The following is a 57,381-nucleotide window of genomic DNA, read 5'->3' on the forward strand; positions in this document are numbered from 1 at the left end:
TCAGGCCCTCGCCTCCGACATGAGCATACAGGAAGTGGGCGACCTCCTGTGCCGCCGGGCGGACAGTTTCGTGCCCGGCGCGGTTGGCGCGCTGATGCTGATCGACCGCTCGCGCAAGCTTTCGGTCAGCGCCTCGCCCTCCATGCCCAAGCGCTACCGGGCAGCGCTCGACAGCATGGAACTCACCCCCGAGCAGCTTGAAATGCTGCGCGCGAACCCCGCGGCCAGCAACACCGTGGTGTGGGATGGCTATGCCTCCCTGGCCCGCTCGCTGGGGCTGGAGCGGTGCTGTTCATCCACCATCATCTCGCGCACGGGGCAGGTCATTGGCGTGTTCGCGCTGTACCTGCGTGGCGATGAGGTCGATCTGGCCTGGGCGCAGCGCGTGGTCTCGACCAGCATGCCGTTCTGCGCGCTGGCCATCGAGGAGAGCGAGACGCGCCAGCATATTGCCCAGCTCTCCAATTTCGACAGCCTGACCGGGCTGCTCAACCGCACCTCGCTGCACAATATCATCGAGCGCCTGATCATGCGCGGGGGCGATAGCCAGTTCTCGCTGTTCATGGTCGATATCGACCGTTTCCGCGACATCAATGACGCGCTTGGCCATGTGAATGCCGACCGCTTCCTCATCGAGATCGGCCGCCGCATCCGCCATCTGGTCAAGGATGAATACATTGTCAGCCGCTCCGGCGGCGACGAGTTCATCATCATCGTGCCCGAATGCTCGCACGAGCGTGCCGAGAAGTTTGCCGAGAACCTGATCAACGTCATCGCCAGGCCGCTACAGGTGGGCGAGAACACGCTCAGCATCTCGTGCTGCGTTGGCATCAGCACCTTCCCCGCCAACGGGCCGGACAGCGAATCGCTGCTCAGCCATGCCGATGCCGCCACCCGCCAGGCCAAGGAGGACGGGCGCGGCCTGTACCGCTTTGCAGGGCAGGAAAAGAACCAGGTGGCGCAGGACCGGCTGGTGCTTGGCTCGGCGCTGCGCGATTCGCTCTCCAAGGGCATGCTCAACCTGAATTACCAGCCGCAGGTCGAGACCATGACCGGCGGGCTTTATGGCGTGGAGGCGCTCTCGCGCTGGCACCACCCCACGCTGGGCAACATCTATCCCTCCCGCTTCATCGCGGTGGCGGAGGAGACCGGCCAGATCGAGGCCATTGGCCGCTGGTCGCTTGAGGAAGCATGCAGCCAGATGGTGAAGTGGGACCGCGACGGCGTGCGGGTGCCGACCGTGGCGGTCAACCTTTCCGCCGTGCATTTCCGCAACCGGGGCCTGCCCGAGCACATCGCCAACCTGCTCAAGCACCATGGCCTGACGCCGGACCGCCTGACGGTGGAAATAACCGAGAGCGTGATGATGGACAGCAGCAACGAGACCGAGGAGGTGCTGCATGCCATCCGCAGGCTCGATGTTGGCCTGTCGATGGATGATTTCGGCACGGGCTATTCATCGCTCTCGCGGCTGACCCGCCTGCCGCTGACCGAGATCAAGATCGACCGCAGTTTCATTAACGATTTCGAGCATGATACCAACGCTCAGGCCGTGACCATGGCGGTGATCGGCATCGGCTCGCGGCTGGGCATGACGGTGGTGACCGAAGGCGTGGAAACCGAGCAGCAGTGGCGCCTTTTGGAGGAATTGCATTGCGATGTGATGCAGGGCTATCTTTTCTCCAGGCCACAGCCCCCGGCGGAACTGGAAAAATGGTTCCGTGAGCGTCAGGAGCGTGGCTCTTTCCTTATTCCAACGACGGCATAGACCCTATGGCTTTCCGCGCGGTGCGCGGGAAGCAGTTTGAGTTCATGAAGCATAACAGTTTGTTTTTCATTACGGATTCCAGGCGGGAACATGGCATTGCAACACGATGATCGGCTGCGGGCCCTGACGCACCAGGATGCGGATTTCTGGGCTGATCTGGTTGATAATGTCCTGATCGTCGCAATTACGGATAGCGAGGGGGTCATCACCTATGTCAATGACCGCTTCTGCGAGATAAGCCAGTACTCGCGCGAGGAACTGGTGGGGTCGACGCACCGGATCGTCAATTCCGGCTATCATGATGCCGATTTCTTCCGGGATCTGTACCGCACCATCAAGGCGGGGCAGCTGTGGCGCGGCAATATCTGCAATCGCGCCAAGGATGGGTCGCTGTACTGGGTGGCCACCACCATCATCCCCAAGACCGACCGGCAGGGCACGATTACGGGGTACGTGGCCAGCCGGTTCGAGATTACCGAACTCATGAACACGCGCGACCGGCTGTGTGAACTGGCCGAGACCGATACCCTGACCGGCCTGCTCAACCGGGGTGGCTTCAACACCGCGCTCGCTGATGAGATCGCGCGCTGCCGCGAGCCGGGCATGACCGCCCACCCGGCACTGGCCATGTTCGACCTTGATGGCTTCAAGCAGATCAATGACGTGCACGGCCACCATGCGGGTGACATCGTGCTGCGCGCCATCGCCTCGCGGCTGATTGAACTCACCCACCCTGATGATCCGGTCAGCCGGCTGGGTGGTGACGAGTTTGCCGTCATCCTGCACCGCACGCTCGAGGATGTATCGCTTGAGCGGTACATGGACCGCCTGCAGGCCATTCTTGAACGCCCCATCGATATCGAGACGGTCACTGTCAGCGTGGCAGGCAGTATTGGCGCCGTGCTGCTCGATGGCACCGACACGATGGAAGACGTGCAGAAAAACGCCGACATGGCGATGTATGCCGCCAAGCGCGCGGGCGGCAAGCAGTCGCAGATGTTCACCAAGAACCTGCGCGAGCGCGCGCAGGCGCGTGTTTCCATTCTCAGCGAGGCGCGGTGCGGTGTCGAGCGCAACCAGTTCGAGGTCTATTACCAGCCGATCGTGAACTGCAACACGATGCAGGTGGACCAGATCGAGGCGCTGCTGCGCTGGCAGCACCCCGAGCGCGGCCTGCTCGCGGCGGAAGACTTCTCCGACGTGTTTACCGATGCGGGGCTGGCCCAGGCGATGGGCCCGCGCATGATCGAGGCCTTCAGGCGCGATGTGCACATGTGGAACGAAAAGGGCCAGCCGCCCCGCCAGCTTGCCATCAACCTTTCGCGCATGGACCTGATCCGCGATGACTACCAGCGCGAACTTGAGGAATCGCTGCGGCGCTTCAACATGTCGCCTGACAGCTTCGTGCTGGAAGTAACCGAGACCATGCTGCATGGCCGCAGGGCCGAGCAGGGCATCCGCAACCTGCGTGAACTGGCGCGGGCGGGGTTCCGTATCGCGCTCGATAATTTTGGCAAGGGCATCACGGTGCTGAATCACCTGCGTGAGCTGCCGTTCTCGCAGGTCAAGATCGACCAGAGCATGGTGGCGAACATCGTGGGCAATCCCGATGCCTGCATGGTCCTGTCCAGCCTGATCGACATGGGGCAGGGCTTCAACATGGAAGTTACGGTCGAAGGTGTTGAAAACCGCGAGCAGTTTGAGCTCGTCAAGGCGCTCAAACCCGAACGCATCCAGGGCTTCTTTATCTCCTCGGCGCTGTCCTCGCAGGATATTCTCAAGCTGCCCGAGCGTTTTGAAGGGGTCACGCTGTGAGTGATGATGTACTCCGCACGGTGGCCGCGCGCATTGGCGATGACCTGCCGCGCGTGGACGTGATTGGCCTGGCCAATACGCGGCGCATCATGCATGCGGAGCGACATAATGATGGCTCGCGCATGCCGCTGTTCATTCCCGCGGCCTCATGGGCGCGGTTGCTGGAACTGCATTGCACGGGCGAGAACGACGGGCCACGCCTTGCGCCTTCACGCGTCATGGACGGGCTGGAGCGCGCCCTTGGCCGCATCATGACCGAGGTGGTGCGCCATGACGCGGCGCATGATGAACCGCTGCGCCCGGCCTATGAAGTGACATCCGACCTGTTCGGGCCGGAAGGGCCGGTTGATATCCGCATGCTTGTTGACCGCACGACCGGCGTGGCCTGCATGTTGGCCGGACCACCTGCGGATATTGCGGCGCTGCATCTTGAGGCCGACATTTAATTATAAAAAGCTGCAGGAACGCGCTTTTTTGTAAGAATTAAGGCGGCGCTGCAAAACTTTTATCTGGTGTTTGCCGGTGTTGGCTGCGCGTCCAGCTTGGGCGAGTGAAAGGCGGAGACGGGGCTGAAGACCCCTTTCTTCACATGTCGCATGGACGGGACCGGCTGGCGCACGCAGCCGCGGGTTACGATGGAACACACCCCGTCCGTCCCCATCATTTCATCATCATCGCCGCTATAGTGCACTTGGGTGACCCTGTCGTTTTCAAAGCGGATATCGGCAATACAGGTCTTGCCTGCGCCGCCGAGTGTCGTTTCGGTCAGGTTGACGACCGACTGGAGCGGGATCAGCGTCGAATCATTGGTGGAGGGAATGTTCAGGGTGCGGGAATATTCAAAAATCTGCACCGTATCGCTGATTTTCCTGGTCTTGTCCGGAATGCCCACGCAGGACTGCACATCCATGCTGTTCATGCCGATCATGGTCATCTGCGCACGATGGGCAGCACGCGAGTCCGTATAACCACACCCTGAAAGCCCGCTAAGGCCCAGTAGTCCCGTTACAAGCATACCGGCCTGCCACAAGCGCAGACAGGGCCGCAGGGCAGGGAAACGGGCGGTTACGGATACATTCATATTGCCTCTGTCAAATGTCCGGGTCCGCGCAGGCTCCTGTGCGCAGGTGCGTGATGCCGGAAGCGCTGGCCCCTGATTGAACAAACCTGCCTGTAAAAGCAGCCTGAAAAAGCGTGCGCCCAAAATATCCTGCATACTGAAGGATGTTTGTGATGAATATTTTTTCAAAAAGCTTTAACGAGCGCCGTCTTGTTTAAAAAAAGCGACACTTCAAAACTTTTATTCTTTTTATCAGTGCGTTGTTTCGAAACCATCTTGTGCATTGCAACAGTAACGCAGCAGGGAGGAAGGAGTTTTTGCGGTGCGGACCGGCGATTGGTGCGGCCTGCGCTTCATCATATCCGTGCAATGGGGATGGCAATGGCCGAAATGCCATTTGACATGGTTGCCAGATTTTTGGGGAGCGGTGTCGAAATGACCCGAGCGCATTGATGGGCACCATAGTCCGGACCGGCTGAAAGGAGGCCGTGGACGCTATGCCGGTGTTCTCTGGTCCGCATGGACCAGACAGCATTGGCACGCCGTGCAGATAAATCTAGGGAAATTATGGTGCTGCTGGACAGGATTGAACTGTCGACCTCTCCCTTACCAAGGGAGTGCTCTACCACTGAGCTACAGCAGCACGGTATGCGGGCTTCCTAACTTTTCCTGCACCGGCTGGCAACCCCCTTTTATCGCCTTTTGGCAAATTGGGGCGTTTCAGCCGGGCAGGGAAGGGGTCAGTCGTCGCGGTGAATGCGTTCCATGCGTTCGTGGCGCTCCTGCGCCTCGATCGACAGGGTGGCGATGGGGCGGGCCTCAAGGCGCTTCAGCCCGATCGGCTCGCCGGTTTCCTCGCAAAAGCCATAGGTGCCCGCTTCAACGCGCAGCAGGGCCTGGTTGATCTTGGAGATCAGCTTGCGCGCGCGGTCACGGGTGCGCAGTTCGAGCGCGCGGTCGGTCTCGACACTGGCGCGGTCGGTAATGTCGGCCTCATGGATGCCGCCTTCCGACAGGCTGGCCAGCGTTTCATCCGCTTCCTTGAGAAGGTCCGCCCGCCATTTCAGCAACTTGAGGCGGAAATACTCCACCTGCTGCGGATTCATGAATTCCTCATCATCCGAGGGGCGATAGTCGGGGGGCAATGTAATCATACGAACAGGTCCCTGCGCCATGCTTCCGTGTGGCAGTTACGGGCCTGCCAGTCGGGAACGGGGCGGCTTATACTAGCAAGGGGCGCGCGCGCCAAGCTTTTAACGCAGGCCATCAGCCAGGCTGGCGCGGCGTGGTGGCAGGAGCGGGGGTGGCAGGCGTGCCACCTGTTGCAGCCGGGCGGGCGGTGGCGGCGGCCTGCTTGTGGCGTGACGTGTCGGGATAGGTGGTCTCCCACCCGCCGCCAAGCGCGTTGTACAGCCGCACCAGATTGCCCGATATGGCGGCGGTGCTGGTGGTGAGGTCGGACTCGGCGCCCAGGTACTGGCGCTGGGCATCAAGCACGTTGAGGTAGGTCACCATGCCGTTACGGTACTGGCTCTGCGCCAGTTCCAGCGCGTGGTGGCTGGCCTGCATGCGCTGCTCGAGGCTGTCATGGCGGCGCTGCTCATCGGTATAGGCGGTGAGCGCGTTATCCACGTCGTGCCAGGCGCCGAGCACGGTTTTCTGGTAGTTGATGGCGGCTTCCTTCTGGGCGGCCTTGCGCAGTTCAAGCTGGCCGCGCAGGCGCCCGCCCTGGAACAGGGGCAGCGTGATGGAGGGGCCGACATTCCACGCCTTGGCGTTCCAGAACCCCAGATCACGGAAGGAGAGGGATTCGAAGCCGAAGCCTGCATTGATGGTCACGCGCGGGTAGAACTCGGCCACGGCCTCGCCCACCTGGGCGGTGGCGGCGTGCAGGTTGGCCTCCGCGCGGCGGATGTCGGGGCGGCGGCGGGCCAGTTCCGAGGGCACGCCCACCGGCACGCGCGGCGGCACGGGCGGAATGGCGGCGGCGGTGAGCAGTTCATCGGACAGCGCGCGTGGCGGCGCGCCCATGAGCAGGCTCAGCGCATTGACCTGCATGGCAAGCTGCTGCTCAAGCTGCGGGATCTGGGCCAGCGTGTTTTCGTACTGCGCGCGGGCCTGCTCCACCTCAAGGTTGCTGGCCAGGCCCTTGGTGTAGCGCTGCTGGTTCAGGTTCAGCATGGATTGCGCCACGTCGCGGTTTTCCAGCACGATGCGGAGCTGCTGCTGCGTGTTGCGCAGTTCCATGTAATCACGCGCCACTTCCGACTGGCGCGAGATCAGCATGCCACGGCGGGATTCGTTGACTGCCTGCGCACTTGCGGCCGCAGCCTCGTATTCACGCCGCACGCGGCCCCACAGGTCCAGCTCCCATGTGGCGTCCACGCTGTCGCGCCACTGGTTGAACAGCGGAATCTTGGCCTGGCCGGGCCTGCCAAGCTGCTCGAGTTCAGGGTGTTCGCTCTGCACGTCGGTCACGATGCGCTGCAGCATCTTGGTGCTGTACTGCTGCCGGGCGTAGGAGCCGGTGGCCGACATGGCGGGGTAACGCTCGGCACCGGCAATGCGCAGTTCTGCCCGGCTCTGGGCCATGCGGTAGCCATAGGCGCGCACGTCAAGGTTATCGCTTGCCACGCGCTGCTCGAGCTTTGTCAGCTCGGCATCATTGAAAATGGCCCACCAGGCGGTATCGGGGTCATCGGGCGTGGTCTGGCTGGCCACTTCGGCGGGTTTGCCATTTTTGTCGGTTGCGGCCGCGATGCGGTCCGGGCCGCCATACTGGTTGGGAACCCATGGCTTGGGTTTATGGAAATTAGGGCCAACCGCACACCCGGCGGTCATGACCGATAACCCGACCACGGCCGTGCGCCATGAAATTCCCCTACCCACCAACATGGCCCCCCTGTTGTACCTGAAACAGCTGATGTAAATTCTGCATTCTTGGCATGGTTTTTAAACCATGGCATGAATGACCGATCAGTTCGGTCAGTCCCCTAGCCTATCGGCTTTCCTCACGGGGTCAATCGAAAGTACGCGCCAACCGCGGGAGCAGGATGATTTCAATGGGCAGCACGCCAGGCCAGTCAGGCAAAATGCAGGCCGATGAGAGCCTGCCCCCGGGTGCCTCCGCCGCCAAGCGCCAGCAGATCCTCGCCGGTGCCGCGCGTGTCTTTGCCCAGAATGGCTACGAGGGGGCCAGCATGTCGGGCATCGCGCGGGATGCCGGGGTGTCGAAGGGCACGCTGTACAATTACTTTGACAGCAAGGCCACGCTGTTCTCCGCCTTTGTCGAGCAGTGCGCGTGCGAGAAGATGCCGCTCCTGTTCAGCCGCATTGATGAAGGGGCGAACCTGACGGAATCGCTCGAGCATCTGGCCGTGGCCATGATCCGGCTGCTCACCTCGCCGCTGTCGCTCATGCTCAACCGCATCATCATCTCCGAGGCGGGCAATTTTCCCGAACTGGCCGAGACATTCTGGAAGCACGGGCCGCAGAAGGCCATCAACATCCTCTCGGCGTGGCTGATGCAGCACAATAATTCCGGTGTGCTGAACATTCCCGACCCGGTTTTTGCCGCCGAGCAGTTCTACGCCCTGTGCCAGACCCGCATTACCGCCCGCTCGCGCCTGCAACTGCCGGTCAGTACCGATCAGGCGCATATTGATTTCATCGCGCGTTCGGCGGTGCGTACCTTCCTCAACGCCTATCTGCGCGAAGGCCCGCGCCTGCCGCCGGTGGTGATGGAGGGATAAAGGCGGGTTCTGGCAGGGCGTTTTGAAAAAAACTGCCCCAAGATGTTGCCTGCCTGCCTGCCTGCCTGCCTGCCTGCCTGCGCTGGCGCGGACCCGGACGATGACGCTGCCCCGATGGCATAAAGAGGGGCAGGTAAAAAGGGCGTTTTGGTTGGTAGTTTCTTTGACAGTAAAATGAGGCTGTAGAAGCAACAGGTTCCATGAAGAGTGTTCCCTGCACATGCGGGGATCAACCGATGGAGCAGCGTTCATCCACACCTTCATGTTCCCTGCGCACGCTGGGATAAGGAATGGTCTTGTTGCTCTCGTAAGGCGCATCCTCGTTTGCTTCTGTAGCCTTGCGCCTAACCGCACTGATAGACCACACGCGCCCGGTCGAACCGGCGGGCCATGATATCGGCCTCGCGCATCATCACGTAATAGGCTCCGACATCGGGAAACCGCGTATGCGGGTCCGCCCCGATCTGCACGACAATCCGTCGCCACTGCCCGCGCCTTGGCCCGGTAGTCGTTGCTGAACCATTCGACTCCCTTGGTGTGTGCCCATGAGGGCGGATTTTCCAGCAGGTCATGCGCCTGGCGGTTGTCGTATTGCGCCCGCCTGTCGGCATCGGGGTAGGGCGGGCGCAGGGGCCAGGCCATGCCCTGTGGCAGGTCCGGGCGGCCACCAAGTTTCGAGGCCCCTGCGGGAATGGCGTGCTCATCCCCCGCCATGGTGGACATGAGCCCGGCAGGCCGCGCCTGCGCAACAGGGGCCGCCTCCCGTTTAGGGAGGGGCGATGACGCGGTGCGCCGTTCTTCACCGAACGATTATGTTGCATAAATACAACATCTGGCAGGCCCGGCGAAGGCGACAGCTTTTTCATGTTGTTATGTTATATTGTACCAAATAAAGCTGCGCCTCCCGAAACCACCTCACCGGATGCGAGCCTTTCCGCCATGACGCGCCTATGGTTTTTCCCCCGTCCCCTTTCCCGTGCCATGCTGGCAGCCATAACCGCGCTGACCCCCGTTACCGCCGCCCTTGCGCAGGGCGGGCCTGCCACCACCACAACCCCCGATGCGTCACAGCCCACCACCGGGCAGGCGCAGGCGCTCGACCGCGCCTCATCCGCGCCCGAGGCCATGACGGTTACCGCGCGCCTCGACCGTGCGCGGGTGCAGTTGCAGCCTTCCACCGGGGCAACGGTGCATGCGTTCAGCCGCAAGGCGATCGAGACCATTCCCGGTGGCGACAATACCGGGCTGAACAGCGTGCTTTTGCAGGCGCCGGGCGTGGCGCAGGACAGCTACGGCCAGATCCATGTGCGTGGCGATCATAACGAGGTGCAGTTCCGTCTTGATGGCGTGCAGTTGCCCGAAGGCATGAACGTGTTCGGCCAGACACTCATGACCCGCTTTGCCGATAACATGTCGCTCTCCACCGGCGCATTGCCGGTGCAGTACGGCTTCCTGCAGGCTGCCGTCGTCGACATCACCACCAAGAACGGCGCGACCAACAAGGGCGGCAACGTGTCCATCTATGGTGGCGCGCGTGACTACTTCTTCCCCTCCGCGCAGTATGGGGGGCAGCATGGCAAGTGGGATTACTTCTTCACCGCCGATTACGTGCATGACCGGGTGGGCATCGAGAACACCACGCCATCCTTCAACGCGCCGCATGACCTGAGCAACCAGTACCATTTCCTTGGCCATGTGCGGTACACTGTGGATGAGAACACGCGGCTCAGCCTGATTGCAGGCGTGTCGAACGCCGAGTACCAGCTGCCCAATATCGGCGGCCAGAGCTTTGGCTGTTCAGATGATGGTGCGCCATGCGTGACTGGCACGGGCGCGCCAAGCCCGTCCAACCTCAATGAACGCCAGAAGCAGATCACCGATTTCGGCATCCTGTCGCTGCAAAAGGAGATCGGGGCCTTCTCGCTCCAGACATCGGTGTTCTCGCGCTACAGCAGCCTCGGCTACAGCCCCGACCCCAATCTGGGCGATCTGGCCTATATGGGCATAAGCCAGCATGCCGAGCGCTCGGTCATGTCAACCGGCACCCAGAGCGACGTGACCTGGCGCGTGCGGCCCGATCATACCGTGCGCTTCGGCTTTCAGGTCTTTGCTGAGCGTAACATTACCAAGGCCGATTCACTGGTGCAGAACAGTGATGGCGGGGCGCTGCGGTCCATTCACACCGGCAATGGCCGCACGGGCGATGTCTATGGCCTGTACGTGCAGGATGAATGGCGGCCGCTGCGCAATGTCACGGTCAATTACGGCCTGCGTTTTGATGGCGTGGGCGAATACACCAACGAGCACCAGCTCAGCCCGCGCATCAACGTGGTGTGGCGCGCGTGGAAGGGGGCAACCCTGCATGCAGGCTACTCGCGCTACTTCACGCCCCCGCCCTTCGAGGTGGTGGGGGGTGCCGACCTGCAGCAGTTTGCGGGTACATCAGGTGCCGCACCCGGCACCGGCAGCAGCACGGTCAAGGCCGAGCGCGACCATTACTTTGATGCCGGGATCGATCAGGTCATCCTGCCCGGCTGGCGCGTGTCGTTCGATGCCTATTACAAGCTGGCCCATAACCTGATTGACGAGGGGCAGTTCGGCGCGCCCATCATCCTGTCGGGCTTCAATTACCGGCGCGGGCAGGTGAACGGCTATGAGGTCTCGACTTCCTACGATCGCGGGCCGCTTTCGCTTTACGGCAATTTTGCGTGGTCGCGCGCCATCGGCAAGGACATTACCAGCGCACAGTTCAACTTCGCTTCCGATGACATGAACTATATCAGCCAGCACTGGGTGCATCTCGATCATGACCAGCGCTGGACCGCCTCGGCCGGTGGGTCTTACACCTTCTTCCACCGTACCGGGCACCCCACGCGGCTCTCGGCCACCATGGTCTATGGCAGCGGCCTGCGGCAGGATACCGATACCGTGCCCAATGGCGGCGTGATCCCGCAATACGCCACGTTCAACCTGGCGCTGGTGCAGTCCTTCCGTGATCTGTTCCATTCGCGCTTCCTGCGCACGACGCAGCTGCGGCTGGACGTGACCAACCTGTTCGACCACCCCTACATGCTGCGCAGTGGCACCGGCATTGGCGTGGGTGCCCCGCAATACGGGCTGCGGCGCACGATCCTGACCGGTATTTCGCAGAACTTCTGATAGAAAGTAAACGTTTCCGGGTGCCGCCTTTTTTAAAAAAGGCGGCATTCCTTTAAAACGGTTGAAAAAACGCTCATGCGCGCAGGCAGGGTCAGATCGGTTGCCTGAAACAATGAGGCAAAATCCATTTACCTTTCCCGGTTCAGGTATTTGATATAAAAATGAACCTTCTGTTTCATTTTTAAAGGCCGGGAATTTTTTGTTGAATATTGATTGCAGTATCTTTGGGTTCGGAACCGCTCTTTTCCATTTCCCGTTCCTCCTGCCATGCAGGCTGCAGGCAGGGATGTAAGCTGTCATGCACGATGATGCGCCTCCGCCCGGCCCCGTAACGGATGATGCCACAACCGAACCGCAGGCCGGGACCGGTTTGCAGCCCATCACGGGCAGGCTCAGGACAACCCCGCTCGATGTACTGGCCGAAATCCTGCTGGGCTGGAAACAGCTGCTGGCCAATGGAATATTGCTGGGCCTGCTCTGGTCCATCAGTTTGCAGACGCATGAGTATCCTCCTTTCGATCATGCCCTAGGCCAGAGGGAATGGGGGGTGGCGATGGAACTGATTGCCCTGGCGCCCTCCAGCCTGCAGCGCTGACGTTTACTGTTCTTGTCGCCTCGGGGTGGTGCTGGCGGTGTCATGTTGTGTACTGTCGGCGCAATGTCCGGCGTGGTACGACCTACGTCCTCTCTGCCAAGAGCATTTCAGCCTGGGATGCCAATGGATTATATACCGACATTGCGTGGGATGATTTCAGGATAATACGTCCGACACGACGCCTTCTGGTCCTGCGCATGCGGAGCCGGAGCAAGTGGCTTGTCATCACCTGGAACAGTTTCGCCCCGCAGGACGTGCCCCGGGCGAAGGCGCTCGTCCACATGGTGCGCATGCAGAAGGCGGCCCCGGTTGCCGCATGCCCCCCTGCTGGCACCACGGCCCTCCCGGCACGGTTGGATGCGGAAGGGGATGAAGTGACCGTTCCCCTGTCGTTTACCAGGGGGGAGCGGTTTTCTATCTTTTTAAAACTTGTTCCCTATGCTGCGTTTATGACTTTGGGACTGATGCTCATCCTGCATCTGGTTTTAATGTTCTCGCTAACGGATCGCAGGGCAGTTCTGTCCGGTGCAACGGACATGATTGACAGGGTACGCCTGCTCCTTGGCCTTGATCCACAGACCCTCTGCGTCAATGCGGGTAGTGTCGTTCTCAGTATTGTATTCCTGTTTGTAAACTACCTGCGCCAGATAAAGGCACAGCCCATGGCACGGGTGCGCATTGATGCGCAGGGCATCAGGTTGCTGGACATGGACCAGGACACCGTAAGGGTTTTTACCCCGTGGACGGTCGTGCGCATAATCTCGACTCCGCGCTTTTTGGAGGTAAAGCAGGGAAAGCTGATGTCCTTTTGTTATCCATGGCGTCTCTTCAGCCCGCAGGACCGGGCGCGCATACTGGCTTGGGCCGCGCAGGCCAGAGGCATGGCACAGCCCTGAAACGCCCTGCCGTTTACTGCAGGGGCGGCGCATCATGATCGAGTGGCAGTTGCCATGACCTTTTCCATCCGCCCGGCCCGGCCTGAAGAGACAGGTCTCCTGCCCGCTATCGAGCGCTCTGCTGCAAAAGCCTTTCTGGCTGTGCCCGCACTGGCCTGGCTGGCACAGGCTGACGGGTTGCCACCTGCCGTGCATGCAGGCTGCATTGCTCACGGCCTGTGCTGGGTTGCAGTGGATGGTCGGGATCAGCCCGTTGGTTTCTTAAGCGCGCGGCAATATGGCGCTGACCTGCATGTGCTTGAAATATCGGTCGCACATCCGGCGCAGGGCAGGGGGCTGGGGCGGAGCCTGCTGGCGGTCGCCCATGAGGGTGCTGCACGCCTGCCGGGTCTTACTCGCATCACACTGACCACATTCCGCACTGTTGGATGGAACGGGCCCTTTTATGCGCGGGCAGGCTTCCGGCTGCTCCCGCCTGCTGCACAGGATGCACGTCTGGCAGGTCTGTTGCGTGAGGAGGAAGCTGGTGGTTTTCCCCCAGGTTCCCGCTGCGCCATGGTGCGTGACGTGATTCTTGCGGGCGGGACCTGAAAACCGGTTTGGGGCACTGGCCGTGCGCAGGGGCCAGAAAAAAAGGGCGGCCCCGCAAGGCAGCCCTTTTCCGTCATGTTGCATGCAGGCAGTCAGGTCAGGAATTGATCCGCTCGCCATGCAGGCTCATGTCCAGGCCTTCCATTTCCTCATCGCGGCTCACGCGCAGGCCGATGGTCAGGTCAATGGCCTTGAGCAGGATGAAGGTCAGCACCGCGCACCACACCACGGTAATGCCCACCGATTCCGCCTGCGCCACGAACTGGTGAAACGACCCGCTCACCCCTTCCGGGCTGGCATCGGTGGCGGAAAGCGGGCCATAGGCGAACACGCCGGTCAGCAGCGCGCCCACGATGCCGCCAATGCCATGCACGCCAAAGGCGTCGAGGCTGTCATCATAGCCCATCATGTGCTTGAGGCCCGTCGCCCCCCAGAAGCAGATCACGCCTGCGATCAGCCCGATCATCAGCGCCCCGCCCGGCAGCACGAAGCCCGCAGCAGGCGTAATGGCCACCAGGCCACCCACCGCACCCGAGATGATGCCCAGCACGGTCGGCTTGCCGGTCTTGATCCATTCGGCGCACATCCACGACACGCCAGCGGCGGCGGCTGCGATCTGGGTGGTGGCCATGGCCATGCCCGCGCGCCCGTTGGCGCCACCAGCGGAGCCTGCGTTGAAGCCGAACCAGCCCACCCACAGCAGGGATGCGCCAATGATGGCATAGGTCAGGTTATAGGGTGAGAGATCGTCCTCCCCATAGCCCTTGCGCCGCCCCATGACCAGCGCTGCCACAAGGCCCGCGATGCCTGCGTTGATATGCACCACCGTGCCACCGGCAAAGTCGATCGCGCCGATCTTGGCGGCCACCCAGCCATCCGGCCCCCACACCCAGTGGGCCACGGGCACGTACACGATCAGCGACCAGATGATGGTGAACACGCACAGGGCGCTGAACTTCATGCGTTCGGCAAATGCGCCGGTAATCAGCGCAGGCGTGATGATGGCGAAGGTCATCTGGAAGGTCATCCAGACACTTTCGGGAATGGTCATGGTGGTGGCGGCAGGCGTGCCCGCGGCCATGGTGAAGGCCACGTCACTGCCCTTGCTGATGCCAGCGCCCAGCCCGTTGAGCATCACGCGTGACAGCCCGCCAATGAAGGCGTTGCCCGAGGTAAAGGTCAGGCTGTAGCCCAGCACCATCCACACCACCGTCATGATGCAGCAGATGGAGAAAGACTGCATGAGGGTGGCCAGCACGTTCTTCTTGCGCACCATGCCCGCATAGAACAGCGCAAGGCCGGGGATGGTCATCATCAGCACGAGTGCCGTGCTGATCAGCATCCAGGCGGTATCGCCCGTGTCGATGGCGGGTGGGGCATCGGCCGCCATGGCGGGCAGGCTGGCCATTGACGCGCCAAAAGCCGCCGCCGCCAGCCCGGCATGGCGGGCGCTTTTGCCAATCTTCTTGATCACAGCGCGTTTTCTCCGGTTTCCTGTGTCCTGATCCGTATTGCCTGCTGCAGGTCGAGAACGAAAATCTTGCCATCACCGATCTTGCCCGTGCACGAGGCGGACTGGATCACTTCCACCACCTTGTCGCACTGTGCGTCGGGCACCGCGATCTCAAGCTTGATCTTGGGCAGGAACTGGATGTTGTATTCGGCGCCGCGATAGATTTCGGTCTGGCCTTTCTGGCGGCCATATCCCTTCACCTCGGTTGCGGTCAGGGCATCCACCCCGATGGAATGCAACCCTTCGCGTACCTCATCGAGCTTGAACGGCTTGATGATGGCAATAACGAATTTCATCTCGTCCCCTTCCTGCCTTGCCCCTGAAACGTCACCTGGTGGCTACTGTTCCGTACAGGCAACCATATCGCGAAGCAATATGAAGTTGCTAGCGCCTTTCAGCGCCATTGTGCAGGGTTCGGGTGTTGCCATTATGGGCATGGCGTGTTCGCCATTTCTGACCTGCGGCGCGGTGCGGGTGGCGAAGGGCTGCCGGTACGCTGGCCGCCATTGCCGAATCGAACGGGGGCGAGGGCATGATCCCGCCTTGAGCCATGGGGTGCGGGCCGTGGCGTCCGTGCCCGTTAAACCGGCTTGGCGTTCCACGCCTTATCCGGCATATGCCATGCCATCATGACCCAACCCGCTCCCGCATCCGCGCCGCATGGCGCGCCCACCGCATGGCCGGTCATGGCCATGGCGGTCATTGCCACCGGTTTTCTGTCGGGTGTGGGGGGCACGGTGCTGTCTGTGCTGCTGCACATGATTCAGCATGTCGCCTATGGCTATGGCCAGCCCGGGGGGCCGCATACGTTCGTACAGGGCGTGAGTGCCGCGCCCGCATGGCGCAGGGTTGCCGCCCTGTGCGCCGCGGGCGTGGTGGCGGGCGTGGGCTGGTGGGCGCTGGGGCGTTTTGGCAGGCCGCTGGTCAGCATTGCGGCTGCTGTGGGCAAGACGGGTCTGGGCAGGCCCATGCCCGCGCTGTCCACCACGGTGCATGTGCTCCTCCAGATCGTGACGGTGGCCCTTGGCTCGCCGCTTGGCCGCGAGGTCGCGCCGCGTGAGCTTGGCGCGGTGCTGGCCACCGGCACCGGCCGCGTGCTGGGGCTTGCGCCTGATGACCGGCGCATCATCATCGCCTGCGGGGCGGGGGCCGGGCTTTCCGCCGTCTATAACGTGCCGCTGGGCGGCGCGCTGTTCATACTCGAGGTGCTGCTCGGCACAGTGGGGCAGCGCGCGGTGCTGTGCGCGGTGGGGGCTTCAGCCATCGGGGCGTTCGTGCCGTGGGCGGTGCTGGGCAACCTGCACCAGTATGACATCGGGCCGATGGCGGTCACGGCCCCCGTGGTGCTGTGGGCGCTGTGCGCGGGGCCGGTCATTGGCGTGGGCGCGCAACTGGCCAAGCGGCTGATGGCCGTGGTGCAGAACCGGGCCGCGCGGGGCGGCGCGCGCATTGCGTGGTGCCTTGTGGTGTTTCCGCTGCTGGGCGTGCTGTCGTGCTTCTACCCGCAACTGCCGGGCAACGGGCGCGGGCCGATGCAGCTTGCGCTGTCGGCGCAGCTGGGCACGGAGCTTGCCGCTACCGTGCTGGTGCTCAAGATTGTCGTCATCATGGGGGCGCTGCGGGCGGGGGCGGCAGGTGGCCTGCTTACGCCCAGCCTGACCATGGGCGCCCTGCTGGCCACCGTGCTGGCAGGGGGGTGGAACGCCTGCCTGCCCATGGTTGATGTGGGCACGGTGGCGCTGCTTGGCGGCATTGCCTTTCTGGGCACGTTCATGGCCATGCCGCTGACGGCCCTGGCATTGGGCCTCGAGTTCACCCATGTGGGGCATGACATGTGGATCCCGGCTTTCCTTACGCTTTCAGGCGCGCTGCTTGCCTTCCGGGTCTGCGCCAGAATGGGCCAGCCGCCTGTCGCCCCGACCCAGCCCGCTGCGCCGGGCAGCATGTCGGCACGCTCCTGAAATAGAGGAAGGGCAGAACAGGGGCTGCGTGCGCATCAGGCCCGGCAACGATTTCCCGAAGCCTGCGGTGGAACAGGGTCGTTGCGGGGCGACTGATGCCGACGATTCAGAGGCACCAAAAACCCTTCCTTCTTTTCAGAAATACTTTTTCTAGGCAGCCATTACAGGCCACAGGCCTGCAGCAGCACGCACATCGCAAGCCCCACCACGCCAATCAGCGTTTCCAGCACGGACCATGTGCGCAGGGTCTGTGGCACGGTCAGCCCCAGCGCATCGCGCACCTGCCAGAAGCCGGAATCATTCATCGGGCCGAACATTACCGCTCCCGCCCCGGTGGCCAGCACCACAAGCTCGGGCGAGACCGCGCTGCCATGCGCCATGATGGGGGCGACAATGCCCGCCGTGGTGCTCATGGCCACCGTGGCCGACCCCACGGCCACCCGCATGCCTGCCGCCAGCCCGCAGGCCAGCACCAGCAGTGGCACATGCATGTCCACCGCCGCACGGGCAATGGCGTCGGATATGCCGCTCTCCATCAGTTCAGCGCCAAAGCCGCCACCGGCCCCGATCATGAGCAGCAGCCCCGCCAGCGGGCCGAGACATTCATTGGAATACGCCAGCACCTTCTCGCGCGTCATGCCGCGCCGCAGCCCCAGCGTCCAGAACGACAGCAACGCCGCCAGCGCCAGCCCCACATTAGGGTCGCCCGCAAAACGCAGCGCCTCTGCCCACGGCCCGGGCCGGGGCCCCATGAAGCGCGTGGCAGACCCCGCCAGCATCAGCACCATGGGGGCGAGAATGGTGAACAGGGTCATGCCAAAACCCGGCAGGTCGGCCAGGTGGCGCGGCGTGCTGGCATCGTGCGCGCCTGCGGCGGCGGCACCGGCATCAGCCGGCAGGCGGGGCACGATGAAGCGGGTATAGAGCGGGCCTGCAATGATGGCGGCAGGCAGGCTGACCAGCGCGCCCATCCAGATCAGGCGGCCAATATCGGCATGATAGGCCGCCAGCGCGAACATGGTGCCGGGGTGTGGCGGCATGTAGCCCTGCACCACCGACAGCGCCGCCGTAACCGGCAGGGCCACGTGCAGGATGGGCATTTTCGTCTGCCGCGCGATGGAAAAGGCCAGCGGCACCAGCACCACGAAGCCCACCGTAAAGAACACCGAAAGCCCGACCAGCAGCCCGATCACCATCATGGCCCAGTCCAGCCGTCGTGGCCCGGCAAGGGCCACCACGGTCATGGCGATGCGGTCCGCCCCGCCCGAAACCTCGAGCATCTTGCCCAGCATGGTGCCCAGCGCAATGACCGAGGCGATCTGGCCCAGCACCTGCCCGGCCCCTTTTTCGAACGTGCTCACCACATGGTTCGCGGGCATGCCAGCGGCAAAGCCAAGCAGCATGGAGGCAATGAACAGTGCCAGGAATGGATTGAGCTTGCACCGCTCAATCAGGAACACGACAGCGCATATGGCCACAACAGCCAGCAGCAGGGCCATTCCGACCGACATCCGATGTCTCTCCTTTTCCTGCCCGGCGTCTAGTGCGAAACCGGCGTTGCCTCCTGCCAGCCCCCGCCCAGCACGCGGGCCAGCTGAATGGTGGCCTGCGTGCGCGAGTCCTGATTGGACAGGACTGCCCCCTGCGCATCCAGCGCCTGCATGCGGGCCTGAAGCACATCGCCAAGCGTGCGCTGCCCACCGGCATACAGACCGGCCAGATCATGCGCAACCTGCCCGGCCTGCGCCTGCGCGCGCGTCAGTTCCACGTCGCGGGCATCGAGGCCGAGGCGGTTTTCATAGCCATCTTCCACCTCGGCAAGGGCGTGCAGCAGGCTCTTGTCATAACCCGCCACCGCCGCATCGAGCCGGGCGCTGGCAGCATGAATGCGTGCCTGGATGCGGTTGGCGGTGAAGATGGGCAGGTAGGTGGTCAGCGCAATCAGGCCGCCCGTGCCGGACAGGCCGGGAATGCCATCAAAATGCAGCCGCCCGTCGCCGCCAAAGAATTCCAGCCCGAAACGGGGCAGCAGGTCGGTCTTGGCGCTCTTGAGCCGGTTGAGCGCCGCATCCACCTGATCGCGCCGGGCACGCACGTCGGGCCTGCGCTCGAGCACCGTGTCAGGCATCTGCCCCACGGGGGCGGGCGGCACGAAATAGGCCGGGGGCGCGGCAGGGGCAGGCAGCCCCTCCGGCGTCTTGCCGGACAGCACGGCAAGCCTGCGGTGCATGAGGTCAAGCCGGGCGACGAGCAGGGGCCTGCGCGCCTTCATTTCCGAAAGCTTCTGGTCAATCAGCTGCACATCCGCCGCCGTGGCCTGCCCCGATGCAAAACGCGCCTGCCCGTAGGCCCGCAACTGCCCCAGGGTTGCAATGCCCTGGTCTGTCAGGGCGATCTGGCGCTGCACGCCCTGGGCGCGCAGGTAACTGTCAGCCGCATCGGCGGCGATGACCATCTGCACGCCGTGGAAATATTCTTCCTCCGCCTTCACGCCATCCTTCGCCGCTTTCGCATCGGCATGGCGGCCGCCAAACAGGTCCGGTTCCCACGAGGCGGTGATGCCCGCAAGGTGACCATCCGCGCTGCGGTTTGAGTCGGGCAGGCCATCGGCATCGCGCCAGTCAATATCGCCGCCCATCATGTTGCCGGTAGCCCCCACGGTGGGGTAGAGCGCCGATCGCACCACCGTATGCATGGCGCGTGCCTCAAGCACGCGGTCGCGCGCGATGCGGATGTCGGGGCTTGCGGCCAGCGCGGTCTCGACCGCCTGCGTCAGCCCGGGGTCATGCCATGCCTCCCACCAGCGCGTCATGTCGGTGGGGGGCTGCGTGCCCGCCATGCCCGCCTGCGTGAACTGCCCGGGCACCGTTACGTGCGATGGCGGCGCATGCGTGCGGAAGGGTGAGCACCCCGCCACAAGCCCTACGGCCACCGCCATGCTTCCCATGCGGGCAGCCCGCGCCAATCTGTTCCTCATCATTCCTGCCTTGCCAACATGGATCTGAAGCGCATGAGCGCGAATACAAGAAATACAATGCCTGTCACCGTCACGGTCAGCAGCGGCAGCGCGATCGCGCCCAGCCCCGCATCGCGGTACAGAATGGCCTGCGACAGGTTGACGAACTGCGTGGTGGGCAGAAAGCGCACCACCACCTGCATCACCTGCGGCATGCTTTCCACCGGCGTCGCAGCTCCCGACAGCAGGTAGGCCACCGCATAGACCGGCACCACCAGCAGGCCGAACTGCGGCATGGTGGGGGCCACCGTGGCCAGCATGATGCCCAGCGCCGTGGCCGAGAACAGGTACAGCAGCGAGCACGCGGCAAACAGCGCAACCGACCCCGCAATCGGCACGCCGAGCCACACATGCACCACCAGCCATAGCGAGAGGATGGCGCCCACGAAGATGACCAGCCCGTTGGTCACGATCTTGGCCACCGCGATCTCGCTGGCACTTACGGGCATGACCAGCAGGTGCTCGAGCGTGCCGTGCTCGCGCTCGCGGATCACCGCCGCCCCCACCAGCACGATGGACAGGATGGTGATGTTGGTCACGATCTGCATGACCGAGGTGAACCATTTCGATTCACTGTTGGGGTTGAAGCGGATGCGGCTCTGCACGGCAAACGGCACCTGGTCGATGGGTGAGGGCACATGCAGCATGTCATCCACCTCGCCCATCAAAATCTCGTTGAGGTATTCCGTGCCCAGCCCTGCCTGGGTCATGGCGGTGGCATCCACGCGCAGCTGCACGGCGGGCGTGCGGCCCGCCAGCACATCGGCCTGGAAATGGGGGGGAATATCCACCACGAAGATATAGTCCCCCCTGTCCATGCCCGCGAGCGCCTGCGCGCGGTCCACCATGACGGGTGGTTTGAAATAGGGCGGCTGGACCGCATCGCGCATGCGGCGCGACAGGGGGGAATTATCCTCGTCTATGAAGGCGATGGTGGCGTTTGACACCTCCACCTTCACCCCGTTGGCCACCAGCAGCACGCCCGCGCTGAAGGCGAACACGATCAGCCCGAGCAGCACCCGGTCATGCACCAGGCTGCGCAGTTCCTTGCCGCACAGCAGACCAACATTGAGCAGCCAGCGCATCATGCGATCAGGCTTCCTGTTTTTTCAGCAGAAGGCGGGCGGCCAGCATGTAGCTTGCGCCAAAGCCGCCCAGCGCCAGATACATCGGCCCGAAGCTTGCCACCCCCAGTCCCTTGGTAAAACAGCCCAGGCTGATGAGCTGGTACCACGCGGCGGGAAAGCCCAGGCCCACGAGGCGGCTGATGCCCGTAAGCGTGGAAGCCGGGTACAGCAGGCCCGAAAAGTTGACCGCCGGGATCAGGCAGATGATGGACGTGCCGAAAATGGCCGCCACCTGTGAGCTGACAAAGGTGGAAATCAGCAGCCCCAGCCCGGTGGCCGAGAGCACGAACAGCACGCCGCCCACGCTCAGCGCCAGCAGCGACCCCTTGAGCGGCACCCCCATCACCACCACGGCCACCAGCACCAGCATGAAGTAGCTGATGGTGGCCAGCGCCACGTAAGGCGCCTGCTTGCCCATGAGGTACTGCCCCACTGAAGCAGGCGAGGCGTAAAGATTGACGATGGAGCCCACCTCCTTCTCGCGCACCACGCCAAGGGCGGTGAGCATGGTGGGGATGAGGATGAGGGCGAGCATGATCACGCCTGGCGTCATGGCGTAGATGCTACGGAATTCCTGATTGTAGGAAAAGCGTGGCTCCACGGTGATGGGAATGACCGCGCCCTGCGGCATCTCGCGGCCAAGCGTTGCGGCATAACCGGCCAGCACGCCGGTCACGTAAGCGCGCACATTGGCCGCGAGGAACGGCACCGCGCCATCAATGATGACCCCGATCTCGGGCCTGCGTCCGGCCTCGAGGTCACGCGCGAAGCCTGCGGGGATGTCGAGCGCAAGCTGCGCGTGGCCATTGCGGATGTCACGGTCAAGCGCATCGGCATCCGCCACCGGGGTGAGTTCGTGGAAATAGGTGGAGCCGCGAAAACTGTCGATCAGGTCGCGGCTGATGGTGGTGCGGTCATGGTCATCAACCGTAAAGCGCACGCCTTCCACATCGAACGAGATGCTCGAGGCCGCCACCACCAGCAGGATCAGCGGGCCGATCAGGGCAAAGGTCAGCCGCAGGCGGTCACGCAGCAGTTCCACCCCCTCGCGCCGGGCAAAGGCCCAGGCACGCGGCAGCCACGCGCCGCCCAACGTGCCGAACCGCGCCGCCAGCCTGCCGCCCAGCGCGTGCCACCACGTGCGCGCCGCGCTCTGGCGCGCGGGCGCGGCCGCGTGTTCCTGCGCATCGGTCGCGGCCTCGGCATCCTGAAGGTAGGCGATGAAGGCGGCCTCGAGACTGGACGCGTTGCGCTTTTTCACCAGTTCGGCGGGCGTGCCCACGGCCAGCACGTGGCCCCGGTGCATGAGCGAGATGCGGTCGCACCGCGCCGCCTCGTTCATGAAATGGGTCGAGACGAAAATCGTGACATGATCCTGACGCGACAGGCGGATGAGGTGCCGCCAGAACATGTCGCGCGCGGCGGGGTCCACGCCGGAGGTCGGCTCATCAAGGATCAGGATTTCGGGGTTGTTGATGCAGGCCGCCGCCAGTTGCAGGCGCTGGCGGATGCCAAGCGGCAGGGAGGCGGGGCTGACATCGGCGCAGGCCGTCAGCTCGAACGACTCGATGGCCTGCGCCACGCGCTGCGCGGCCTGTGCTGCCGGAATGCGGTAAAGACGGGCCTGCAGCATGAGGTTCTGCCGCACGGTCAGTTCCTCATAAAGCGAGAACGCCTGCGACATGTAGCCAATGCGCATGCGGGTTTTCATGTCGCCCGCCGTGATCTGCTCGCCAAACAGCCTGGCCGTGCCGCTGCTGGCATCGAGCAGGCCGGTCAGCATCTTCATGGTGGTGGACTTGCCGCAGCCATTGGAGCCAAGGAAGCCGAAGATCTCGCCGCGGCTGATGGTGAAGCTCACGTCGCTCACCGCCGTAAAGCTGCCAAAGCGGCGGGTCAGGTGCGCGGCCTCGATGGCGGGCGGGCCACCGGGATCGGCATAGGGCGGAATGACGAAGCCACTGGCCTCCTGCCGCTTGCCCTCGGGCAGGAGCGAGATATATGCCGCCTCCAGCGATGTGGTGTGCGTGTGCTCGAGCACCTTCTGCGTCTGGTCGCTGATCAGCACCTTGCCGTCATCCATCGCCACCAGCCATGCAAAGCGCTCGGCTTCCTCCATATACGCGGTGGAGACGATCACGCTCATGGTTGGTCGCTCGCGGCGCAACTGGTCCACCAGTGTCCAGAATTGCTGGCGCGAGAGCGGATCGACACCCGTGGTGGGTTCATCAAGGATCAGCAGGTCGGGGTCATGCACCAGCGCGCAGCACAGGCTGACCTTCTGCTTCATGCCGCCCGAAAGATGGCCCGCCGCGCGGTCGGGGAAGGGGGCAAGGCCCGTGGCATCGAGCAGGCGCTGGATGCGGGCATCGCGCTCGCGGGCATCCATGCCGAACAGGCGGGCGAAGAAGTCGATGTTCTCCCACACCGACAGGGTAGGATACAGGTTGCGCCCCAGCCCCTGCGGCATGAAGGCGACACGCGGCAGGAACGCCTCACGGGCGTGGCGGTCGCCTATATCAGCGCCCAGCACATCCAGTCGGCCCGACTGGAGCTTGCGCACGCCCGCAATCAGCCCGAGCAGGGTCGACTTGCCCACGCCATCAGGCCCCACGAGGCCGATGGTGGTGCCTGCGGGCAGGTCCAGCGTCACATCCGCCAGCGCCGTGACCGCGCCGTAGCGGTGCGTGACCCCGGCAATGCGGATGCCCGGCGGGCTATGGGGCGCGGCCTCGCTCATTGCGGGGCATCGGCTACGTCAAGGCTCGCGGGCCAGCGGGTGGCGGGATCGGTGCGCACGTAGCCATCGCCCGTCATGCCCGCCTTGAGCACGCTGCCATAACGTGCCGCCGTTTCGGGGCTGACGCGCAGCTTGACGCGATAGACCAGCTTGTCGCGCTCGGTTGCGGTCTCGACATATTTGGGGGTGAACTGCGCCTCGGGCGAGACGAAGGATATGGTGGCGGGAATGACCTGCTGGTGCAGCGCATCAAGGGCAATGCGCGCCTGATCGCCCACATGCAACTGACCTGCCTGCTGGGCTGGATAGAACACGGTCAGGTACATATCCGCCGGATTGAGCAGCGAGGCCACGCGGCCGCCACCGGGCAGCACGGCGCCCTTTTCCACGATGCGGTATTCGATCCTTCCCGCCACGGGCGCGCGGATGGTCATGTCATCATCGGCGGACTGGGCCTGCGCCACCTGCGCCTGCGCTGCATCGGCCACGGCCTGTGCGCCATCGACCGCACGCCCGGCGGCCTCTGCCCCTGCGGTGGCGGTGTCGAGATTGGTCTGGTGCTGGGTCAGTTCCATGTCAGAGACAAGGTGCTGGCGGAACATGGTCTGCGCATGGTCCATGTCGTGCTGTGCAAGGTGCAACGTGGCCTGCCGCGCATCGCGCTCGGCCTGCGCGCGGGCCACGTCGGCCTGGGCTGCGCGCAGGTGGGCGCGCGCGGCGTCGAGGCTGGCGCGGGCGCTGATGTCATCCTCGCGCGCCAGGACCTGATTGGCGGCGACCGTATCGCCCTCGTTGAAATCCAGTTCGGTGACGCGACCGGGATATTTCACCGCCACGTCGATGCGGGCGAGTTCCAGCCGCCCGTTGGCGCGCGCCAGCCCCGGCGGCAGTTCGCCCCGGTGCTGCACCACGTACCACCCCGCGCCACAGCCCACGGCCACCACGACAAGCCCGGCGCCAATCGCTGCGTCACGCCACTTCATGCCATCGGCCCCATGCTGCCCGCAAAGCACGGGCCGGTCGCAACGGGGTGGAGCAATACGATCATGGATGAAACCTTTAAAGCCAATGCTAGGGACACCAGAACCCTATCTTCTATACAACCCGGGCGCACAGTGAACTGATGTACATCAGTTCAGGGCATGTTATCGCCACAGGGCGCGGCCTCTTCCTCGCGCAGCACGTCCTCCGCCTGCCGCAGCACCTCGGCCAGCACATCCATCATGGCCTGCACCCGGTCTGTTCCCACGCCATCGAGCACGCGGGCCTCCATGCCCGCGCAGGTCTGGTGCAGGGCGGCGCATTTGCGCGTGCCGCGCGTGGTCAGGTGCAGGGTCTTGGCGCGGCGGTCGGCGGGGTCGGGGCGGCGTTCGACCAGTCCTTCGTCTTCCAGCAGGTCGAGCACGCGCACCAGGGCCGAGCTGTCGGTGTTCATGGCATGGGCGAGCGCGCGCTGGCTTACGCCATCGGGCAGCATCATCAGGTAGGCGAGGGGGCGCATCATCGCCATGCTCATGCCGTCAGGCCGCAGGGCGCGGTCGAGCACCAGCCGCCAGGTATTGGCCAGCCGCATGGTGAGGAAGGTCATTCGCATGTCCTGGAAACCCGTGCCCTCGATATCGGGCAGTGGCGAACGGTCGGTCATGAGCATTCCCTGTGCTGGTTGGTCAGGCCGCGGCCACGGCGCCTGCCGCGCGATAACACGCAGGGCGCGCGGAATCATGACCGTTTATGGAGATGGCTGCCCAGCGGCAGAACCGATAGCATCAATATAATTGACATGACACTAATTGTCATACAATAAATTCCGGCTTCGTATTCGCTGCTCTTCCCTCCGCCGGGTTTATCAGGTAGCCCCTACGCCGCTGCCGGGAGTTTTTCGCCCAATGTTGTCCAGCCTGAAGCGCATTTTCTCCGATGATGCCCAATGGGCCGCCACGCGCACCACCGCGGCGTTCAGCGCGCGCGCGCTGCTTTCTGTGGGGATCGCGCTGTTCCTGGCCTTCTCGTTCCAGCTCCAGTCGCCCATGAGTTCGGTCACCACGGTCATGATCGTGGCCAACCCCACGGTGGGGGCGCTGGTTTCCAAGAGCGTGTGGCGCATCATCGGCACCATCATCGGGGCCACGATCAGCGTGGGGCTGATGGCGGTGTTCGTGCAGTCGCCGGTGCTGTATTTCATGGGGCTGTCAGTGGTGGTGGGGCTGGCCTGCATGGCGGCCACCTTCCTGCGGCTGTTCCGCGCCTATGCCGCCGTGCTGACCGGCTATACCATTGTCATCATCTCCGCCCCGGCGTTTGACAACCCCGATGGCATCTTCCTCTCCGCCATGTCGCGCCTGGCTGCCGTGGTGGTGGGCATTGTCACCACGGCGGCGGTGTTCATGGTCACCTCGCCCCGCCGGTCGGACACGCTGTTCATCCAGATCCACGGCCTGTTCCGTGATACGGTCAACTATATCCTGGCCTTCCACCAGGGCTACAGCAACGTGCCCGCGCAGAACGCCGATGCGCCGCCCGGCAGCACGTTCCGCGCCCTGCCTTCCACGTTTCATGACAGCCGCGCCGCCATGCTCACCCGCATCGCCCGCCTGTCGGACGCGGTGGAATACGCAGCGGCCGACAATTACGACATCAGCGTGCGCCAGCGCGAAATACGGGCAGGGCTGGCGCGGCTTTCGGGCATCGTGGCCTCGTATCACCCCCACACCATCACCCCCGCCGATACGGAGCAGGACCGCGCGGTGCATGGCGAGATCGTGGCCATGCTGCACACCCTGCTGGACCTGACGAAAGACCAGGCGTTGGAGGCGATGTGGACGCAGGGCTGCGCGCGCATCCAGCACGCGCGGGCCATCATGATCGATGAGGCGCGCGCGACCCATTCGCCCCGCTCGCTCCTGTTTCTGGATGACATACAGGACCTGCTTGGCCAGATCGACACGGCCCTGCAGGATCTCTCGCGCCGGGGCAGCGCCGGTCGCAGGCTGCGGCTGCAACCCTATCTGGAATGGCCCACCGCGCTGCGCAACGCGGCCCGCGGGGCGCTGATCACGCTGCTGGCCACGCTGATCTGGTACGTACTGCACTGGACGGCGGGGCCGACCATGATGCTGTACGTGGTGGCGGCGGCGAGCCTGCTCTCCACCCTGCCTTCGGCCTCGCGGGCCGCGGGGATGATGGCGGCGGGCACGGCGCTGGGCATACCGGCGGGGCTGTTGTGCCATATTTTCCTGCTACCGCAGATCGATGGCTACCCGCTGCTGTGGCTCTCGCTGTGCATTATGCTGCTGCCCGGCGTGTGGCTGCAGTTCCACCCCAAATTCGGCGTGGGGGGCTTTGGATACGGCGTGTTCTCGACCGTGATGCTGCAGGTCAACAACCCGATCCATTATTATAACGACATCAGCCTGTTCAATGGCTGGATGGCGCTGTTCATGGGCTGCATCATGCTGGTGCTGTCCTTTCGCGTGATTCTGCCGCCCAACCACCGGCTCGATGCCGCCCGCCTGGTCATGTCGCTCACGCGCAGCCTGCACAGGCTGGCGCTGTCAGGCCGCAGGCAGGGCAAGGAATGGCTGGTATGGGAGAACCTGCAACTGCAGAAGGTGATCCGGCTGGCCATGCGGCTGTCGTTCTTCGCCCGGCCCGCCAGCATGCATGAATATATCGATGCGGCGCTCGCCACGCTTTCGCTCGGGCGGCTGATCGAGCGCATCCGCACCATCGCGGGCAGCCCCGACATCATGGGCGCGCAGCAGGCTGCGATCTATGATGCGCTGGATACCTTTAGCGAACTGTCGCACAACCCGCTGCTCACGGCGGCGAGCCTGCGGCGGGCGGCCACCATACTGTGCCCGCCCGATGCCCTGACCCTGCGCCCCGCGGCCCAGGTCGAGGCCATGGCCTGCCTTGAGCAGGCGGCGCGGATCATCGAGGATATCCCCGGTTTTCTTGACCAGCGCGGCCCGCTGCAATGGGCGGAGGATTACCCCGCCGCCCACCGGCCGCCGCTGGCCGCCGTCAGGACGGAAGCCGGCTGAGCACCGAGAACGACACCGCATCCATCACCGTGGTGTCGACTTCATCACCGGGCTTGAGGGTTTTCAGGAAGTCCTGCATCGCCTTCTGGCGCACCAGCACCACGCGTGTGATGTCATCGGGGTCGACAAACACGACCTGGTTGCGGGTGGTGTCCACGCCGGTCACCTTCACGCGCTCGCGCTTGAAGGACACCATCATGCCATGCGGGTGCGGCCCGGTACGGGTGCCGGCGGCGTTTTCGGTCGATTCCGGCAGCGGCGCGCCGGGAGGCGCGATGGAAGCATCAATGGTGCGGACAATGCGCAGGCCGATCTTGTCGCCGGGGTGGAGCACCGGCAGCTTGGCGCGCAGGTCGGGATCGACGCGCACGGTATCGAGGTTGCCTGTCTTGTCGCGCAGCAGGATCATGCCCGCGTCGTGGTCCACGCTCTCGACCGTGGCGGTCGCCGTCTGGTTGCCCACGATGACCGGGGCCTGCGCCATGGCGGGCATTGCGGCAGCAGACGCGCCCGCAACCACGGTGGCCAGCGCCAGCGCCACGCGGCGCGATGCAAACAGCTTCACGTTCATAGGTGTCGTTCTTCCCTAAAATCTCTTGACGGATATCAGTCCCTGGCGGGCGGAAACGCGCCCATGCCAGCGCCCTTATCCCATAACGCGCAGAGGCGGTCACGTATCCTACGATGTATGGCGGCCCGCGCACAATCGCGCCCCAACACCTGCGCCCAGCGCATTACCCCCTTCCGCCATGCGGGGCTGCGGGGGGCGCGCGCATGGTGTAAGCCTGCCGCATTGCCAGGCACACAAGTCAGGAACCGACATGACCGACCAGACCCCGCCCGACGCCTTTGCACAGGGCAAGGCAGCCGCCACCAAGGGCGAGCCGCTGATCGAAAACCCCTATGATGAAACCCTGCCCGCCTATGAGGACTGGAACAAAGGCTGGTGGAGCGTGCGTGAAAACGATGGCGACTTCGACCCGTTTGCCGAGAAATAGGCCAGGGGCCACGATGGCGTGAGGTCAGCCAAACGTGCGGTCGCGCCTGTTGTGGCAGGCCCGCGTACGTGGAATGAAGGACGATGACGGTTCGTTGAGATCAAGAACGGCGACTGTTCTCAGAAAAAAAGAGGCGGCATCGGGAACGGTGTCGCCTTTTTTTGTGGCCTGTACGGCAGTCGGAAATGTGCGGATCGCCCGGGGCCAGCAGTCAGGGATACTGACCCTCTCCTGTTACCCCGCCACGGCGCAAGGTGGCTTGCGATAGCTGGGGAACATTAATAAAATCAATGATTTCAAAGGAGGTAGGTGGTGCCGACACTCGGAATTGAACCGAGGGCCTACTGATTACGAATCAGTTGCTCTACCCCTGAGCTATGTCGGCAAACCTGTGGCGTCTGATAAACGATGGGCTGACATGATGCAATATATCAAATGCGGCATTCCCCATTTTAATTTGGTCTATATGGTGGGGGCCAGATGAGCATGTCATTTTCCTCCCGGCAGATGCGTTGTGATGACGCGGGCATCGGCCCCGTGCCCCATATCCGCATTATTGGCGGCCTGTCGGAATGTCCCGGCTGCGGGCTGTACCAGCGCCTGCCCGAACTCGCGCCCGGCCAGCAGGCCCTGTGCACGCGCTGCGGGCAGAAGCTTGCGCGCAGGCGGCGCACGGCGCCGCTTGCCACGCCGCTGGCCTTCTGCATCAGCTCGGCGGCGTTCTACCTCGCCGCCCTCGCCTCATCGCTCATGACGCTGGACGTGTATGGCAGGCAGCGCACCGTGGACCTGCTGACCGGGCCGATGGAACTCATGCATGAAGGCTGGGGCGAGGCGGGGATTCTGGTGGGTGCCGTGACCGTGCTGGCACCCGCGGTGGCGATCGGGTTCATGTTCGCCATCCTGTACGCCGCCTCCCGCCCGCAGTTGCCCGACTGGGGGCCACGTATTCTGGTGTGGTATGACAAGCTGCGGCCGTGGTCGATGGTCGAGGTCTACATCCTTGGCATCTTCGTGGCCTACACCAAGCTGACCGACATGGCGCATGTGGATGTGGGGCCTGCGGTGTACCTGATCGGCGCGCTGATGCTGACCATGGCGGCCACCGATTCGACCCTCGATACCGAAATGATCTGGCAGCATCGCCGCATCGATTCCCTGACCCGCGCCGAAGGTGGCGGCAGGGTGGCAGTGGATTACGCGCATGTGGATGACATCGGCATGCCGCCGGTCGATCATCTGGTGGCGTGCAGTTCATGCGGGCTGGTGGGGGAGCTGGCGCACCCGGTCTCGAACCTGCATTGCGTGGGGCTGTGCCCGCGCTGCGAGCACAGGGTCTGGCGCCGCCTGCCGCAAACGCTCACCCGCACCACCGCCTTCCTCATTGCGGCGGTCGTGTTCTATATTCCGGCCAATCTCTACCCGGTCATGACGTTCACGCGCATGGGCGGCGGGGGTGGGCATACCATCATCGAAGGCGCGCTCGAACTGTGGGCTGGTGGCATGATCCCGCTGGCGCTGCTGGTGTTCTTCGCCTCCATCACCGTGCCCATGCTCAAGATCGCGAGCCTGGGGTGGATGATCATCCAGACGTGGCGCGGCGCGCGCGGGCGCCTCGTGGCGCGCACGCGGCTGTTCCGGATGGTTGACATGGTGGGGCGGTGGTCGATGATCGACGTGTTCATGATCTCGATCCTGGTGGCGGTGGTGCGGTTCAATTTCATGGCCAGTGTCACGGCCAATGCCGGGATGGTGGCGTTTGCCGCCGTCGTGATCCTGACACTGTTGGCTGCCTGGAGCTTCGACCCGCGCATCATGTGGGATGCGGCAGGGCGCAACGGCCCGGTGACCGATGGCCTGCCGCCGCGCGTGGTGGTGGCGGTTGATCACGATGGCCCGGCCTCTTCCCTTTCGCCGGCGGAAACACGCCCGGCCAGCATGGAGCCAGATCTGGCGTGAATGACGATTTTCCTCCCGGCAATTCCAGCGGCGACGTGCCACAGGCCCAGACGCGGCGGTACCGTTTCTCGGTCGTGTGGCTTGTGCCGATCGTGGCCATCATCATCGCGGGCTATCTGGGCTGGCGCGGGCTGACCGGGCGCGGGCCGCTGATTGTCATCAGCTTCGATACCGCCGATGGCCTGACCAGCGGCCAGACCGAGGTCAAGAACAAGGCGGTTCCGCTCGGCACGGTCGATTCCATCAGGCTGAGCGATGACCTGCATCATGTCGAGGTGCGCGTGCGCATGACGGCGGCAGCCGGGCGCATGCTGACCGACCACGCCCGCTTCTGGGTCGTGCGCCCGCGCATCAATGGCGCGAGTGTTACAGGGCTGGAAACGGTCATGTCCGGCGCCTACATCGCCATGGATGCAGGCGAGGCGGGGGGGCATTACACCACCCGTTTCACCGGCCTCGAATCGCCGCCAGGCGTGCGTTCCGACCAGCCGGGCCATACCTATACCCTCATCACGCAGTCGCTCGGCTCGCTCGGGCAGGGCGCGCCCATCTTCTTCCGTGACGTGGTGGTAGGCGAGGTGCTCGGTTACACCATGCCGCCCGAAGGGCGCGGGCCGATCAAGGTGCAGATTTTCGTGCAGGCCCCCTATGACAGCTACCTGCGCAGCACCACGCGCTTTTGGAACGTATCGGGCGTGCAGGTGGGCCTTGGGCCGGGCGGGCTCAAGGTCAAGCTCCAGTCGCTTCAGGCGCTGCTTTCGGGCGGGGTGGCCTTTGATCCGCCCGATGAACGCAACGAGAAGAACACATTGCCCCCCACTGCCGGGCCGGATACCGCCTTCCAGCTTTATGACAGCGCGGAGGAGGCCAATAGCGCGGGCTACCGCCAGCGCATTCCGCTTGTCACGTACCTGACCAGTTCGGTCACGGGGCTGACCAAGGGGGGGCGCCTGACCATGTTCGGCATTCAGGTCGGCATGATTGATGACGTGAAGCTGCAGGTCGATCCCGCCACCGGTAAGGCGCATGTGCGTGTGGCCATGGAGCTCCAGCCCGAGCGCGTGCTCGATAACCGGCAGGTGCCCCCTGATGCGCTGGCCGGGCTGTTGCGCATGCAGGTGGCGTCCGGCCTGCGGGCTTCGGTGCAGAGCACCAGCATGCTGACCGGCGAATCCGAAATCGGGCTGTCCTTCGTGAAGAACGCAACGCCCGCGCAGGTCGAGATGGAAGGCGATGCCATGGTCCTTCCCGGCCAGGCGGGCGGCATGTCGGGCATCATGGATTCGCTTTCGGTGGTGAGCGACAAGATTGCCGCAATGCCGCTGACCCAGATGGGCGAGAACCTGAACAGCCTGCTGGCCCATGCCGATGCCCGCATCAACAGCCCCGACACCAAGCAGGCGCTGACCGCGCTGCGCAGTTCGTTGCAGAACCTGCAGGTCATATCGCATGATGCCCGCACCGAAATGCCGCAACTGCTGACCGGCATGGACAAGACGCTCAAGAGCGCCAACTCGGTGCTGTCGAGCTATGGCGGCGATACCGACTTCCAGCGCAACCTGCAGCAGATGATGCTGCAACTTAACGATGCCGCGCGCTCGCTGCGCTTCCTGTCAGACTTCCTGACCCACCACCCCTCGGCACTGATTACGGGACGATAAGAGCATGCAACGCCCCTTCTGGCATTTCATACAGTCCACGCGGCCCGTGGCCGCAGGCATGGCGGTTGCATCGCTGCTCGCACTTGGCGGCTGCGGGTCGACCGACCCCACGCTGTACTCGCTGGCCCCCGTGCCCGCAGCCCAGGCAGGCAGTGCTGGCGCAGGCGTACCTGCGGTGATCGAGGTGCGCACGCCCGGCGTTTCGCCCTCGCTTGACCGGCAGAGCATTGTGGGCGTGCAGGATGACTACAGCGTGACACCGAGTGCGGGGGCGGCATGGAGCGAGCCGCTTGCCCCCATGCTTGGCCATGTGCTGGCCACCGACCTGCAGCAGCGCCTGCCTGGCGTGAGCGTATTTGCCCAGAACGACGCCACGAGCGCACCCGCGCAGGGGTTTGTCGAGATCGAGATTACGCGTTTCGCGCGTGATGCCACGGGCATCGTGCATCTGGCGGGCAGCCTGTCGGTGCACCGCGCGGGTGACCCCGGGCATGCCCTGTCGGTGCCACTGGCGTTAACGGCCACGCCAGCAGGTAGTGGCATGCGGGCCATGGTGGCCTCGCTCAGCCAGTTGACCGGACAGGTGGCGGATATGGCGGCTGCGCGCCTTGTGGCCCTGCCGCCCGCGCCGCAACCCGCTCTTCATAAATAATAAAAGTTGGGGCTGGCGAAGGTTCGCAGCCGTCAGGGCATAAAAAAAGCGCCCGGAGGCGCTTTTCAGTTCAGCAGGAAGAGAAGGCTCAGACCTTCTCCACCTGGCTGTATTCCAGATCGACCGGGGTGGAGCGGCCGAAGATGGAAACGCTGACCTTCAGGCGGCCGCGCTCTTCGTCCACTTCCTCGATCGTGCCGTTGAACGAGGTGAAGGGGCCATCGGCCACGCGGATCTGCTCGCCGATCTCGAAGGTAACGGAGGGGCGGACCCGCTCGACACCTTCCTGCGCCTGCTTCATGGCCCGTTCGGCTTCAGCCTTGGGGATGGGCGTGGGGCGGGTCTTGCTGCCGAGGAAGCCGGTCACCTTGGGCGTGTCCTTGACCAGGTGCCACGCCTCATCGGTCAGTTCCATGTTGACCAGCACGTAACCGGGGAAGAACTTGCGCTCGGCATTGACCTTCTGGCCACGACGCACTTCCGTCACTTCTTCCGAAGGGACGAGGATCTCACCGAAATGGTCAGCCAGCCCTTTCTGGGCGGCCTGTTCCGTGATGTGCTGGGCAATCTTCTTCTCGAAGCCCGAATAGACGTGGATCACATACCACCGCTTGGCCATGGCTGAACTCAGCCTCCCAGTCCGAAGAGTTTCCGTACGGCAAGGCCGATCACCTCGTCGACGAGGAAAAAGAAAACCGATGCAAGACCGGCCATGGCCAGCACCGCACCCGTTGTCATCAGGGTGGCGCGTCGTGTGGGCCACGTGACTTTCCTGGCCTCGGCCCGAACGTCTTCAACAAATTTCGCGGGACTGACCGACACGAAATACCCTTCCTGCAACGCCACGGCGCACCAACCGGATGAACCAGCCGGTGCGGGGCCTAAGAACCGGTGCGGACCATTGTGGCCCGACCCATCGGGTGCCAGGCCGGAAGGGGAATGCCCGACCGGAAGAATGGCAGGGGTGGAGGGTCTCGAACCCGCAACCTCCGGTTTTGGAGACCGGCGCTCTAGCCAATTGAGCTACACCCCTGCAAAGCCGCCTGCGAAGGCCCGAAACACATGGCGTGGCATCTGCCGCGCCGTTTCGGGTCGTCCATGCGAACCCGGCACAGGAAGCGGAAAAAAGTATGAACCGAGCCGAAAGTCAAGAGGGCGTGCCCATAAAAATACAAGTTTGGTGCGTTTGGCATCCCGCACGCCTTTATGGGCTTGCGCGACAAAGGGCGGAAACGGTATGGATGGGCCAACCTTATGGGCGGGCGTAGCATAGTGGTAATGCAGTAGCCTTCCAAGCTTCTGAGGAGGGTTCGATTCCCTTCGCCCGCTCCATGATCCCCATACAATAAAATCCGTTATCGGCCCTGACCGGATTCGGGCGCGGGCTGCCCGGCGCGGCGTGATGGGGCAGGGGTGATTTCAATGGCATTGACCGGTTCTCCGACCCTCCATCCGCGCGTGGTGCTGGCCACCTGCTGCCTCAGCCTGCTGCTGGTCATGATGGATGTCACGGTGGTCAATGTCGTGCTGCCTTCCATCCGCGCGCAGATGCATGGCGGTTTTTCCACCCTGCAATGGGTAGTGGATGCCTACACCCTCATGGTGGCCAGCCTGATGCTGCTTGTGGGCACGCTGGCCGACCGGTTCGGGCGGCGGCGGATGTTCCTCATCGGCATTACGCTGTTCTGCGCGGGCTCGGCCCTGTGCGGGCTGGCGCGGAGCGTGGAGATGCTGGTGTTCGCGCGCGCGGTGCAGGGAATCGGCGGCTCGATGCTCAACCCCGTGGCGCTGTCCATCCTGACAAGCGTGTATGTGGAGCCACGGGCGCGGGCGCAGGCCATTGGCACATGGGGCGCCACATCCGGCGTTGCGCTGGCGCTGGGGCCGGTGGTGGGTGGCGTGCTGGTGCACTGGGTGGGCTGGCAGGCGGTGTTCTGGGTCAATGTGCCGATCGGGCTGCTGGCCATCGGGCTGACGCTGCGCTTCGTGCCCGAATCCCGGGGTGGCCGCGGGCGCGGCATTGACGCGCCGGGGCAGTTGCTGGCCATCGTGGCGCTGGCCATGATCACCTCGGGGCTGATCGAGGCGCATAATTACGGCTGGTCATCGCCCGCCATTTCCGGCTTTCTCGGCTTCGGGGCGCTGTCGGTCGCGGGGTTTGTCATTGTCGAGCGTCGTGGCGTGACGCCCCTGATCGACCTGCGCTTTTTTGGCGCGTGGCCGTTCTCGGGGGCGATCATCATCGCCGTGCTGGCCTTCGCCATGTTCAGTGCCTTCCTGTTCCTCAACACGCTTTACCTGCAGGATGTGCGCGGGCTTGATGCCCTGCATGCCGGGTTGTGCACGCTGCCTTTCGCAGCAGGCTCCATGCTGTGCGCGCCGCTTTCGGGGCGGCTGACGGGGCGGTATGGCGCGCGGCTGCCGCTGCTGCTTTCCGCCATCGGGTTCGGCGCGGGCGCCCTGCTGCTGACAGGGCTGGACGTAACCACCCCGCTGGGCCTGCTGCTTGCCTCCTACGGGCTGTGCGGGTGTGGGTTCGGCCTGTGCAACGCGCCCATTACCAATGCGGCCATTTCCGGCATGCCGCGCGCGCAGGCGGGTGTGGCGGCGGCCATTGCCTCGACAAGCCGGCAGGTGGGCGCGCTGCTCGGCATCGCCCTTGGCGGCGCGATGAGTGCGTCAAGCGTGCGTGGTGAAGTGGTGCAGTGGGGCGCCTTTCCTCACGCCACCCATGCGGTGTGGTGGAGCATGGCGGTGGGGGCGGGCTGCATCGCGGCGCTGGGGCTGGTTTCGACCGGACTCCGTGCGCGACGCAGCGCCCAGGCGGTCGCGGCGCTGCTTGATTCGGCATAATGCATTATTGATATGCATAATACGCATACCTTGGCCGCCATTCCCGCCAGCGCATCGCACCGGGAGGCGACAAAACCGGCGCTTTCCTGTTTCCGAAAAGGCGCGCGGCATGTATGATCCCGCCAACCTCTGGTAGGGGCGTATCCATATGCGCGAAAATGGGCGGTCGTGTGGCGTTGTGCAACGCCGGCGGGCCGCCTGTCTGTTGCGTGTGTTTACGCTGCGTGCTAGAGCCGCGCCAGCAGCGCACGGGGCCTCGGTTTCCGGGCAGGCGGCTTGTGTTTGAATCAAGATTCTGGATTGGAAAAGCGGACAGTGGATTCGGGTGGAACGACCTCAATACCGATCGCCTCCATTGCCAATGGCCTTCCCGGTCGTTACGCGACGGCGCTCTATGAGCTTGCGGCTGAACGCCAGCAGCTTGATCCTGTTCTGGAACAGGCAACGGCCCTGGCCAGCCTGATCGACGGCAGTGCCGACCTGCGTACCGCCCTTGCGGACCGCACGCTTGACCTGCGCGACAGCGCACGGGCGGTCGATGCCGTGCTGAACGCCGAGGGGTTCAGCCCCCTCATGCGTGATTTTGTTGGCGTGGTGGCGAATAACCGCCGCCTTCCGCGCCTGCGTGAGATTCTTGCCGCGCTGGCGGCTATCGCTGCGGCCCGGCGCGGGGAAGTGGTGGCGGATGTCGTATCCGCTCACCCCCTGACCGACCTGCAGCGTGTCCAGCTTCGCAGCCGCCTTGCCGAGGCCGGCTATTCCAAAGTCAATATCCAGGAGCGTGTTGACGCGGCCCTGCTGGGCGGTCTGGTCGTGCGCGTTGGCGCCCGCCTGTATGACACCAGTCTCAGATCCCGCCTTACCCGCCTGCACCATGCCATGAAGGGAGCCGCGTGATGGAAATCCGCCCCTCCGAGATTTCGGATATCCTCAAGCAGCAGATCGCTACGTTCGACAAGGCCGCTGACGTTGCCGAGACAGGGACCATCCTGTCGGTTGGCGACGGCATTGCCCGTGTCTACGGCCTGCAGAATGTCGAAGCTGGCGAAATGCTGGACTTCCCCGCCAGCGGCCAGAAGGGCATGGCGCTCAACCTCGAGAATGACAATGTCGGCGTTGTCATCTTCGGCGATGACAGCGCAATGCGTGAAGGCGACACCGTCGCCCGCACCGGCAAGGTGGTTGAAGTGCCCACCGGCAAGGCGCTGCTCGGCCGCGTGGTCGATGGCCTCGGCAACCCGATCGACGGCAAGGGCCCGCTCGTGGGTGAAGTCATCAGCAAGCGCGCGGAAATCAAGGCGCCCGGCATCATGCCGCGCCAGTCCGTCAGTGAGCCGATGCAGACCGGCATCAAGGCGATCGATGCGCTCGTGCCCATCGGGCGTGGCCAGCGCGAGCTGATCATCGGTGACCGTCAGACCGGCAAGACCGCCATCCTGATCGACACCATCGTCAACCAGAAGAACGTCAACGCGCTCGGTGACGAGAGCAAGTCGCTCTACTGCATCTATGTCGCCATCGGGCAGAAGCGCTCGACGGTTGCGCAGCTGGTGCGCACGCTGGAAGAGACCGGCGCGATGGAATACTCCATCGTCGTGGCCGCCACCGCGTCCGACCCGGCGCCGATGCAGTACCTGGCGCCGTATGCCGCCTGCTCCATGGGCGAATACTTCCGCGATAACGGCATGCATGCCCTGATCGTGTATGATGACCTGTCCAAGCAGGCTGTCGCCTACCGCCAGATGTCGCTGCTGCTGCGTCGCCCGCCGGGCCGCGAAGCTTATCCCGGCGATGTGTTCTACCTGCATTCGCGCCTGCTCGAGCGTGCGGCCAAGATGTCCGACAAGTTCGGCGCGGGTTCGCTGACCGCCCTGCCGGTGATCGAGACGCAGGCCGGTGACGTGTCCGCCTATATCCCGACCAACGTGATCTCCATCACCGATGGCCAGGTCTTCCTTGAAACCGACCTGTTCTACCGTGGCATCCGCCCCGCCGTGAACGTGGGTGGTTCCGTGTCCCGCGTGGGTTCGGCAGCGCAGATCAAGGCGATGAAGCAGGTTGCGGGCAAGATCAAGCTCGAGCTGGCGCAGTATCGTGAAATGGCGGCGTTCTCGCAGTTCGCCTCCGATCTCGACCCCGCGACCCAGAAGCAGCTTGCCCGTGGCGCGCGCCTTGTCGAGCTGCTCAAGCAGCCCGAAACCTCGCCGCTGTCGGTCGAGGAGCAGGTTGTGGTGCTTTACGCTGGCACGCGTGGCTACATCGACGCCGTGCCGGTTGCCGAAGTGACCAGCTACGAGAAGCGCCTGCTCGATGATGTTCGCACATCGGGCAAGGATATCCTGGAATCGATCCGGACCCAGCGTCAGCTGACGAAGGATATCGAAAGCCGCCTGAACGATTTCCTGACGACATTCGGCCGTCAGTTCGCCAACTGAGGAAGATCGGGCAACCATGGCTTCCCTGAAGGACCTGCGCGCACGGATCGGTAGCGTCAAATCGACGCGAAAGATCACCAGCGCAATGAAGATGGTGGCAGCGGCCAAGCTGCGTCGGGCTGAAACCCGCGCAGCCGCCGCCCGGCCTTATGCCGATGCAATGCGCCGCATGCTGGCCGAAGTGGCCCGCAGCGTGGCGGGCGAAGGCGGACAGCCCGCGCTGCTGACCGGAACGGGGCAGGACAAGGTGCACCTGGTGGTGCCCATGTCCAGCGACCGTGGTCTGGCCGGTGCGTTCAACTCCAACATCAACCGCACGACCCGCAACCTGGTGCTCAGGCTCCAGGCCGAGGGCAAGACCGTCAAGATCCTGCCGGTGGGCCGCAAGACATACGACTTCCTGTCGCGTGATTTTTCGGACCTGATCATCGGCCACCGCCATCTGGCGGCGGGCAAGGAGATTCCGTTCTCCGCCGCGGCTGAACTCGGTGAGCAGATTTCATCCCTGCTCGAAAAGGGTGAGTTTGACGTCTGCACGCTGGTGTACAACCAGTTCCGCAACGTCATGACCCAGACACCGACGGAAATGCAGCTTATTCCGCTCGCCCTGCCGGAAAATGACAACGCGGACAGCGCACAGGTCGCGGCCTATGAATTCGAGCCCGATGAGGGCACGCTGCTGTCAAGCCTCCTGCCGCGCAACCTGCAGGTGCAGATCTATGCCACTATGCTGGAAACGGCGGCGGGCGAGAACGGCGCGCGGATGACGGCAATGGATAACGCGACGCGTAACGCTGGCAAGGCCATCGATCGTCTGACGCTCAAGTACAACCGTACGCGCCAGACCAACATCACCAATGAACTCATCGAGATCATCTCGGGCGCCCAGGCTGTCTGAGGATCGATCGTCACGCTCACAGGAGCTGTCCCATGTCGGAAACCACAACTCAAGAGGCTCCTGTCTCCACGCAGGCGCCCAAAAGCAATGTCGTTGGTCGTGTGACCCAGGTCCGCGGCGCCGTTGTTGACGTACAGTTCGAGGGTACGCTGCCGCATATCCTCGATGCGCTGCACGTTCAGCTCAATGGCCAGACCTTGGTGCTCGAAGTGGCGCAGGAAATCGGCGAACACGAAGTTCGCTGCATTGCCATGGATACCACCGATGGCCTGACCCGTGGCGCGGAAGTGGCCGCCACCGGCAGCCAGATCACCGTGCCGGTTGGCCCGGGCACGCTTGGCCGTATCCTCAACGTCATCGGCGAGCCGATCGATGATCGTGGCCCCGTGAAGTGCGAAGGCCGCGCGCCGATTCACCGCGCCGCCCCGGCCTTTGACGAGCAGGCCGCCGCCACCGAGATCCTGCCCACGGGCATCAAGGTTGTCGATCTGCTCTGCCCCTACCTCAAGGGCGGCAAGGTTGGCCTGTTCGGTGGTGCTGGCGTGGGCAAGACCGTCATCATCCAGGAACTGATCAACAACATCGCCAAGGCGCATGGCGGCGTGTCGGTCTTTGCCGGCGTGGGTGAGCGTACCCGTGAAGGTAACGACCTGTATTACGAAATGCAGGACGCGAACGTCATCAAGCTTGATGGCGACTCGACCGAAGGTTCCAAGGTGGCGCTGGTCTATGGCCAGATGAACGAGCCGCCGGGGGCCCGTGCCCGCGTGGCGCTGTCCGGCGTGACGGTTGCGGAATACTTCCGTGACGTTGAAGGCCAGGACGTGCTGTTCTTCGTGGACAACATCTTCCGCTTCACGCAGGCTGGTGCCGAAGTGTCCGCGCTGCTCGGCCGCATTCCCTCCGCCGTGGGCTACCAGCCCACACTGGCGACGGAAATGGGCGCCCTGCAGGAGCGCATCACCTCCACCAAGAAGGGTTCGATCACCTCGGTGCAGGCCGTTTACGTGCCCGCCGATGACCTGACCGATCCGGCGCCTGCCGCAACCTTCGCCCATCTTGACGCGACCACGGTGCTGAACCGTTCCATCGCGGAAATGGGCATCTACCCGGCTGTTGACCCGCTGGATTCCACCTCGCGCTCGCTCGACCCCAAGATCGTGGGTGACGAGCACTACCAGGTGGCGCGTGACGTGCAGCGTATCCTGCAGACCTACAAGTCCCTGCAGGACATCATCGCCATTCTCGGCATGGATGAACTGTCGGAAGACGACAAGCTGATCGTGGCCCGCGCCCGTCGCATCCAGCGCTTCCTGTCCCAGCCGTTCCACGTGGCCGAAGTGTTCACGGGCGCTCCGGGCAAGCTGGTCTCGCTGGAAGACACGGTGCGTTCGTTCAAGGCGATCGTGGCAGGTGAATATGATCACCTTCCCGAAGGGGCTTTCTACATGGTCGGCGCGATCGAGGAAGCGGTGGCCAAGGCCGAGAAAATGAAGGAATCGGCCTGAACCCCGGCCCCTGACGCAAGGAAAAGAGACCATGTCCATTAAGGTCAAGATTGTCAGCCCGGAGAAAGTCCTGTTCGCGCATGACGCTGATATGGCTGTCATGCCGGGGGCGGAAGGCGACATCGCGGCCATGCCCGATCACGCCCCGCTCATGCTGACGCTGCGCGGTGGCGTGGTTGACATCTATGAAGGCGATGTGGTGACGCATCGCTTCTTCGTGGCGGGCGGCTTTGCCGATATCGCGCCAAGCCATTGCACCATCCTTGCCGACCGGGCCACCAAGCTCGAAGACCTGTCGGTTGACGATGCGGAAGCCCGCCTGGCGGGTCTGGAAAAATCCTATGAGGAAGCGGACAAGATGAACGTGCCCGCGCTCGATATCCTCATGGGCAAGATGCAGTCGGCCCGGGCCGAGATCGAGGCGGCGCAGTCCGCCATCCCGGGCATGTCGCTCTGACACCATAGCCAGCCTGCGTCCGCTTCCTGCATGGGGGCGGGCGTATTGCCGGACATGAAAAGCGCCCTTATGGGCGCTTTTTGTGTTTTGGGGCGCACAACAAGACGTTTTTGGTGAAGCTTTTTTCAAAAAGCATTCAAAGAATGCCGCCTTTTTGAAAAAAGGCAGCACCCCAAAACTTTTGTTATTATGAAACGGGCGTTCAGCCGCGCCCGCGATAGCCGGGCACGTCCTGCGCGGGAATCCACACGCCCTCAGGCGGCGCACCGGTCTGCCAGAACACATCAATGGGCATGCCGCCGCGCGGGTACCAGTAGGCCCCGATGCGCAGCCATACCGGCTTGAGCAGATCGACAAGCGTGATGGCGATCTGCATCGAGCACCGCTCATGGAAGGCGCCGTGGTTACGGAAGCTGGTCAGGAACAGCTTGAGCGACTTGCTCTCCACAATCCATTCATCGGGAATGTAGTCGATCACGATATGGGCGAAATCGGGCTGTCCCGTAACCGGGCATAGCGAGGTGAATTCGGGCGCGGTGAAACGCACCACGTAGTGCCGCCCACGGTCGGGGGCGGGCACGCGTTCGAGCCGGGCTTCCTCGGGGCTTGCGGGCTGGGCGCTGTTCTGGCCGAGCTGCGTCAGGAACTGGCTGCCATCATCTGGGGTGGAGTTCGCGGTCATGGGCGGGTCCGTCAGCAATGAAAAAAGGGATAGGGGGCTGATGCCGCAAGGCGTTGGGGGGCGTCAATGGAAATGCGGGAAGGGGGCATGTGGTTTTCCCCGCTTCCGCAACCCGGTGCTGCCATGATAACTGCACGGAATGGCACGTGTATCCCGACCCGAATTTCCCGCTCCTGTGCTGGTTACCACCACGGCGGCGCTTGAGGCTGTAACCGCGCGACTGCGCCAGGAGCCGTTTGTAACCATTGACACGGAATTCGTGCGCGAGCGCACGTACTGGCCGGAGCTGTGCCTTGTGCAGCTGGCAGGCGAGAACGAGGTCGTGGTGATCGACACGATCGCCCCCGGCATCGACCTGTCCAGCCTTGGGGCACTGCTTGATGACGCGGCAGTGGTGAAGGTCTTTCACGCCGCGCGGCAGGATCTTGAAATCTTCCTGCATCTGTTCGACCGCCTGCCCGCCGCCCTGTTCGACACCCAGGTCGCGGCCATGGTGGCAGGCTATGGCGACCAGGTGGGGTACGACAATCTCGTCTCGTCGCTGCTGGGTGTGCAGATCGACAAGTCACATCGCTTTTCCGACTGGTCGGCACGCCCGCTCTCGCCCGCCCAGATCGGCTATGCGGCGGCTGACGTCACCTACCTGCGGCTGGTCTATGCAAAACTGCTGGCGCAACTCGAGCGCGAGGGCCGTCTTGACTGGGTTGCAGCCGAACTGGACATCCTGAACAATCCCGCCACCTTCCGCCCCGACCCGCTGACCCTGTGGGAGAAGATGCGCCCGCGCACCAACAACCGCCGCATGCTCGGCATCCTGCGCGCCGTGGCGGCCTGGCGCGAGGGCGAGGCCCAGCGCGTCAACGTGCCGCGCCAGCGCCTGCTCAAGGATGAAAGCCTGATGGAAATCGCGGCCACGGCGCCCGATACGGTCGATGCGCTGGCCCGCGTGCGCGGCGTCTCGCGCGGGTTTGCCGAAGGGCGCAGCGGGCAATCCCTGCTTGAGGCCGTGACCGAGGCCCAGGCCATACCGGAAGCCGACCTGCCGCGCCTGCCCAAGGGGCGGGGCAAGGATGCGCCGCGCCCGTCAGCGGCGCTGATCGCCCTGCTCAAGGTCTTGCTGGCCACCTGCTGCGAGGCCCATCGCGTGGCCCCGAAGCTTGTGGCGTCATCTGAGGATCTGGACCGTTTCGCGCTGGATGACGCGGCGGATATCCCCGCTTTTCACGGCTGGCGCAATACGGTGTTTGGCAAGCTGGCGCGTGAACTCAAGGCGGGTGGGCTGACCATGGGGGTCGAGGATGGCAAGGTCAAACTGATCCACGAGTGAGCCAGCAAGCGCGCCCAGGCAGTTTTACACGGGTTGCAAACAGGTTATGGGCAGAACTGTCCACAAGATTCTGTCATTCTGCGGTTGAGATAGATGGCAGATACGCCTAGTTTCGCTCCATTCCGCGTAAGGAGTGCAGAACGATGGCGATGGAATGGACAGAGGAGACGATCGCGCGACTGCGTGATCTGTGGCAGCAGGGATTATCGACCGCGGAAATCGGCCGCCAGTTATCTGTTACCAAAAATGCCGTTGTAGGCAAGGCGCATCGCCTTGGCCTCAAGCCCCGCCCATCGCCCATCCGTCGTGCCGCCAAGGCCACGCCGCCTGCCGATGCCGCCACACAGGCCGCCCCGGTTGCGCCGCCCGCTGCCGTGGCTCCCAAAAAGGAAGCGGCTCCCGCGCCCGTGGTGGCGGCACCGCCCGCGCCTGAAAAGGAACCCGCGCTGGTGAAGGCCGCTGTCGCGGCCCCCGAGCCGAAGGCAGTCACCCCGGCTCCCGCAGCCGAACCGGCGGCTGAAGCGCCCGCCGCCCGTCCGGCCCGCGCGCCTGCCCGTGCTGCCGCCCGCGCCGCGCTGCGCCCCGTAAGCGAGCCGCGCCGCCGCAGCAGCCAGTCCTGCTGCTGGCCGCTTGGTGATCCGGGCACGCCGGGCTTTCACTTCTGTGGAGCAACCCCGCTGCCAGGTAAGCCGTACTGTGCCGAACATGCGCAGCTTGCCTATGTAAAGCTGCGCAGCGACCGGCGCGATAACGTGGCCTGATCCCCTCTACGGGAGAAAATTCCGGTTCATAGAGAAGTTTCTGGTGGGGCTTTTGTCAAAAGCTGCGGAAAACGGCCCCCGGAAACTTTTTATGTGAGCCAGCCATTTGCAGGCTGCTGCACAAAAAAACGCCAGGGCATTGCTGCCTCTGGCGTTTTTTGTATCCGCCCGGGCAGGCCGGGCGGAAAAGCATGCCTCAACCAGCGCTGGCGGGGCGCGGGGCTGCAGGCTGGGCTGCCGGAGCCGGTGCGGCCTGCGGGGCAGCGGGGGCCGTGATCATTTCCAGCTGGCCGGTCACCTGACCGCCATCTTCCACTTTCAGGCGGCGGCACTTGGCCTTGCCGAGCAGGCGGCCGGTGGAGCGGATGGTCAGGCTGCCGCGCACGGTCAGCGTGCCATCGATGGTGCCCGCGAGTTCCGCGTCCTCAACCTCGACTTCGCCCTTGAACACGCCGCCCTGCGCGATCTGCAGCTCTGATGCATTGATCAGCGAGGACTCGACCGTGCCTTCCACAACCAGGCGCTCGGCGTCCTGGATGGTGCCCTGCACGCTGATGCCACGCCCGACCACCAGGGTGCGGCGCTCATTTTCCTTTTTGACGGGTGCCGCAGCACCCGGCGCGCCGGGGCGTGCGCCAGGCGCGGGCGAGGGGGAAGGCGTGGGCGGGAAGGGCGGACGGGCCATGGATGTATTTTCCTTGCTGGCAGATGGAGAAGAAGGAGAGGTACCACCGCCCATGACCGGGCGGCCCGGCTGCTGCGCGGGGGACGGAGTGGGGGCGGGTGGCTTGGTGTCTGCTGGCTTGCGTCGTTTAAACAATATTACCCCGCTTGGTTAGATGCTGCATCGGAGCGCTTGAACGCCCCAAAACGAAAAAGAACGCTTCTCGGGCTGGTTGCAGGCCGCAGCCCCCTATACCCGGTTATACGCCCCCCAAACCTGTCGACAAGGGCGTTAAGGAGCCGGAAGAGGCATAAAAAACTTCATGCATTGCGCCATTTACCCGCCAATGATAGCGAAGGGCGACTTTGGCCTGAAAAAATGGGTTATTTCGTGGCGCACCTGCGCCTTGCCTGCATATTGGGCCCGATCAGCGATGGGAGTGACACAGGATATGGAAAATTCGGGACAGGCGGCAGAATGCCGGTTTGACCTGCTGGGCATCGGCAACGCAATCGTCGATGTGCTGGCACCGGTGGAAGCAGCCTTCCCGGAGCGCAACGGCATGACGCCGGGCGGTATGATGCTGATCGACGCTGCCCGCGCCGAGGCGCTGTATGGCCAGATCCGGCGCGAGAAGGAAATGGGTGGCGGCTCGGCGGCCAATACCTGTGTCGTCGCCTCCAACATGGGCGCGCGCGTGGCCTATCTGGGCAAGGTGGCCGATGATGCGCCGGGCAAGGCGTTCGCCACCGACATGCAGGGCGCGGGGGTGTATTTCCCCTCATCGCCGCTGCAGGGCGATGCGGGCACAGCACACCCCACCGCGCGCTGCATCATCGTGGTCACGCCCGATGGCCAGCGCACCATGAACACCTATCTGGGTGCATGCGTGAATTTCTGCCCCGAAGACGTGCTTGCCGATGTGGTCCAGTCCGCCAAGGTCACCTACATGGAAGGCTACCTGTTCGACCCGCCAGCAGCCCAGGAGGCCTTTCGCACCGCGGCCCGCATTGCCCATGAGGCCGGCCGCAAGGTGGCGCTCTCGCTGTCCGACAAATTCTGCGTCGACCGCCATCGCGCGGCGTTCCTTGACCTCGTGCGCGGGCATATCGACATCTTGTTCGCCAACGAGGACGAGATCTGCGCGCTGTACCAGACCGCCGATTTCGATCACGCCGCCCGCCTTGTCGCGGCTGACACGCATTTCGCCGTGCTGACCCGCTCGGAGAAGGGCAGCGTCATCATCCAGGACCAGCAGCGCATCGTCATCGACAGCGTGCGCACGCAGGTGATCGACACCACCGGCGCGGGCGATGCCTATGCCGCGGGCTTCCTTGCCGGCTGGACATCGGACCGCACGCTTGCCGAATGCGGGCGGCTGGGCAGTGTCGCGGCCTCGGAAGTGATTTCGCATTACGGCGCGCGCCCGCTCATGAACATGCGCCAGGACATGGATTTCTGACCTGAAGGGCATGGGGCCGGGCGTTTGACGGGGTTGTGCGCGAAGTTTCGCGTGCAATCCGCGCCAGTCCGCTTTATCTACGCAGCCAGCAGCCAATTATTCCGCCGCCGCACGCACGGGTGTCGCCCGCATGTGCCGCCGCGCACCCGTATGGCGTAACGCCAAGGAAAGTCAGGTCAAGAGCACTTATGGATATCCGCAATATCGCCATTATCGCGCACGTCGATCATGGCAAGACCACACTGGTCGACCAGCTTCTGAAACAGTCCGGTTCCTTCCGTGACAACCAGCACGTCGCTGAACGCGCCATGGACAGCAATGACCTTGAGCGCGAGCGTGGCATCACCATTCTTGCCAAGTGCACCTCGGTGGTGTGGAAAGATACCCGCATCAACATCATCGACACCCCGGGCCATGCCGATTTCGGCGGCGAGGTGGAGCGTATCCTGAGCATGGTTGACGGCGCTATCGTGCTCGTCGATTCCGCCGAAGGCGCACTGCCCCAGACCAAGTTCGTGGTGGGCAAGGCGCTCGCGCGCGGCCTGAAGCCGATCGTGGTCGTGAACAAGATCGACCGTGGCGACGCCCGCCCCGATGAAGTGCATAACGAGATTTTCGACCTGTTCGCGGCGCTTGGCGCCAATGACGAGCAGCTCGACTTCCCCATGCTCTACGCCTCGGGCCGCCAGGGCTGGGCCGATACCGAGATCGAAGGTCCGCGCAAGGACCTGTCGCCCATGTTCGACCTGATCCTGAGCCACGTGCCGCCGCCGAAGGTCAACAAGGACGCGCCGTTCGCGATGGTCGCCACCATCCTCGAGAACGACAACTTCCTTGGCCGCGTGCTGACCGGTCGCGTCGAGCAGGGTATCGCGAAGATGAACATGCCCGTGCATGTGCTGCGCCCTGATGGCTCGGTGGTCGAGACCGGCCGCCTGACCAAGCTGCTCTCCTTCCGTGGCCTTGACCGCGTGCCGGTGGAAGAAGTGGAAGCAGGCGACATCGTGGCCGTGGCCGGCCTGTCGGAAGCGACGATTCCCGAGACGATCGCAGCCCCTGAAGTCAAGGAGCCGCTGCCCTCCACCCCGGTTGATCCGCCGACGCTGTCCATGACCTTCCGCCTTAACGATGGCCCGCTTGGCGGCCGCGAAGGCAAGAAGGTCACCTCGCGCCAGATCCGTGACCGCCTGTTCAAGGAAACGGAAGGCAACATCGCCATCCGCGTGTCCGAAAGCCCCGAGAGCGAGGCCTTCGAGGTCGCGGGCCGTGGCGAACTGCAGCTTGGCGTGCTGATCGAGCAGATGCGCCGCGAAGGCTTCGAGCTGACCATCGGCCGCCCCCGCGTGCTGTTCCGCACCAATGAGGAAACCGGCGAGCGCGAAGAGCCGTTCGAGGAAGTCCTGATCGACGTGGACGAGCCGTATTCGGGCGTCGTGGTTGAGAAGATGGCGCTGCGCAAGGGCATCATGCAGGACATGCAGCCTTCGGGCGGCGGCAAGGTGCGCCTGAGCTTCCTCATCCCCTCGCGCGGGCTGATCGGCTATCATGGCGAATTCCTGACCGATACGCGCGGCTCGGGCATCATGAACCGCCTGTTCCACGGCTATCAGCCCTATGTCGGGCCGATTGCAGGCCGCCGCAACGGTTCGCTCATCTCGTCGGAAGACGGGGCGACCACGCAGTATTCGCTGTTCTCGCTGCAGGACCGTGGCACGCTGTTCGTCGATGCGGGCGAGAAGGTTTACGTGGGCATGATCATCGGCGAGCATTCACGCGAGAATGACCTTGAAGTGAACCCGGTGCGTGAAAAGAAGCTGACCAACATCCGCGCTGCCGGCAAGGACGAGGCCCTGCTGCTGATCCCGCCGCGCAAGATGAACCTCGAGCAGGCGATCGCCTATATCGAGGATGACGAGCTTGTTGAGGTCACGCCGTCTGCCGTGCGCATCCGCAAGCGCTACCTCGACCCGCACGAGCGCAAGAAGCGCGAGCGTTCGGGCTCGGTTGACTGATTTCTGCCAGGCGTGAGAGTGGCTGCAATCTTTAGTAATGTTTCAGTTCTTGAGATTGCGGTCACCTTGCGGCAGAAGTGAGAACATATACGTAAATTTAAGAATTTTAATTCAGGACGACTTTCCTGCTTCATGGTAAAGCAGGGAAGCCAGACTGGTTGGCACGATTCGTCAACCCATTGGCATATTGGGACATACAGTCCTGAGTCCTGGAGTATTTTTATATGATCGTTTCCACCCGTCGTTTCCTGGCTGCCCTTTCCGCTGTTGCCGTCATGGGCGTTGCAGCACCTGTCATGGCGCAGACCGCCGAGCCGACCGCTCCGGCCGTTTCCGCACCGCAGCACACGCCTGACGCAGCCGACGCCACGACTGCTCCGGCAGAAGCTGGCGCGAAGAAGAAGCATCACGGTGGCCGCCATCACAATGGCACGCACCACCATGGCGCCAAGAAGGACGCGGCTGCTCCCGCTGCTGCCCCGGCCGCTCAGTAATTCCCGCATTCCTGTAACCGGCTTCTGTTTGGGGCTGGTTACGGTTGCACGAAAAAAGCCCGGTTCATGCCGGGCTTTTTTTTGGCGAACTGTTTGAAAACAACATGGTGATAAAAGTCTTTGGGTGCCGTTTTTAAACAAAGCGGCACCCAAAATGTTCTGATGATGAACGGCCCGTCTGGCTTCAGGCCGTGGCGTAACGGTCGATGGACAGGTCGAGGCAGGGGATCTCGGTGGGCTTGTTGCTCATGCGGTCGGCCAGCACGCGGCCCGAGCCGCAGGCCATGGTCCAGCCCAGCGTGCCGTGGCCGGTATTGAGCCACAGATTGGCAAAGCGCCCCGCAGGCCCGATTACTGGCGTGCCATCGGGCGTGCTCGGGCGCAGCCCGGTCCAGTAAGCGCCCTGCGACAGGTCGCCACCCGCCCCGAACAACTCGCTGAACGAAAGCTCGAGCAGTTCGCGCCGGTCGCGGCTCAGGCGCAGGTTATAGCCGGTCAGTTCCGCCGTGCCGCCAATGCGGATGCGGTCGCCCAGCCGCGTGACCGAGACCTTGTGGGTCGCGTCATTGACGGTGGAAACCGGGGCGCGGGCCGGATCGGTTACCGGCAGCGTCAGCGAATAGCCCTTGGTGGGGTAGACCGGCAGCCTGATGCCCAGCGGGCGCAGCAGCAGCGGCGAATAGCTGCCCATCGACACCACATAGGCATCCGCCGTCATGCGGCCCATGGATGTGCGCACGCCCAGAATATCGGTGGCCGAGGCATCGAGCGCCTCGATATTGGTCTCGTAATGGAAGGTGACGCCAAGTTCTTCTTCCGCCTTCTGGGCCAGGCGGGCGGTGAACATGTGGCAGTCGCCCGATTCATCGCCGGGCAGGCGCAGGCCGCCCTGAAACAGGTGGCGGTTTTCCATCAGGCCCGGCTCGTGGCGGGCAATGTCATCGGGGCTGAGGAACTCGTGGGCAATGCCCGCAAGGTCGAGCAGCTTCATGTCGCGGGCGGCGGCGTCCACCTGCTTTTGCGTGCGGAAAAGCTGGATCAGGCCGCGCTGCTCGTCATCATAGGTAATGCCGGTATCGCGGCGCAGGGCATCGAGGCAGTCGCGGCTGTAGGTCGCGATGCGCAGCATGCGGGACTTGTTGATATCGTAGTCATGCGCGTTGCAGTTGGCCAGAAGCTGCTCGAGCCAGCGCATCATGGCCAGGTCGAAACGCGGGCGCACGACGATGGGCGCGTGTGGTCCTGCCATCCAGCGCAGCACCTTGAGCGGCAGCGCGGGCTCGGCCCAGGGGGAGGAGAAACCCGGCGAGATCTGGCCCGCATTGGCAAACGAGGTTTCCATCGCGGCGGCGGGCTGGCGGTCAATGACCGTGACCTCATGGCCTTCCTTGGCAAGATACCATGCCGCTGTTACGCCAACCACGCCTGCGCCCAGAACGATAACTTTCACGATCTGCCCCTTATTCTTCCGTCATCAACACATCGGGGATGCGCCAGACGGCAGCAATGGTCAACCGTTTGAGTTATGACAGGATTGGATGGCTGAAATCAGCCATCCATCAGCCCGCAGGCACGCCCTTGCTGGTGGAATATTCAAAATGCAGCGCCCTGTCGGGGTGCACGATGGGGTGGATGGCGTGCGCCGCCATGGCCCCTTCGGTAAAGCCCTGCAGGATCAGCTTGAGCTTGCCGGGATAGGTCGCCACATCGCCGACCGCGAAAATGCCGGGCAGGCTGCTCTCGCAGGTGGAAGGGGTGACGGGAATGGTGCCGCGCAGGGTGTCGAGCCCCCACTGCGCAATCGGCCCGAGGTCGGTCGCCAGCCCGAAAAAGGGCAGCAGGTGGTCGCAGGCCACATGTCTTACCGTGCCATCAAGCGTGGCCAGATCCACGCCCGCAAGCGCGCCGTCCGTGCCGTGCAGGCCATGAAGCTGGTAGCCGATGATCTTTTCCACCTCGCCCCGGCTTACGGCCTCGTCAAGCTGGCGCAGGCTTTCGGGTGCGGCGCGGAAACGGTCGCGGCGGTGCACCAGCTTTACGCTGCGCGCGACCTCGCGCAATGACAGCGCCCAGTCCACTGCTGAGTCGCCACCGCCTGCAATCAGCACGTCCCTGCCTGCAAAATCGGCGCGGCGGCGCACGAAATACTGCACGCTCCCCGTGGCCTCGAACGCCGCCAGTCCTTCAAGCGGGGGGCGGTTGGGGCCAAACGCACCCGCACCGGCCGCGATGATGACAGCGCGCGCCGCAATCACGTCGCCCTTCGTGGTGCCCAGCACGAAGGCGCCGCGCGTGCCCTCAAGGCGCTCGACCCGGCGGCCAAGCAGGCGTGGCACATCGAAGGGCGCGATCTGCTGGTCAAGGGCCCCGATCAGCGCGCCACCCTCGATCGCGGGGTGGGCGGGAATGTCATAGATCGGTTTTTCGGGGTAGAGCGCTGCGCACTGGCCGCCAATTTCATCAAGCGCGTCTATCAGCACGCAGCCAAGTTTGAGCATGCCGCATTCAAAGGCGGCAAACAGCCCGGCAGGGCCCGCGCCAATAATGGCGACATCGGTGGTGTGGGTGGGGGAGGGCGTGGTCATGTCCGGCTCAGCTGTCCTGCAGTCCGTGGTCTGGTTAAAGGCATATCTCAGGTGCGGTTTTGCTTGGTTGTGCCCGCAGGCGCAAGCCTCGGGCGCAGCCTGGCGCGTGACGATGGTGTGCGCGGCGGCGCTAAACGACTGAAAAGACATTTCTCCTTCCGCATCAGGGCGCAGGATATGAAAATGGTTTTCCGTGCATGCCGCCTGCCATCCCTCTTGTGCGCGGAGGCAGGGCGGGGGCACACTGAGCGGCATGGATGCAAACCTTTCGTGGCGTGAAATTTCCCTGCCCGACACCGGGGCCACGCAGGCGCTGGGCCGGGCGCTGGCCGCCGTGCTGCGCCCCGGCGATGTCGTGCTGCTGGAAGGCGATCTGGGCGCTGGCAAGACCACGCTGGCCCGCGCCCTGCTGCGCGCCCTGTGCGGGGATGCGGAAATGGAAGTGCCCAGCCCGTCCTATACCCTCGTACAGGTCTATGATGCCCCGGCGGTCCCGGTTGCGCATTTTGACCTGTGGCGGCTCGATGGCTCCGAGGCCCTGCATGAGCTGGGGTGGGATGAGGCGTGCGAGGGCATCGTGCTGGTTGAATGGCCCGACCGGCTGGGCGACCTGGCGCCGCCTGATGCGCTGCGCGTGAGCCTCGTGCCCGATGCGGCGGGCGGGCGTGTAGCCCGGCTGGCAGGCGACGGCAGGCGGCTGGCGCAATTGACGAACCCCGATACAGGAGATGCCCCATGAGCGTGAACATGCCCCGTACCGCCATGGTTTTTGCCGCAGGGCTGGGGCGGCGCATGCGGCCCCTGAGCGAATCGGTGCCCAAGCCGCTGCTGCGCGTGGCGGGCCAGCCGATTCTGGATCACGTGCTCGACCGGCTCGAGGCGGCGGGTGTGGCGCAGGTGGTGGTCAACGCCCACTGGCAGCCCGATGCCATCCATGCGGCGCTGGCCGCGCGGGCTGCAGCCCATCGCGGCCCCCGCACCGTCGAGCAGGTCGAGGAGACATTGCTCGAAACCGGCGGGAGTGCCGCAAGCGCCCTGCGCGCGGGCCGGATCGGGCCGGACCCGTTCTTTCTGCTCAATGGCGATGCCATGTGGCTCAACGGCCCGGTGCCCGCCCTGCGGCGGCTGGCGGCGGCGTTCGACCCCACCGGCATGGACGCCATGCTGCTGCTTGGCGGCATGACGCGTGCGGTGGGCGAGGTGGGGCATGGCGATTTTGCCGTCGATGCCCATGGCAGGCCGCGCCGCCCGCGCGCAGGCGAGATCACGCCTTACATCTTTACCGGCGTGCAGATTGTCTCGCCCCGGCTGTTTGATGCAGCGCCCGAGGGTGGCTTCAGCATGAACAGGCTGTGGGACCGGGCCATGGAGGCGGGCCGCCTGGGCGTGATCGTGCATGATTCGCTGTGGTTCCACCTCTCGCGGCCCGCTGATATCGCGGCCGCCGAACGCGTGCTGCATTCAACCCTCAACCCGGATGCGGATACCGGACTGTGACACAACCCGCAGAGACGGGCGTGCGGGGCCGTGCCGCCGTCATTCCGCAGCATGTGCCGTTTGTGGACCAGATCGCCGCGCGCTGGCTGGCGCAGGCGGGGCATGACCCGCAGGCCTGCGGCAATGGCCTGATCCTGCTGCCCAGCCGCCGCGCCGCCCGCGCCCTGACCGAGGCCTTCGTGCGGCAGGTCGATGGCCGCCCCATCCTGCTGCCGCGCATCGCCCCCATTGCCGGGCTTGATGAGGCGGCCCTTGCGCTCTCGGGCCGCAATGCGCTGGACCTGCCGCCTGCGGTCGATCCCGTGCGCCGCCTTGCCACGCTTACGCTGCTGGTCATGCAGGCGGGCCGCGCCTTTGGCGATGTGCAGGGCGTGGACCAGGCCTGGCCACTGGCCCGCGCGCTGGCCGACCTGATGGATGAGGCGGAATGGGCGGAATGCGACCTGTGCGAACGCCTGCCCCACGCCGCCGAGGGCGATTTTGCCCAGCACTGGCACCTGACCGTGCAGTTCCTGTCCATCATTACCCAGGTCTGGCCTGCCTGGCTGGCCGAGCAGGGGGTGATGAACCCCGTGGCCCGCCAGACCGCCCTGCTGCACGCGCAGGCCGCGCGGTGGCTGGAGGCGCCGCCCCCTGCGGGCTACCCCATCTGGGCGGCGGGTTTTTCCGATGCCGTGCCATCCACCATCGCCATGCTGCGTGCCGTGCTTTCGCTGCCCGATGGGCGGCTGGTGCTGCCGGGCGTGGATATGGAATGTGCCGATAGCGTCTGGTGCAACCTGCCGCCCGACCACCCGCAGGCGGGCACTGCGCACATGCTGGCCGAACTCGGCCTTGAGCGTGCGGGCATGGAACAGTGGGGCGATCTGCCACGGGGGTGCGTGGCCAGCAGTCCCATCCCGCGCGCCAGCCTGCTGGCCCGCGCCCTGCTGCCCGCCCATGCGCTGGCGGGCTGGCGCGACCCCGAGGCCCCGGTCATGGCCGATGGCCTGTCGGTGCTGCGCAGCACCGACCAGCAGGAGGAGGCGGCGGCCATCGCCATGGTGCTGCGTCAGGTGCTCGAGCAGCCCGGCAGGCGCGCAGCCCTCGTCACTCCCGACCGCGCGCTGGCCGGGCGCGTTGCCACCGAACTGGTGCGCTGGGGTGTCATTGCCGATGACAGCGCGGGCGAAAGTCTGCTCACCATTCCGCAGACCGCCTTCCTGCGGCTCATCATACAGGCGGTGGATGGCGGGCTTTCGCCCGTGGCGCTGCTTTCGGTCATCAAGCACCCGCTGGCGGCGTGTGGCCTTGCGCCGGGCAACTGCCGCGCCAGCGCCCGGCAGCTCGAGCGGCTGGTGCTGCGTGGCCCCGCCCCGCCACCGGGCATTGCCGGGCTGCGCAGCGCGCTGGCCCGCGCGGCACAGGACCCGCACGGCGCGCTGGCCGATGCGCCTGACGCGCCGGAGGAAATCACCGCCTTCATCAACCGGCTCGAAACCGCCCTCGGCCCGCTGCTCGCCCTGCCGCGCGCCAGCCTGGTGCCGGTCTCCACCCTGCTCGCGGCCCTGATCGAGACCGCGCAGGCCCTTGCCGCGACCGACACTACCGATGGCGCCGAGCGCCTGTGGGCCGGTGAGGAAGGCAACGCGCTGGGCCAGCACATGAGCGCCATGCTGGCATGGTGCGACGTGCTGCCCGATGCAAGGCTGGGCGCGCTGGATGGGCTGCTGGCCTCCTCGCTTGCGGGCATGACGGTGCAGGGGCGGCGCGCGGTGCGCGGGCGCGAGGGCACGGCGGTGCATCCGCGCGTGTTCATCTGGGGCCTGCTCGAGGCGCGGTTGCAGACAGCCGACACCATCGTGCTCGGTGGGCTGGTCGAGACCGTGTGGCCCCCCGCCACCGATCCGGGGCCGTGGATGAGCCGCCCCATGCGCACCCGCGTGGGCCTGCCCTCGCCGGAATGGGCCATAGGTCAGGCCGCGCATGACTTTGTTGCGTGCGCCTGTGCTGCGCCACGGGTGGTGCTGTCCATGGCGGCACGGCGGCAGGGCGCGCCCACCGTGCCCGCGCGGTGGCTGGTCAGGCTCAATGCCTATCTGGCAGGCCACGGCCATGTCCTGCCGCCACACCCCGCCCTGCGCTGGCTTGACAGCCTGGACCGGCCGCCCGGCGGGCTGGTGCAGCCAGCAAGCCCGCCGCAACCCCGCCCTGCGCTCGCCCTGCGCCCCCGCAGCCTGTCGGTGACAGAGATCGAGACATGGATGCGCGACCCCTATGCCATCTATGCCCGCCGCATCCTGCGCCTCAACCGGCTGCCCGACCTTGAGGAACTGGCCGATGCGGCGGATTACGGGCAGATCGTGCACACGGCCCTCGACCGCTGGTTCCGCGCCCACCCAACCGACTGGCCAGCAGGCGGCGAAGCGCAGATGCAGGCCGTCTTTGCCGATGTGCTGCGCGAGGCCGAACTGCGCCCCGCACTTGCCGCCTGGTGGGCGCCAAGGCTGGAACGCATCGCCACGTGGTGCGCCCAGACCGAACAGGCGCGTCGGGCCACGGGTGGCGCGCGCGCGGTGCTGACCGAACTGAGCGGGCGGATGCAGCTTGAAGACCTGCCCGGCGGCCCCTTCACCCTGCGCGGCCGGGCCGACCGGATCGACCGCCACGGTGATGGCACGCTGAGCCTGTTCGATTACAAGACCGGCACGCTGCCCACCCGGCGCAGCGTGCTGGAGGGCTGGCAGTCGCAGCTGGTGCTTGAGGCCGCGATGATTGAAAGCGGCGGCTTCCCGCCTCCCGTCGCGGGCACGGTGGCCGAACTGGTATACTGGCGGCTGACCGGCGGCCATGTGCCAGCCCTGGTGCTCGACGTGGCGCGCGGGGCGGAACTGACCGAACTGATCGCATCGTGCCGCGCGGGGCTGCGTGATCTGGTGGCCGGTTACGACGATCCCGACCAGCCTTACCTGTCGCACCCCTATCCCGGCGAGGAACCGCGCTTTGCCGATTACGCCCATCTGGCCCGTGTTGCGGAATGGAGTGCGGCGCGTGAGGAGAATGGCGGATGAACGTGTCCCCCCCCCAGGCCGACACCACGATGGATGCCATCGGTCTTGCCAATCGCAGCCAGGCCCAGGCGTCTGACCCGCAGGCCTCGGTGTTTGTTTCGGCTTCGGCAGGCAGTGGCAAGACCAAGCTGCTGATCGACCGGCTGCTGCGCCTCATGCTGCCGCGTGATGTGCCCGACCGTGACGGCGTGCCCACCCGCGTTGCGGGCAGCGACCCCGGTCGCATCCTGTGCCTGACCTTTACCAAGGCGGCCGCGGCGGAAATGTCGATCCGCCTGCAGGACCGGCTGGGCCAGTGGGTCATGCTGCCCGATGAGGCGCTTGACGGCGAACTCGCCCGCCTGTCCGTGCCGGTGGATGACCGCACGCGGGAGGTGGCGCGCGAACTCTTTGCCCGCGTGCTCGACCTGCCGGGCGGCATGCGCATTGGCACCATCCATGCCTTCTGCCAGTCGCTGCTGCGGCGCTTCCCCATCGAGGCCGCGATCAGCCCGCATTTCACCCTGATCGAGGAGACCGATGCCCGTCTGGCCCAGCGCGCCGCGGTTGAGGACGTGGTGGGCGCGGGCGGCCCCGCCGTGGCGCTGCTGGCGGGCCAGATCGGCGTGGGCGACTTTACGGCCCTGATCGCCCGGCTGCAGGCGCATGCCCGCCGCCTGCTGCCGGTGGCGCGGCAGTGGGTGCGCGACCGGGCCAGCGTCGAGGCCGCACTGATGCGCCTGCTGGGCATAAGCGGGCGCAGCGTGGAGGAGGTGCTGCGCCATGCCTGCGCCACCATCCCCGATGAGCAAGCCCTGCGCGATGGCCTGCGTTACGCGGCGCAGGAGGGATCGCCTACCGTAAGGACACAGGCCGAAACCATGCTGGCGTGGCTGGGGCAGGACCCCGCCACCCGCGCGGCGACATGGCCCGTGTGGCGCAAGGCGTTGCTCAAAAACGATGGCGCCCCCCGCCAGCGCGGCGGCCTGAACGCGAAGCTTGCCGTCCAGTGCCCGGTTCTGGTCGAGCAGTTGCTGGCGGAGGCTGCGCGCATCATCGCCATCGAGCAGCAGATGCGCGCGATAAAGGTGTTTGAACTGACCTGCGCGCTGCTTTCCGTGGCCCAGCCCGTGCTGGAGCGTTACGCCACGCGCAAGAGCGCGCAGGGCATGGTTGATTATGACGACCTGATCGACCGCACGCTCGAACTGCTGCGCGATCCCGGCGCGGCGTGGGTGCTGTACAAGCTCGATGGCGGCATCGACCACCTGCTGCTCGATGAAGTGCAGGATACCTCGCCCGACCAGTGGGCCATCGCCGGTGGCCTGACGGCGGAGTTCTTCGCGGGCGAAGGCACGCATGATGACGAGGGCACGCCGCGCACCATCTTCGCGGTGGGGGATTACAAGCA

The 57,381-nt window shown here is 64.6% G+C and carries 48 protein-coding genes and 4 tRNA genes (2 of these 52 running past the window's edge); 30 read left to right on the forward strand and 22 right to left on the reverse strand.

Translation table 11 applies throughout. From position 1 onward, the window contains the following. The 3 genes from R5N89_RS01230 to R5N89_RS01240 form a co-directional block, all read left to right on the forward strand. Positions 1–1,768, forward strand: the 3' portion of a protein-coding gene (locus R5N89_RS01230; protein WP_110568081.1) for an EAL domain-containing protein. Its footprint begins 470 nt before the window's first position; 1,768 of the gene's 2,238 nt are visible here — the last part of the coding sequence; its start codon lies off the left edge, out of view; it ends in the stop codon at positions 1,766–1,768. Positions 1,769–1,858: 90 nt separating this feature from the next. Further along, the gene (locus R5N89_RS01235) at positions 1,859–3,583 is read left to right on the forward strand and encodes a bifunctional diguanylate cyclase/phosphodiesterase (RefSeq protein ID WP_110567945.1); all 1,725 of its coding nucleotides are present in this window, start codon (positions 1,859–1,861) and stop codon (positions 3,581–3,583) included. Further along, complete coding sequence (locus R5N89_RS01240; protein ID WP_110567947.1) at positions 3,580–4,029, forward strand: hypothetical protein; 450 nt, start codon at positions 3,580–3,582, stop codon at positions 4,027–4,029. Before R5N89_RS01235 ends, R5N89_RS01240 begins: the two co-directional genes overlap by 4 nt. Positions 4,030–4,088: 59 nt before the next feature. Here the strand turns inward: R5N89_RS01240 and R5N89_RS01245 are convergent, their stop codons facing one another. The 4 genes from R5N89_RS01245 to R5N89_RS01260 all read right to left on the reverse strand — a co-directional run bounded on the left by R5N89_RS01245 (position 4,089) and on the right by R5N89_RS01260 (position 7,484). Beyond that, positions 4,089–4,664, reverse strand: coding sequence for a hypothetical protein (locus R5N89_RS01245; protein ID WP_244192108.1), 576 nt, complete (start codon positions 4,662–4,664; stop codon positions 4,089–4,091). A gap of 547 nt (positions 4,665–5,211) precedes the next feature. Continuing rightward, positions 5,212–5,286 (reverse strand) — tRNA-Thr (locus R5N89_RS01250). 97 nt (positions 5,287–5,383) lie between these two features. Beyond that, the gene (gene dksA / locus R5N89_RS01255) at positions 5,384–5,797 is read right to left on the reverse strand and encodes an RNA polymerase-binding protein DksA (protein WP_061273614.1); all 414 of its coding nucleotides are present in this window, start codon (positions 5,795–5,797) and stop codon (positions 5,384–5,386) included. A gap of 112 nt (positions 5,798–5,909) precedes the next feature. After that, entirely contained in the window at positions 5,910–7,484 is a 1,575-nt protein-coding gene (locus R5N89_RS01260; protein ID WP_265001336.1) for an efflux transporter outer membrane subunit, read from the reverse strand. A 221-nt stretch (positions 7,485–7,705) separates the two neighbouring features. On the opposite strand from R5N89_RS01260, the gene R5N89_RS01265 reads away from it, so the two are divergent. Beyond that, positions 7,706–8,395 carry a TetR/AcrR family transcriptional regulator gene (locus tag R5N89_RS01265; RefSeq protein WP_110567951.1) on the forward strand — a complete coding sequence of 230 codons (690 nt, stop codon included), beginning with the start codon at positions 7,706–7,708 and terminating at the stop codon, positions 8,393–8,395. A 344-nt stretch (positions 8,396–8,739) separates the two neighbouring features. Here R5N89_RS01265 and R5N89_RS01270 read toward each other — a convergent pair whose 3' ends face one another. After that, positions 8,740–8,967 carry a DUF1963 domain-containing protein gene (locus tag R5N89_RS01270; RefSeq protein ID WP_167400838.1) on the reverse strand — a complete coding sequence of 76 codons (228 nt, stop codon included), beginning with the start codon at positions 8,965–8,967 and terminating at the stop codon, positions 8,740–8,742. Between the two features lie 367 nt (positions 8,968–9,334). Here R5N89_RS01270 and R5N89_RS01275 point away from each other — a divergent pair, with 367 nt between their 5' ends. The 4 genes from R5N89_RS01275 to R5N89_RS01290 all read left to right on the forward strand — a co-directional run bounded on the left by R5N89_RS01275 (position 9,335) and on the right by R5N89_RS01290 (position 13,636). Next, entirely contained in the window at positions 9,335–11,554 is a 2,220-nt protein-coding gene (locus tag R5N89_RS01275; protein ID WP_110567955.1) for a TonB-dependent receptor, read from the forward strand. Positions 11,555–11,852: 298 nt separating this feature from the next. Continuing rightward, entirely contained in the window at positions 11,853–12,149 is a 297-nt protein-coding gene (locus tag R5N89_RS01280) for a hypothetical protein (RefSeq protein ID WP_110567957.1), read from the forward strand. A gap of 281 nt (positions 12,150–12,430) precedes the next feature. After that, the gene (locus tag R5N89_RS01285) at positions 12,431–13,045 is read left to right on the forward strand and encodes a hypothetical protein (RefSeq protein WP_146220190.1); all 615 of its coding nucleotides are present in this window, start codon (positions 12,431–12,433) and stop codon (positions 13,043–13,045) included. A gap of 54 nt (positions 13,046–13,099) precedes the next feature. Further along, on the forward strand, positions 13,100–13,636 hold the full coding sequence (locus R5N89_RS01290; protein ID WP_110567961.1) for a GNAT family N-acetyltransferase: 537 nt from the start codon (positions 13,100–13,102) through the stop codon (positions 13,634–13,636). A gap of 97 nt (positions 13,637–13,733) precedes the next feature. On the opposite strand, the gene R5N89_RS01295 is transcribed toward R5N89_RS01290, so the two are convergent. Both R5N89_RS01295 and R5N89_RS01300 read right to left on the reverse strand, forming a co-directional pair. Then, positions 13,734–15,110 (reverse strand): ammonium transporter, encoded by a 1,377-nt coding sequence (locus R5N89_RS01295; RefSeq protein ID WP_110567963.1) that lies wholly within the window; start codon positions 15,108–15,110, stop codon positions 13,734–13,736. Continuing rightward, positions 15,107–15,445, reverse strand: coding sequence for a P-II family nitrogen regulator (locus tag R5N89_RS01300; protein WP_061273594.1), 339 nt, complete (start codon positions 15,443–15,445; stop codon positions 15,107–15,109). Before R5N89_RS01300 ends, R5N89_RS01295 begins: the two co-directional genes overlap by 4 nt. A 390-nt stretch (positions 15,446–15,835) precedes the next feature. On the opposite strand from R5N89_RS01300, the gene R5N89_RS01305 reads away from it, so the two are divergent. Beyond that, positions 15,836–17,110 (forward strand): chloride channel protein, encoded by a 1,275-nt coding sequence (locus tag R5N89_RS01305; protein ID WP_110567965.1) that lies wholly within the window; start codon positions 15,836–15,838, stop codon positions 17,108–17,110. Between the two features lie 161 nt (positions 17,111–17,271). On the opposite strand, the gene R5N89_RS01310 is transcribed toward R5N89_RS01305, so the two are convergent. The 6 genes from R5N89_RS01310 to R5N89_RS01335 form a co-directional block, all read right to left on the reverse strand. Further along, positions 17,272–18,621: a gluconate:H+ symporter gene (locus R5N89_RS01310; RefSeq protein WP_110567967.1), complete on the reverse strand. Its 1,350-nt coding sequence runs from the start codon at positions 18,619–18,621 to the stop codon at positions 17,272–17,274. A gap of 29 nt (positions 18,622–18,650) precedes the next feature. Next, positions 18,651–20,087 (reverse strand): TolC family protein, encoded by a 1,437-nt coding sequence (locus R5N89_RS01315; RefSeq protein WP_110567969.1) that lies wholly within the window; start codon positions 20,085–20,087, stop codon positions 18,651–18,653. Continuing rightward, entirely contained in the window at positions 20,087–21,214 is a 1,128-nt protein-coding gene (locus tag R5N89_RS01320) for an ABC transporter permease (protein WP_110567971.1), read from the reverse strand. The genes R5N89_RS01315 and R5N89_RS01320 overlap by 1 nt, the downstream gene beginning before the upstream one ends. A gap of 4 nt (positions 21,215–21,218) precedes the next feature. After that, positions 21,219–23,993, reverse strand: coding sequence for a ribosome-associated ATPase/putative transporter RbbA (rbbA, locus tag R5N89_RS01325; protein ID WP_110567973.1), 2,775 nt, complete (start codon positions 23,991–23,993; stop codon positions 21,219–21,221). Beyond that, positions 23,990–24,976, reverse strand: a complete 987-nt coding sequence (locus R5N89_RS01330; protein ID WP_110568083.1) for an HlyD family secretion protein — start codon at positions 24,974–24,976, stop codon at positions 23,990–23,992. The genes rbbA and R5N89_RS01330 overlap by 4 nt, the downstream gene beginning before the upstream one ends. 152 nt (positions 24,977–25,128) lie before the next feature. Next, positions 25,129–25,638 carry a MarR family winged helix-turn-helix transcriptional regulator gene (locus R5N89_RS01335; RefSeq protein WP_244192110.1) on the reverse strand — a complete coding sequence of 170 codons (510 nt, stop codon included), beginning with the start codon at positions 25,636–25,638 and terminating at the stop codon, positions 25,129–25,131. Between the two features lie 241 nt (positions 25,639–25,879). On the opposite strand from R5N89_RS01335, the gene R5N89_RS01340 reads away from it, so the two are divergent. Beyond that, positions 25,880–28,036: an FUSC family protein gene (locus tag R5N89_RS01340; protein ID WP_110567975.1), complete on the forward strand. Its 2,157-nt coding sequence runs from the start codon at positions 25,880–25,882 to the stop codon at positions 28,034–28,036. Here R5N89_RS01340 and R5N89_RS01345 read toward each other — a convergent pair. Continuing rightward, entirely contained in the window at positions 28,017–28,607 is a 591-nt protein-coding gene (locus tag R5N89_RS01345; protein WP_110567977.1) for a preprotein translocase subunit YajC, read from the reverse strand. The genes R5N89_RS01340 and R5N89_RS01345 overlap by 20 nt on opposite strands. A gap of 250 nt (positions 28,608–28,857) precedes the next feature. Here R5N89_RS01345 and R5N89_RS01350 point away from each other — a divergent pair, with 250 nt between their 5' ends. Then, a complete protein-coding gene (locus R5N89_RS01350) occupies positions 28,858–29,034 on the forward strand; it encodes a hypothetical protein (RefSeq protein WP_167400839.1) in 177 nt (58 codons plus the stop codon). Positions 29,035–29,344: 310 nt separating this feature from the next. Here R5N89_RS01350 and R5N89_RS01355 read toward each other — a convergent pair. Next, a tRNA-Thr gene (locus R5N89_RS01355) sits at positions 29,345–29,419 on the reverse strand. A gap of 95 nt (positions 29,420–29,514) precedes the next feature. Here R5N89_RS01355 and R5N89_RS01360 point away from each other — a divergent pair. Genes R5N89_RS01360 through R5N89_RS01370 form a run of 3 tightly spaced genes read left to right on the forward strand, consistent with a single transcriptional unit; the run spans position 29,515 to position 33,306 of the window. Next, positions 29,515–30,993 (forward strand): paraquat-inducible protein A, encoded by a 1,479-nt coding sequence (locus R5N89_RS01360; protein ID WP_110567979.1) that lies wholly within the window; start codon positions 29,515–29,517, stop codon positions 30,991–30,993. Further along, a complete protein-coding gene (locus R5N89_RS01365) occupies positions 30,990–32,654 on the forward strand; it encodes an intermembrane transport protein PqiB (RefSeq protein ID WP_110567981.1) in 1,665 nt (554 codons plus the stop codon). The genes R5N89_RS01360 and R5N89_RS01365 overlap by 4 nt, the downstream gene beginning before the upstream one ends. Positions 32,655–32,658: 4 nt before the next feature. Further along, a complete protein-coding gene (locus R5N89_RS01370) occupies positions 32,659–33,306 on the forward strand; it encodes a membrane integrity-associated transporter subunit PqiC (protein ID WP_110567983.1) in 648 nt (215 codons plus the stop codon). 88 nt (positions 33,307–33,394) lie between these two features. Here R5N89_RS01370 and nusG read toward each other — a convergent pair whose 3' ends face one another. From nusG to R5N89_RS01385, 3 genes are all read right to left on the reverse strand, one after another. Next, on the reverse strand, positions 33,395–33,925 hold the full coding sequence (nusG, locus tag R5N89_RS01375) for a transcription termination/antitermination protein NusG (protein ID WP_061275675.1): 531 nt from the start codon (positions 33,923–33,925) through the stop codon (positions 33,395–33,397). Between the two features lie 8 nt (positions 33,926–33,933). Continuing rightward, entirely contained in the window at positions 33,934–34,128 is a 195-nt protein-coding gene (gene secE, locus R5N89_RS01380; protein WP_007397644.1) for a preprotein translocase subunit SecE, read from the reverse strand. A gap of 134 nt (positions 34,129–34,262) precedes the next feature. Continuing rightward, positions 34,263–34,339 (reverse strand) — tRNA-Trp (locus tag R5N89_RS01385). A 225-nt stretch (positions 34,340–34,564) separates the two neighbouring features. On the opposite strand from R5N89_RS01385, the gene R5N89_RS01390 reads away from it, so the two are divergent. The 7 genes from R5N89_RS01390 to atpC all read left to right on the forward strand — a co-directional run bounded on the left by R5N89_RS01390 (position 34,565) and on the right by atpC (position 41,457). After that, positions 34,565–34,638: transfer RNA gene (locus R5N89_RS01390), tRNA-Gly, on the forward strand. A 90-nt stretch (positions 34,639–34,728) separates the two neighbouring features. Next, positions 34,729–36,159: an MFS transporter gene (locus R5N89_RS01395; protein WP_208624648.1), complete on the forward strand. Its 1,431-nt coding sequence runs from the start codon at positions 34,729–34,731 to the stop codon at positions 36,157–36,159. A gap of 300 nt (positions 36,160–36,459) precedes the next feature. Further along, complete coding sequence (gene atpH, locus R5N89_RS01400; protein ID WP_110567985.1) at positions 36,460–37,056, forward strand: ATP synthase F1 subunit delta; 597 nt, start codon at positions 36,460–36,462, stop codon at positions 37,054–37,056. Then, positions 37,056–38,594, forward strand: a complete 1,539-nt coding sequence (atpA, locus tag R5N89_RS01405; protein WP_110567987.1) for a F0F1 ATP synthase subunit alpha — start codon at positions 37,056–37,058, stop codon at positions 38,592–38,594. The genes atpH and atpA overlap by 1 nt, the downstream gene beginning before the upstream one ends. A 16-nt stretch (positions 38,595–38,610) precedes the next feature. Beyond that, positions 38,611–39,492, forward strand: a complete 882-nt coding sequence (locus R5N89_RS01410) for a F0F1 ATP synthase subunit gamma (protein ID WP_110567989.1) — start codon at positions 38,611–38,613, stop codon at positions 39,490–39,492. A gap of 32 nt (positions 39,493–39,524) precedes the next feature. Then, positions 39,525–41,000 (forward strand): F0F1 ATP synthase subunit beta, encoded by a 1,476-nt coding sequence (atpD, locus tag R5N89_RS01415; protein ID WP_078525102.1) that lies wholly within the window; start codon positions 39,525–39,527, stop codon positions 40,998–41,000. Between the two features lie 31 nt (positions 41,001–41,031). Beyond that, entirely contained in the window at positions 41,032–41,457 is a 426-nt protein-coding gene (atpC, locus tag R5N89_RS01420) for an ATP synthase F1 subunit epsilon (RefSeq protein WP_110567990.1), read from the forward strand. Positions 41,458–41,659: 202 nt separating this feature from the next. Here atpC and queF read toward each other — a convergent pair whose 3' ends face one another. Further along, positions 41,660–42,139, reverse strand: coding sequence for a preQ(1) synthase (gene queF, locus R5N89_RS01425; RefSeq protein ID WP_110567992.1), 480 nt, complete (start codon positions 42,137–42,139; stop codon positions 41,660–41,662). Positions 42,140–42,278: 139 nt separating this feature from the next. Between queF and rnd the strand changes: the two genes are divergently transcribed. Next, a complete protein-coding gene (rnd, locus tag R5N89_RS01430; protein WP_110567994.1) occupies positions 42,279–43,466 on the forward strand; it encodes a ribonuclease D in 1,188 nt (395 codons plus the stop codon). A 143-nt stretch (positions 43,467–43,609) separates the two neighbouring features. Continuing rightward, positions 43,610–44,227, forward strand: a complete 618-nt coding sequence (locus R5N89_RS01435) for a GcrA family cell cycle regulator (RefSeq protein ID WP_110567996.1) — start codon at positions 43,610–43,612, stop codon at positions 44,225–44,227. Between the two features lie 196 nt (positions 44,228–44,423). Here R5N89_RS01435 and R5N89_RS01440 read toward each other — a convergent pair whose 3' ends face one another. Then, complete coding sequence (locus R5N89_RS01440) at positions 44,424–44,912, reverse strand: polymer-forming cytoskeletal protein (RefSeq protein WP_110567997.1); 489 nt, start codon at positions 44,910–44,912, stop codon at positions 44,424–44,426. Positions 44,913–45,342: 430 nt separating this feature from the next. Here R5N89_RS01440 and R5N89_RS01445 point away from each other — a divergent pair, with 430 nt between their 5' ends. From R5N89_RS01445 to R5N89_RS01455, 3 genes are all read left to right on the forward strand, one after another. Continuing rightward, complete coding sequence (locus R5N89_RS01445; protein ID WP_110567999.1) at positions 45,343–46,353, forward strand: adenosine kinase; 1,011 nt, start codon at positions 45,343–45,345, stop codon at positions 46,351–46,353. A gap of 188 nt (positions 46,354–46,541) precedes the next feature. Further along, positions 46,542–48,365 carry a translational GTPase TypA gene (typA, locus tag R5N89_RS01450; protein WP_110568001.1) on the forward strand — a complete coding sequence of 608 codons (1,824 nt, stop codon included), beginning with the start codon at positions 46,542–46,544 and terminating at the stop codon, positions 48,363–48,365. 224 nt (positions 48,366–48,589) lie between these two features. Further along, positions 48,590–48,859 (forward strand): hypothetical protein, encoded by a 270-nt coding sequence (locus R5N89_RS01455; RefSeq protein ID WP_110568003.1) that lies wholly within the window; start codon positions 48,590–48,592, stop codon positions 48,857–48,859. Positions 48,860–49,043: 184 nt separating this feature from the next. Here R5N89_RS01455 and R5N89_RS01460 read toward each other — a convergent pair whose 3' ends face one another. Further along, positions 49,044–50,309 (reverse strand): D-amino acid dehydrogenase, encoded by a 1,266-nt coding sequence (locus R5N89_RS01460; RefSeq protein WP_110568005.1) that lies wholly within the window; start codon positions 50,307–50,309, stop codon positions 49,044–49,046. Positions 50,310–50,418: 109 nt separating this feature from the next. Continuing rightward, the gene (locus R5N89_RS01465) at positions 50,419–51,444 is read right to left on the reverse strand and encodes an NAD(P)/FAD-dependent oxidoreductase (RefSeq protein ID WP_110568007.1); all 1,026 of its coding nucleotides are present in this window, start codon (positions 51,442–51,444) and stop codon (positions 50,419–50,421) included. Between the two features lie 253 nt (positions 51,445–51,697). Between R5N89_RS01465 and tsaE the strand changes: the two genes are divergently transcribed. The 4 genes in view from tsaE to addA are tightly spaced (each overlapping or abutting the next) and all read left to right on the forward strand, a layout consistent with a single transcriptional unit that may run on beyond the window. Beyond that, positions 51,698–52,183 carry a tRNA (adenosine(37)-N6)-threonylcarbamoyltransferase complex ATPase subunit type 1 TsaE gene (gene tsaE / locus R5N89_RS01470; RefSeq protein ID WP_110568009.1) on the forward strand — a complete coding sequence of 162 codons (486 nt, stop codon included), beginning with the start codon at positions 51,698–51,700 and terminating at the stop codon, positions 52,181–52,183. Further along, positions 52,180–52,941, forward strand: a complete 762-nt coding sequence (locus R5N89_RS01475; protein WP_110568011.1) for a nucleotidyltransferase family protein — start codon at positions 52,180–52,182, stop codon at positions 52,939–52,941. Before tsaE ends, R5N89_RS01475 begins: the two co-directional genes overlap by 4 nt. After that, positions 52,938–55,991: a double-strand break repair protein AddB gene (addB, locus tag R5N89_RS01480; RefSeq protein WP_110568013.1), complete on the forward strand. Its 3,054-nt coding sequence runs from the start codon at positions 52,938–52,940 to the stop codon at positions 55,989–55,991. Before R5N89_RS01475 ends, addB begins: the two co-directional genes overlap by 4 nt. Next, on the forward strand, positions 55,988–57,381 hold the 5' portion of the coding sequence (gene addA / locus R5N89_RS01485) for a double-strand break repair helicase AddA (RefSeq protein ID WP_110568015.1). The gene runs 2,200 nt beyond the window's last position; 1,394 of the gene's 3,594 nt are visible here — the first part of the coding sequence; its start codon is at positions 55,988–55,990; its stop codon lies off the right edge, out of view. Before addB ends, addA begins: the two co-directional genes overlap by 4 nt.

This window comes from Komagataeibacter sucrofermentans DSM 15973, from assembly GCF_040581405.1.
Classification (GTDB): domain Bacteria; phylum Pseudomonadota; class Alphaproteobacteria; order Acetobacterales; family Acetobacteraceae; genus Komagataeibacter; species Komagataeibacter sucrofermentans.

What these genes read in the sequence shown, in the direction of transcription:
- R5N89_RS01235 (WP_110567945.1), top strand. Translation starts at nt 1,859, where the DNA reads ATGGCATTGCAACACGATGATCGGCTGCGGGCCCTGACGCACCAGGAT.
- R5N89_RS01245 (WP_244192108.1), bottom strand. Translation starts at nt 4,664, where the DNA reads ATGAATGTATCCGTAACCGCCCGTTTCCCTGCCCTGCGGCCCTGTCTG.
- dksA (WP_061273614.1), bottom strand. Translation starts at nt 5,797, where the DNA reads ATGATTACATTGCCCCCCGACTATCGCCCCTCGGATGATGAGGAATTC.
- R5N89_RS01260 (WP_265001336.1), bottom strand. Translation starts at nt 7,484, where the DNA reads ATGACCGCCGGGTGTGCGGTTGGCCCTAATTTCCATAAACCCAAGCCA.
- R5N89_RS01265 (WP_110567951.1), top strand. Translation starts at nt 7,706, where the DNA reads ATGGGCAGCACGCCAGGCCAGTCAGGCAAAATGCAGGCCGATGAGAGC.
- R5N89_RS01270 (WP_167400838.1), bottom strand. Translation starts at nt 8,967, where the DNA reads ATGACCTGCTGGAAAATCCGCCCTCATGGGCACACACCAAGGGAGTCG.
- R5N89_RS01275 (WP_110567955.1), top strand. Translation starts at nt 9,335, where the DNA reads ATGACGCGCCTATGGTTTTTCCCCCGTCCCCTTTCCCGTGCCATGCTG.
- R5N89_RS01280 (WP_110567957.1), top strand. Translation starts at nt 11,853, where the DNA reads ATGCACGATGATGCGCCTCCGCCCGGCCCCGTAACGGATGATGCCACA.
- R5N89_RS01285 (WP_146220190.1), top strand. Translation starts at nt 12,431, where the DNA reads ATGGTGCGCATGCAGAAGGCGGCCCCGGTTGCCGCATGCCCCCCTGCT.
- R5N89_RS01290 (WP_110567961.1), top strand. Translation starts at nt 13,100, where the DNA reads ATGACCTTTTCCATCCGCCCGGCCCGGCCTGAAGAGACAGGTCTCCTG.
- R5N89_RS01300 (WP_061273594.1), bottom strand. Translation starts at nt 15,445, where the DNA reads ATGAAATTCGTTATTGCCATCATCAAGCCGTTCAAGCTCGATGAGGTA.
- R5N89_RS01305 (WP_110567965.1), top strand. Translation starts at nt 15,836, where the DNA reads ATGGCCATGGCGGTCATTGCCACCGGTTTTCTGTCGGGTGTGGGGGGC.
- R5N89_RS01310 (WP_110567967.1), bottom strand. Translation starts at nt 18,621, where the DNA reads ATGTCGGTCGGAATGGCCCTGCTGCTGGCTGTTGTGGCCATATGCGCT.
- R5N89_RS01315 (WP_110567969.1), bottom strand. Translation starts at nt 20,087, where the DNA reads ATGAGGAACAGATTGGCGCGGGCTGCCCGCATGGGAAGCATGGCGGTG.
- R5N89_RS01320 (WP_110567971.1), bottom strand. Translation starts at nt 21,214, where the DNA reads ATGATGCGCTGGCTGCTCAATGTTGGTCTGCTGTGCGGCAAGGAACTG.
- rbbA (WP_110567973.1), bottom strand. Translation starts at nt 23,993, where the DNA reads ATGAGCGAGGCCGCGCCCCATAGCCCGCCGGGCATCCGCATTGCCGGG.
- R5N89_RS01330 (WP_110568083.1), bottom strand. Translation starts at nt 24,976, where the DNA reads ATGAAGTGGCGTGACGCAGCGATTGGCGCCGGGCTTGTCGTGGTGGCC.
- R5N89_RS01335 (WP_244192110.1), bottom strand. Translation starts at nt 25,638, where the DNA reads ATGACCGACCGTTCGCCACTGCCCGATATCGAGGGCACGGGTTTCCAG.
- R5N89_RS01340 (WP_110567975.1), top strand. Translation starts at nt 25,880, where the DNA reads ATGTTGTCCAGCCTGAAGCGCATTTTCTCCGATGATGCCCAATGGGCC.
- R5N89_RS01345 (WP_110567977.1), bottom strand. Translation starts at nt 28,607, where the DNA reads ATGAACGTGAAGCTGTTTGCATCGCGCCGCGTGGCGCTGGCGCTGGCC.
- R5N89_RS01350 (WP_167400839.1), top strand. Translation starts at nt 28,858, where the DNA reads ATGACCGACCAGACCCCGCCCGACGCCTTTGCACAGGGCAAGGCAGCC.
- R5N89_RS01360 (WP_110567979.1), top strand. Translation starts at nt 29,515, where the DNA reads ATGAGCATGTCATTTTCCTCCCGGCAGATGCGTTGTGATGACGCGGGC.
- R5N89_RS01370 (WP_110567983.1), top strand. Translation starts at nt 32,659, where the DNA reads ATGCAACGCCCCTTCTGGCATTTCATACAGTCCACGCGGCCCGTGGCC.
- nusG (WP_061275675.1), bottom strand. Translation starts at nt 33,925, where the DNA reads ATGGCCAAGCGGTGGTATGTGATCCACGTCTATTCGGGCTTCGAGAAG.
- R5N89_RS01395 (WP_208624648.1), top strand. Translation starts at nt 34,729, where the DNA reads ATGGCATTGACCGGTTCTCCGACCCTCCATCCGCGCGTGGTGCTGGCC.
- atpA (WP_110567987.1), top strand. Translation starts at nt 37,056, where the DNA reads ATGGAAATCCGCCCCTCCGAGATTTCGGATATCCTCAAGCAGCAGATC.
- R5N89_RS01410 (WP_110567989.1), top strand. Translation starts at nt 38,611, where the DNA reads ATGGCTTCCCTGAAGGACCTGCGCGCACGGATCGGTAGCGTCAAATCG.
- atpD (WP_078525102.1), top strand. Translation starts at nt 39,525, where the DNA reads ATGTCGGAAACCACAACTCAAGAGGCTCCTGTCTCCACGCAGGCGCCC.
- atpC (WP_110567990.1), top strand. Translation starts at nt 41,032, where the DNA reads ATGTCCATTAAGGTCAAGATTGTCAGCCCGGAGAAAGTCCTGTTCGCG.
- queF (WP_110567992.1), bottom strand. Translation starts at nt 42,139, where the DNA reads ATGACCGCGAACTCCACCCCAGATGATGGCAGCCAGTTCCTGACGCAG.
- rnd (WP_110567994.1), top strand. Translation starts at nt 42,279, where the DNA reads ATGGCACGTGTATCCCGACCCGAATTTCCCGCTCCTGTGCTGGTTACC.
- R5N89_RS01435 (WP_110567996.1), top strand. Translation starts at nt 43,610, where the DNA reads ATGGCGATGGAATGGACAGAGGAGACGATCGCGCGACTGCGTGATCTG.
- R5N89_RS01440 (WP_110567997.1), bottom strand. Translation starts at nt 44,912, where the DNA reads ATGGCCCGTCCGCCCTTCCCGCCCACGCCTTCCCCCTCGCCCGCGCCT.
- R5N89_RS01445 (WP_110567999.1), top strand. Translation starts at nt 45,343, where the DNA reads ATGGAAAATTCGGGACAGGCGGCAGAATGCCGGTTTGACCTGCTGGGC.
- typA (WP_110568001.1), top strand. Translation starts at nt 46,542, where the DNA reads ATGGATATCCGCAATATCGCCATTATCGCGCACGTCGATCATGGCAAG.
- R5N89_RS01455 (WP_110568003.1), top strand. Translation starts at nt 48,590, where the DNA reads ATGATCGTTTCCACCCGTCGTTTCCTGGCTGCCCTTTCCGCTGTTGCC.
- R5N89_RS01465 (WP_110568007.1), bottom strand. Translation starts at nt 51,444, where the DNA reads ATGACCACGCCCTCCCCCACCCACACCACCGATGTCGCCATTATTGGC.
- tsaE (WP_110568009.1), top strand. Translation starts at nt 51,698, where the DNA reads ATGGATGCAAACCTTTCGTGGCGTGAAATTTCCCTGCCCGACACCGGG.
- R5N89_RS01475 (WP_110568011.1), top strand. Translation starts at nt 52,180, where the DNA reads ATGAGCGTGAACATGCCCCGTACCGCCATGGTTTTTGCCGCAGGGCTG.